This window comes from Shewanella sp. DC2-4 (assembly GCF_013248875.1).
GTDB lineage: Bacteria > Pseudomonadota > Gammaproteobacteria > Enterobacterales > Shewanellaceae > Shewanella > Shewanella oncorhynchi.
This window is the reverse complement of sequence record NZ_JABRVR010000002.1, coordinates 3114067-3171737: the sequence shown is the minus strand read 5'-3', so window position 1 is coordinate 3171737 and position 57671 is coordinate 3114067. Positions and strand designations below refer to the sequence as shown.

The 57671-nt window shown below is 42.9% G+C and carries 47 protein-coding genes and 1 pseudogene (2 of these 48 only partly in view); 32 read left to right on the top strand and 16 right to left on the bottom strand.

Annotation, left to right across the window (positions count from 1 at the left end; translation table 11 throughout):
* Positions 1-922, bottom strand: the 5' portion of a protein-coding gene (locus HQQ92_RS14550; RefSeq protein WP_173246311.1) for a dicarboxylate/amino acid:cation symporter. It extends 332 nt beyond the left edge of the window; only the first 922 of its 1254 coding nucleotides appear in the window; it begins with the start codon at positions 920-922; its stop codon lies off the left edge, out of view.
* A 292-nt stretch (positions 923-1214) separates the two neighbouring features.
* On the opposite strand from HQQ92_RS14550, the gene HQQ92_RS14545 reads away from it, so the two are divergent.
* From HQQ92_RS14545 to HQQ92_RS14525, 5 genes are all read left to right on the top strand, one after another.
* Positions 1215-1640, top strand: coding sequence for a YqaA family protein (locus HQQ92_RS14545; protein ID WP_131525261.1), 426 nt, complete (start codon positions 1215-1217; stop codon positions 1638-1640).
* A gap of 181 nt (positions 1641-1821) precedes the next feature.
* Positions 1822-4674: a pitrilysin family protein gene (locus tag HQQ92_RS14540; RefSeq protein ID WP_173246308.1), complete on the top strand. Its 2853-nt coding sequence runs from the start codon at positions 1822-1824 to the stop codon at positions 4672-4674.
* 185 nt (positions 4675-4859) lie between these two features.
* Complete coding sequence (gene gshA, locus HQQ92_RS14535; protein WP_173246306.1) at positions 4860-6509, top strand: glutamate--cysteine ligase; 1650 nt, start codon at positions 4860-4862, stop codon at positions 6507-6509.
* The gene (locus tag HQQ92_RS14530) at positions 6506-6970 is read left to right on the top strand and encodes a hypothetical protein (RefSeq protein ID WP_173246303.1); all 465 of its coding nucleotides are present in this window, start codon (positions 6506-6508) and stop codon (positions 6968-6970) included. Before gshA ends, HQQ92_RS14530 begins: the two co-directional genes overlap by 4 nt.
* Before the next feature lie 167 nt (positions 6971-7137).
* Positions 7138-7755: a hypothetical protein gene (locus tag HQQ92_RS14525; protein WP_302051421.1), complete on the top strand. Its 618-nt coding sequence runs from the start codon at positions 7138-7140 to the stop codon at positions 7753-7755.
* A gap of 193 nt (positions 7756-7948) precedes the next feature.
* On the opposite strand, the gene HQQ92_RS14520 is transcribed toward HQQ92_RS14525, so the two are convergent.
* The 4 genes from HQQ92_RS14520 to dauA all read right to left on the bottom strand — a co-directional run bounded on the left by HQQ92_RS14520 (position 7949) and on the right by dauA (position 12994).
* Positions 7949-9202: a diguanylate cyclase gene (locus HQQ92_RS14520; RefSeq protein ID WP_173246300.1), complete on the bottom strand. Its 1254-nt coding sequence runs from the start codon at positions 9200-9202 to the stop codon at positions 7949-7951.
* A 163-nt stretch (positions 9203-9365) separates the two neighbouring features.
* The gene (gene purK, locus HQQ92_RS14515) at positions 9366-10469 is read right to left on the bottom strand and encodes a 5-(carboxyamino)imidazole ribonucleotide synthase (RefSeq protein ID WP_173246298.1); all 1104 of its coding nucleotides are present in this window, start codon (positions 10467-10469) and stop codon (positions 9366-9368) included.
* Positions 10469-10960: a 5-(carboxyamino)imidazole ribonucleotide mutase gene (gene purE / locus HQQ92_RS14510; RefSeq protein ID WP_028760937.1), complete on the bottom strand. Its 492-nt coding sequence runs from the start codon at positions 10958-10960 to the stop codon at positions 10469-10471. The genes purK and purE overlap by 1 nt, the downstream gene beginning before the upstream one ends.
* Positions 10961-11230: 270 nt before the next feature.
* Positions 11231-12994, bottom strand: coding sequence for a C4-dicarboxylic acid transporter DauA (gene dauA / locus HQQ92_RS14505; RefSeq protein WP_173246295.1), 1764 nt, complete (start codon positions 12992-12994; stop codon positions 11231-11233).
* A gap of 232 nt (positions 12995-13226) precedes the next feature.
* On the opposite strand from dauA, the gene HQQ92_RS14500 reads away from it, so the two are divergent.
* The 4 genes from HQQ92_RS14500 to HQQ92_RS14485 all read left to right on the top strand — a co-directional run bounded on the left by HQQ92_RS14500 (position 13227) and on the right by HQQ92_RS14485 (position 17246).
* Positions 13227-15095 carry a VWA domain-containing protein gene (locus tag HQQ92_RS14500; RefSeq protein ID WP_173246280.1) on the top strand — a complete coding sequence of 623 codons (1869 nt, stop codon included), beginning with the start codon at positions 13227-13229 and terminating at the stop codon, positions 15093-15095.
* Positions 15096-15140: 45 nt separating this feature from the next.
* Positions 15141-15746, top strand: coding sequence for a sigma-70 family RNA polymerase sigma factor (locus tag HQQ92_RS14495; RefSeq protein ID WP_173246278.1), 606 nt, complete (start codon positions 15141-15143; stop codon positions 15744-15746).
* Positions 15739-16473 (top strand): hypothetical protein, encoded by a 735-nt coding sequence (locus HQQ92_RS14490; protein ID WP_173246275.1) that lies wholly within the window; start codon positions 15739-15741, stop codon positions 16471-16473. The genes HQQ92_RS14495 and HQQ92_RS14490 overlap by 8 nt, the downstream gene beginning before the upstream one ends.
* 236 nt (positions 16474-16709) lie before the next feature.
* A complete protein-coding gene (locus tag HQQ92_RS14485) occupies positions 16710-17246 on the top strand; it encodes a hemerythrin domain-containing protein (RefSeq protein WP_105249947.1) in 537 nt (178 codons plus the stop codon).
* 315 nt (positions 17247-17561) lie between these two features.
* Here HQQ92_RS14485 and HQQ92_RS14480 read toward each other — a convergent pair whose 3' ends face one another.
* From HQQ92_RS14480 to HQQ92_RS14460, 5 genes are all read right to left on the bottom strand, one after another.
* Positions 17562-17747 carry a DUF3545 family protein gene (locus HQQ92_RS14480; RefSeq protein ID WP_006080618.1) on the bottom strand — a complete coding sequence of 62 codons (186 nt, stop codon included), beginning with the start codon at positions 17745-17747 and terminating at the stop codon, positions 17562-17564.
* A 216-nt stretch (positions 17748-17963) separates the two neighbouring features.
* Entirely contained in the window at positions 17964-19601 is a 1638-nt protein-coding gene (gene pgi, locus HQQ92_RS14475; RefSeq protein WP_173246272.1) for a glucose-6-phosphate isomerase, read from the bottom strand.
* Positions 19602-19620: 19 nt separating this feature from the next.
* Positions 19621-20577, bottom strand: a complete 957-nt coding sequence (tal, locus tag HQQ92_RS14470) for a transaldolase (RefSeq protein ID WP_028760931.1) — start codon at positions 20575-20577, stop codon at positions 19621-19623.
* 250 nt (positions 20578-20827) lie between these two features.
* The gene (locus HQQ92_RS14465; protein WP_173246269.1) at positions 20828-21952 is read right to left on the bottom strand and encodes an OmpA family protein; all 1125 of its coding nucleotides are present in this window, start codon (positions 21950-21952) and stop codon (positions 20828-20830) included.
* 238 nt (positions 21953-22190) lie between these two features.
* Positions 22191-24557: a phosphoketolase family protein gene (locus HQQ92_RS14460; protein WP_105249944.1), complete on the bottom strand. Its 2367-nt coding sequence runs from the start codon at positions 24555-24557 to the stop codon at positions 22191-22193.
* A gap of 428 nt (positions 24558-24985) precedes the next feature.
* Here HQQ92_RS14460 and HQQ92_RS14455 point away from each other — a divergent pair, with 428 nt between their 5' ends.
* On the top strand, positions 24986-26428 hold the full coding sequence (locus tag HQQ92_RS14455; protein ID WP_173246266.1) for a sodium:alanine symporter family protein: 1443 nt from the start codon (positions 24986-24988) through the stop codon (positions 26426-26428).
* A gap of 129 nt (positions 26429-26557) precedes the next feature.
* Positions 26558-27331, top strand: coding sequence for a peroxide stress protein YaaA (gene yaaA, locus HQQ92_RS14450; RefSeq protein WP_105249943.1), 774 nt, complete (start codon positions 26558-26560; stop codon positions 27329-27331).
* A 65-nt stretch (positions 27332-27396) separates the two neighbouring features.
* Here the strand turns inward: yaaA and HQQ92_RS14445 are convergent, their stop codons facing one another.
* Positions 27397-28800, bottom strand: coding sequence for a M28 family metallopeptidase (locus HQQ92_RS14445; RefSeq protein ID WP_173246257.1), 1404 nt, complete (start codon positions 28798-28800; stop codon positions 27397-27399).
* Positions 28801-28936: 136 nt separating this feature from the next.
* Here HQQ92_RS14445 and HQQ92_RS14440 point away from each other — a divergent pair, with 136 nt between their 5' ends.
* Complete coding sequence (locus HQQ92_RS14440; RefSeq protein WP_006084975.1) at positions 28937-29233, top strand: metalloregulator ArsR/SmtB family transcription factor; 297 nt, start codon at positions 28937-28939, stop codon at positions 29231-29233.
* 63 nt (positions 29234-29296) lie between these two features.
* Here HQQ92_RS14440 and rpsT read toward each other — a convergent pair whose 3' ends face one another.
* Positions 29297-29563, bottom strand: coding sequence for a 30S ribosomal protein S20 (gene rpsT, locus HQQ92_RS14435; RefSeq protein ID WP_011790375.1), 267 nt, complete (start codon positions 29561-29563; stop codon positions 29297-29299).
* Between the two features lie 252 nt (positions 29564-29815).
* Here rpsT and murJ point away from each other — a divergent pair, with 252 nt between their 5' ends.
* The 12 genes and pseudogenes from murJ (at position 29816) to HQQ92_RS14375 (ending at position 43574) form a co-directional block, all read left to right on the top strand.
* Entirely contained in the window at positions 29816-31375 is a 1560-nt protein-coding gene (gene murJ, locus HQQ92_RS14430) for a murein biosynthesis integral membrane protein MurJ (protein WP_113941315.1), read from the top strand.
* Positions 31376-31440: 65 nt separating this feature from the next.
* Positions 31441-32376 (top strand): bifunctional riboflavin kinase/FAD synthetase, encoded by a 936-nt coding sequence (ribF, locus tag HQQ92_RS14425; protein ID WP_173246254.1) that lies wholly within the window; start codon positions 31441-31443, stop codon positions 32374-32376.
* Positions 32377-32408: 32 nt separating this feature from the next.
* Complete coding sequence (gene ileS / locus HQQ92_RS14420; RefSeq protein WP_173246252.1) at positions 32409-35231, top strand: isoleucine--tRNA ligase; 2823 nt, start codon at positions 32409-32411, stop codon at positions 35229-35231.
* A gap of 9 nt (positions 35232-35240) precedes the next feature.
* Positions 35241-35756 carry a signal peptidase II gene (lspA, locus tag HQQ92_RS14415; RefSeq protein ID WP_173246249.1) on the top strand — a complete coding sequence of 172 codons (516 nt, stop codon included), beginning with the start codon at positions 35241-35243 and terminating at the stop codon, positions 35754-35756.
* Positions 35753-36175, top strand: coding sequence for an FKBP-type peptidyl-prolyl cis-trans isomerase (gene fkpB, locus HQQ92_RS14410; RefSeq protein WP_028760921.1), 423 nt, complete (start codon positions 35753-35755; stop codon positions 36173-36175). The genes lspA and fkpB overlap by 4 nt, the downstream gene beginning before the upstream one ends.
* A gap of 1 nt (position 36176) precedes the next feature.
* The gene (gene ispH / locus HQQ92_RS14405; RefSeq protein WP_028760920.1) at positions 36177-37133 is read left to right on the top strand and encodes a 4-hydroxy-3-methylbut-2-enyl diphosphate reductase; all 957 of its coding nucleotides are present in this window, start codon (positions 36177-36179) and stop codon (positions 37131-37133) included.
* A 183-nt stretch (positions 37134-37316) separates the two neighbouring features.
* Positions 37317-37904, top strand: a complete 588-nt coding sequence (pilV, locus tag HQQ92_RS14400; protein ID WP_173248674.1) for a type IV pilus modification protein PilV — start codon at positions 37317-37319, stop codon at positions 37902-37904.
* A gap of 11 nt (positions 37905-37915) precedes the next feature.
* Positions 37916-38884, top strand: coding sequence for a PilW family protein (locus HQQ92_RS14395; RefSeq protein WP_028760918.1), 969 nt, complete (start codon positions 37916-37918; stop codon positions 38882-38884).
* Between the two features lie 12 nt (positions 38885-38896).
* Positions 38897-39358: a PilX N-terminal domain-containing pilus assembly protein gene (locus HQQ92_RS14390; RefSeq protein ID WP_105249936.1), complete on the top strand. Its 462-nt coding sequence runs from the start codon at positions 38897-38899 to the stop codon at positions 39356-39358.
* A gap of 2 nt (positions 39359-39360) precedes the next feature.
* Positions 39361-42868: pseudogene (locus HQQ92_RS14385) on the top strand (pilus assembly protein).
* Between the two features lie 11 nt (positions 42869-42879).
* Positions 42880-43272, top strand: a complete 393-nt coding sequence (locus HQQ92_RS14380) for a type IV pilin protein (RefSeq protein WP_028760915.1) — start codon at positions 42880-42882, stop codon at positions 43270-43272.
* Complete coding sequence (locus HQQ92_RS14375; RefSeq protein WP_028760914.1) at positions 43269-43574, top strand: TapY2 family type IVa secretion system protein; 306 nt, start codon at positions 43269-43271, stop codon at positions 43572-43574. The genes HQQ92_RS14380 and HQQ92_RS14375 overlap by 4 nt, the downstream gene beginning before the upstream one ends.
* Before the next feature lie 92 nt (positions 43575-43666).
* Here HQQ92_RS14375 and HQQ92_RS14370 read toward each other — a convergent pair whose 3' ends face one another.
* Together HQQ92_RS14370 and HQQ92_RS14365 are read right to left on the bottom strand one after the other, a co-directional pair.
* Positions 43667-44161, bottom strand: a complete 495-nt coding sequence (locus tag HQQ92_RS14370) for a GspH/FimT family pseudopilin (protein WP_028760913.1) — start codon at positions 44159-44161, stop codon at positions 43667-43669.
* Between the two features lie 144 nt (positions 44162-44305).
* A complete protein-coding gene (locus HQQ92_RS14365) occupies positions 44306-44818 on the bottom strand; it encodes a GspH/FimT family pseudopilin (RefSeq protein WP_105249932.1) in 513 nt (170 codons plus the stop codon).
* A 241-nt stretch (positions 44819-45059) separates the two neighbouring features.
* On the opposite strand from HQQ92_RS14365, the gene glnB reads away from it, so the two are divergent.
* Both glnB and HQQ92_RS14355 read left to right on the top strand, forming a co-directional pair.
* Complete coding sequence (gene glnB / locus HQQ92_RS14360; protein WP_028760911.1) at positions 45060-45398, top strand: nitrogen regulatory protein P-II; 339 nt, start codon at positions 45060-45062, stop codon at positions 45396-45398.
* A 196-nt stretch (positions 45399-45594) separates the two neighbouring features.
* Positions 45595-46884 (top strand): NAD(P)/FAD-dependent oxidoreductase, encoded by a 1290-nt coding sequence (locus HQQ92_RS14355; protein ID WP_105249931.1) that lies wholly within the window; start codon positions 45595-45597, stop codon positions 46882-46884.
* A gap of 48 nt (positions 46885-46932) precedes the next feature.
* Here the strand turns inward: HQQ92_RS14355 and HQQ92_RS14350 are convergent, their stop codons facing one another.
* A complete protein-coding gene (locus tag HQQ92_RS14350) occupies positions 46933-47949 on the bottom strand; it encodes a LacI family DNA-binding transcriptional regulator (protein ID WP_105249930.1) in 1017 nt (338 codons plus the stop codon).
* Between the two features lie 429 nt (positions 47950-48378).
* Here HQQ92_RS14350 and HQQ92_RS14345 point away from each other — a divergent pair, with 429 nt between their 5' ends.
* The 3 genes from HQQ92_RS14345 to HQQ92_RS14335 all read left to right on the top strand — a co-directional run bounded on the left by HQQ92_RS14345 (position 48379) and on the right by HQQ92_RS14335 (position 53406).
* Complete coding sequence (locus HQQ92_RS14345) at positions 48379-51003, top strand: TonB-dependent receptor (protein WP_105249929.1); 2625 nt, start codon at positions 48379-48381, stop codon at positions 51001-51003.
* Between the two features lie 149 nt (positions 51004-51152).
* Complete coding sequence (locus HQQ92_RS14340) at positions 51153-52676, top strand: tryptophan halogenase family protein (protein WP_173246247.1); 1524 nt, start codon at positions 51153-51155, stop codon at positions 52674-52676.
* 43 nt (positions 52677-52719) lie between these two features.
* A complete protein-coding gene (locus HQQ92_RS14335) occupies positions 52720-53406 on the top strand; it encodes a SapC family protein (RefSeq protein ID WP_173246244.1) in 687 nt (228 codons plus the stop codon).
* Between the two features lie 102 nt (positions 53407-53508).
* Here HQQ92_RS14335 and HQQ92_RS14330 read toward each other — a convergent pair whose 3' ends face one another.
* The gene (locus HQQ92_RS14330; RefSeq protein WP_309247087.1) at positions 53509-54249 is read right to left on the bottom strand and encodes a sulfite exporter TauE/SafE family protein; all 741 of its coding nucleotides are present in this window, start codon (positions 54247-54249) and stop codon (positions 53509-53511) included.
* 671 nt (positions 54250-54920) lie between these two features.
* Here HQQ92_RS14330 and HQQ92_RS14325 point away from each other — a divergent pair.
* The 3 genes in view from HQQ92_RS14325 to HQQ92_RS14315 are tightly spaced (at most 28 nt apart) and all read left to right on the top strand, a layout consistent with a single transcriptional unit that may run on beyond the window.
* Positions 54921-55937, top strand: a complete 1017-nt coding sequence (locus tag HQQ92_RS14325; protein ID WP_173246241.1) for an ABC transporter substrate-binding protein — start codon at positions 54921-54923, stop codon at positions 55935-55937.
* Positions 55937-57424 carry a methyl-accepting chemotaxis protein gene (locus HQQ92_RS14320; RefSeq protein WP_173246238.1) on the top strand — a complete coding sequence of 496 codons (1488 nt, stop codon included), beginning with the start codon at positions 55937-55939 and terminating at the stop codon, positions 57422-57424. Before HQQ92_RS14325 ends, HQQ92_RS14320 begins: the two co-directional genes overlap by 1 nt.
* 28 nt (positions 57425-57452) lie before the next feature.
* Positions 57453-57671: the beginning of a family 20 glycosylhydrolase gene (locus tag HQQ92_RS14315; protein ID WP_173246235.1), read on the top strand. Its footprint extends 2580 nt past the window's final position; only the first 219 of its 2799 coding nucleotides appear in the window; the start codon lies at positions 57453-57455; its stop codon lies beyond the right edge, outside the window.

Sequence of the window (57671 nt, the reverse complement as noted above, 5' to 3'; positions counted from 1 at the left end):
CGGCTATCGCAGGGTAAATCCCCCCACAGCCGTCCATATTCATGGTCGCACCTAATGGCATCACAAAGGCACTATAACGCTTTGATACACCCATGGTTTCGACTGCGCGAGTGCTCGCAGGTAAAGTACCAAAACTTGAGGAAGTACTAAAGGCTACTAACTGTGCAGGCATAGCTTTACGGAAAAATTGCAGTGGGCTTAAACCACCAACAAACTTCACTAAGCCACCGTAAACAAAGATGATGTGGATAAAGGCGGCAATGTAGATAGCCCCGATAAACTTACCTAAAGGCAGTAGAGTCGATAAACCATATTCACCGACAACCCATGCCATTAAACCAAACACACCGATAGGAGTGAGTTTTAAGACCATGCGAGTCAGTTGGAACATGACTTCAGCACCTGCTTCAATGGTGCGTTTTAATGGCTCTGCTTTCTCGCCGACTTTATTGATAGCGATACCCACCAAAGCTGCAAACACGATAATTTGCAGTACCTTGCCTTCAGCGAGTGAAGCAAAAGGATTGACAGGGATCATGTCGAGCAACACTTGTGCGAAACCGGGAATATTACGCTCGCGCACTTCAGTCGTTGTGAGTTGCATGGTGCCACCCATGTCGATCATTGAGCCAACAGCTAAGCCGATCAGAGAGGCGATTGTGCCTGTCAGCATGAACATACCCAAAGTTTTCAAGCTCAGGCGTTTCAGGCTGGTTTGCGAGTTGAGTGATGTGATACTCACGACAATGGCACAAAATACCAAAGGTGCGACCAACATCTTAATGGCCCCAATGAACAGGTCACCTAATGGTTTTAGCACTGTGGCGCTTTCACCTAAAATAACGCCAACGAGCGCACCTAAGATAAAGCCTGCTAAGACTTTTTGCCAAAACGGAATGCGGCTAATGGTTTGAAGGATCATGCATATTCCAGAAAAATAAATTAAGAGTGAGCCAATAGGCCTGCGATGATAGGATTCGTATTTAACGAGTTGAGCGTGATGTTAACGCGCTCTCAGTCATGCGCATGGTTATTGCCTGCCATAGTTAACCTATTGTATCGACAGAGCTAGGGTTATAACAAACCGTTTTTCTTATAACTTATTGTGATAAGTGAGTTTGTTGTAAAAAGATTAAGTGAAACATTCAATTAACCCATGGCAAACCTCATCGCATTGAATACAAAAAGAGAGATTTATCATTGAGTAAGCCATTATGACTGAGTTAGGTATTATGTTCTCCGGCGCTTTTTTAGCGGCCACTTTGTTACCGGGGGGATCTGAAGTCTTACTCGTGGCGTTATTAAACAATACCCCAGAGGCTTGGGTTGCACTGGTCGTGGTGGCTAGTATTGGCAATACGTTGGGCGCGATGACCAGTTTCTATTTAGGCCGCTTAGGTCGCCTCGCAAAATCACCAGAAGCGTTAGCGACAGGTAAACACGCAAAGGGGCTCGCCTTGATTGAACGCTACGGCGTGTGGGCGTTGTTACTCTCATGGGCACCGATTATCGGCGATATTCTTTGTTTATTGGCGGGTTGGTTGAGGCTACCGCTAATTTCCTCTTTGGTGATTATTTTAATTGGTAAAACAATTCGTTACTTAATTATTGCCGCTGCCGTGCTGCAATGGATGGCATGATGGCGCTAGGATGGATTTAATGGTCAAGGGTGTGGAGTGTTTTTCCGTTTAGACTGAATTTACTGTATAGATAGGAACTTAGTGTTAATTTTGCGAGTCATAAATCCCAATGCTTAATCATTTAAGCGCACTATGACTAAACGCAGCACTATGATTATGAAGCTGTATTTTTGGCCCATTGATGTATGAGGGGAATGTTTTGAAGAAATGGATATTAGCGGTCGCAATTTCTGCCGCACTTGCGGGTTGTGCATCTGAAACGACTACAGTGAACTTGCCCGCAGGCGTTAAACTTATCGAAAATGTGCAATTGGCCGATTCGCAAGTAGGGATCCCCTACAAAAAGTACCAATTAGCCAATGGGTTAACGGTTATTTTACATCAAGATGATTCAGATCCCTTAGTGCATGTCGACGTCACTTATCATGTGGGCTCAGCTCGCGAATTAGCTGGGCGTTCGGGATTTGCGCATTTATTTGAACACATGATGTTCCAAGGCTCACAGCATGTTGCCGATGAACAGCATTTTGAAGTGGTTACCGAAGCTGGTGGTACCCTAAATGGCACGACCAATACCGACAGAACCAATTACTTTGAGACAGTACCCAACAATCAATTAGAAAAAATGTTGTGGCTTGAGTCGGACCGTATGGGCTTTTTGTTGCCCGCACTCACTAGTGAAAAATTCGAAGTGCAGCGCGAAACCGTCAAAAACGAGCGTGCACAACGTATCGATAATCAGCCCTATGGCCGCATGAGTGAGCGTTTTAGCCAAGCTATGTACCCTGTCGGTCATCCTTATTCTTGGCCTGTAATTGGCTGGCCGGACGATCTTAATCGCGCCACGGTTGACGATGTTAAACACTTTTTCCAACGTTGGTATGGTCCTAACAATGCGACCTTGACCATAGGTGGCGATTTCGATGAAATGCAAACCTTAGCTTGGGTCAATAAATATTTTGGTGAAATCCCCCGCGGTCGTGAAGTCTCGTTAGAGCAAAAGGCGCTGGTTAACTTAGACAAGACGCGTTACATCTCCATGGAAGATCAAGTGCACTTGCCTTTGATCCGTATTGGTTTTCCAACCGTATACGCTAGACATTCAGATGAGGCCGCGCTCGATCTGTTGGCCAATATTTTAGGTGGTGGTAAAACATCCTTATTATATAAAAACTTGGTTAAGGACGGTTATGCCGTGCAGGCTAATGTGAGTCATCCTTGTCAAGAGCTTGCGTGTCAGATGTCGATTTATGCTTTAGCCAATCCTGAAAAGGGGGGCAAATTGGCGGATCTGGAGCAACGTATCCTCGACTCGATTAAGGAGTTTGAGCAACGTGGCGTTACCGATGACGATCTGCAAAAAGTCAAAGTGCAGTTTGAGGCTGATACCATTTATAGCCTGCAGAGTGTTTCTGGCAAAGTGTCGACCTTAGCGATGAACCAAACGCTGTCGGGCAATCCGAACATGATTGCCTCAGATCTGAATCGTTATGCCAATGTGACCAAAGACGATGTGATGCGCGTGTTTAAGCAATACATTAAAGATAAACCTATGGTGGTTATGAGTGTGGTGCCGCAGGGAATGACGTCACTTATTGCCCATGCGGATAACTTCACGCCTGCAACGTTGCCGATTGCACATTCTGCGGTAGAGGGGGATTTGCCCAAGCCTGAACTTGTTTCAAGTTTTGATCGGACTAAGATGCCTGCATCTGGCGTTGCACCTATGCTCAAAGTACCTAAAATTTGGACAAAAACCTTAGCCAATGGCATCGAAGTCATGGGCACTCAAAGTACTGAAACACCAACAGTTGAGTTAATTGTTTATCTCAATGGTGGCCACAGACTCATACCCGTCGAAAAAGCAGGCTTAGCAACGCTGACTGCGGAAATGCTTAATGAATCGAGCCAGAAGCGCAGCAGTGAAGCACTATCACAAGCCTTAGAAATGCTAGGTAGTAGTGTCGACTTTAGTGCGTCTGAATATCAAAGTTCGATCAAAGTATCGGCTCTGACAGCACATTTAGATGAGACGCTGGCGATTATGGAAGAAAAGCTGTTTCAGCCAGCGTTCAGCGAAGCTGACTTTGCGCGAGTGAAACAACAGCAATTACAACAGATCCAGCATATGCAGTCCGATCCTAGCTATCTGGCTGATACGGCGTTGTCGTCTTTGTTATACGGTAAAGACAATGCGTTAGGTGTGAATGATCTCGGCACGCTCGATTCTGTCGCGGCGCTTACGTTAGCCGATGTAAAAGCGTTTTATGCCCAGCAGTATCAAGGCGGCAACGCTAAAATTGTCACTGTTGCTAATTTATCTGAATCTGCATTGCTGCCTAAATTAGCGGGATTAAACCAGTGGAAAGGAGAAGCAGCTGTGGTACCGCCACTTAAGCCACTCCCTGCATTAAAAGGCGGCACAATTTATGTGATTGATAAACCTGGTGCGGCGCAATCGGTAATCAATATTGCCAAGCGCGCATTACCCTACGATGCCACAGGCGATTATTTTAAATCCTATCTGATGAATTATCCGTTAGGCGGCGCATTCAATAGCCGTATCAACCTAAATTTACGTGAGGATAAAGGTTATACCTATGGTGCTCGCACTCGTTTTACTGGCGGTGCTGAAGTGGGCGATTTTGTCGCATCAAGTAACGTTCGCAGTGACGTGACGGCGAAAGCACTCATTGAGTTTGTAAAAGAAATCAGTGCTTATCAGCAGCAGGGCATGACAGATGCTGAACTTGCCTTTATGCGTAATTCAGTCTCTCAAGGGCAAGCTCTTGATTATGAAACACCGTATCAAAAAGCGGGCTTTATGCGGATGATCCAACGTTACCAATTGAGTCAAGATTTTACGACTCAACAGGACAAGATCATTAATACTGTAACAAAAGATGAACTCAATGCCCTCGCGGCTTCCGAGCTAGATATCAATAAAATGGTGATTCTGGTGGTGGGAGATAAAGCGACAATTGAAGCGGATTTAGCGGTATTGGGCTATCCAATTGAAACTTTAGTATTGTAAATTAGTATTTCGCCCTTATATAGGTAGATAGACGGGTGCATTAGTTAACGACTATTTGCCCTATATTTACCGGATTTACATCGAAAGACGGTGACAGCATTAGCTGTCACCGTCTGCTTTTAATCATACAAGGTGTGAATTTGGCTTGCCCCACAGACAGGTTTAGATTTATTTTGAGGCATATTTTGCAAGAAAAGCCTCAAAATAAAGGTCTGACTGTTAACCTTGTCGCGATAGCGAATCACCAATTAGAGAAGCGCAAATTGAAGTCATTCAATGAATTAGTACAACATCTCTCGGACGCCAATGGGCGCACCGCACTCTTGGGTATGTTACGTGGCATAGAACGTGAGGCGTTGCGGATTGATGAGTTTGGTTATCTCGCTACAGACTCGCATCCCGAAGCCTTAGGCTCGGCGTTAATGCATTCACGTATTACGACGGATTACAGTGAAGCCTTGCTCGAGTTTATTACGCCAGTAAATCACAATGTTGAGCAACTTCTCACTGGGTTAACTGAGACTCATGCCTTCAGCGTGCGCCACTTAAATGGTCAGCGTTTGTGGCCCGTGAGCATGCCTTGCTATGTGAAAGATGAGCAACAGATCCCCGTTGCCCGCTATGGCTCATCGAATACTGGCATGATGAAAACCTTGTATCGTAAGGGGTTAACCTATCGTTATGGTGCCCTGATGCAGATCATCTCTGGGGTGCACTTTAACTTTTCGGTATCGCAAGAATTATGGCAAAGCCTGTATGAGTTAAGTGATAAAGAGTTAACTTACGATGATTTTATTTCAGAATCTTATTTCGGCTTGATCCGTAACTATCGACGTTTAGTGTGGGTACTACCTTATTTATTTGGTGCCTCGCCAGCGTTATGTAGCTCCTTTATTAAAGATCAAAAAACCGACCTCAAGTTTGAAAAAACGGGCCACGGTACTCTGTATCTGCCCTATGCCACTTCGTTGCGTATGAGTGATTTAGGCTACACCAACAAAGAGCAAGAAGATCTAAATATCAGCTATAACTCTTTGCCTGAGTATCTGGCTGGCGTGAATGCAGCCACTAAAATGCCTTCAGCAAATTTTGCTAATATCGGCGTCAAAGTCGATGGTGAGTATCGTCAACTTAATGCCAATGTATTGCAGATTGAAAACGAGTTCTACTCGCCAATCCGTGCGAAACGGGTCACACGTAGTGGCGAGAAACCGTCTGAAGCTTTGGCCCGTGCTGGGGTGGAATACATTGAAGTGAGAGCGTTGGATGTTAATCCATTTAGCCCAGTTGGCATTGAGTCGACACAAGTACGTTTCCTCGATTTATTCCTACTCTATTGTTTATTAACGCAGTCGCCTAAGTCTGAGGCGAGCGAAGAGGCGAGATTAAGCGCGAATCTTAAAGCTGTGGTGCTTGAAGGCCGTAAACCTGGGCTTGAGTTATTAACTGCAGACGGTTCACGTTCGCTTAAATCTTGGTTAGAAGAGTTGTTTGATGCCTTGCAACCTTTGGCAGTATTGCTCGATGGTGAGGGGACGGATTATCAAGTGGCTTTGGCCCATTGGCGTAAAGCGGCTGAAGATCCGAATTTAACCCTGTCGGGACAAGTACTTCAAAACGTGATCAACAAGGGCCAAGATCATGGTCAGTGGGTAATGACGTTAGCGCAGCAATACTACCAATACTTTATCGATTATCCCTTGTCGAGCGAGACCATAGCGCAGTATCAAGCTGAAGCATCCAGTTCGCTTAACAAGCAAGCTGAACTAGAGGCGGCGCAGAGTGCAGTTTCATTCGATGATTATCTGGAAGATTACTTTGGAGTGAAGCTGTGAAAGAGGGGTTATTATCTTTCACTGGCCTACGTGCCCGCGCAGCTTTGATTGTGTTCAGTGCCTTGTTATCTGGCTGCGCCGCGTCACCTGAAGACCCACTGGGCTGTGGTACTGTGTCGGGTTATTTGCAGCCCGATGCCAGTACTCACTGGTATCGAGTTGTGGTGACCCATTTAAACGGGCAGGCAGTCGTTTCTAAGCCTAATTATCAGTTAGCGCCTGGCGAATATGAATTTACCGTTGCGGAGCTGATTGATGATCCAAGTTTGTCAGTCACGCTTGCCGCGCGGACACCCAAAGTATTCAAGCTCAATGTCGAAAGTCATCAGCGTTATCATATCGGTGCGTTATTTCACACTGATAAGCGCTATATGGGTAAAGACACTGCGTATTGGGAACCCGGCGTGTGGCAGCAAGAAGATCATGAGTGTCAGTTTGAGCTGAGTCCCGAAACGAAATAGCCAAAGTGTTAAGCTCAAGTGGTAAGCCAGCTACATTCGATTTAAGTCATATTGATTTAGCCTCTAGCGCTGAGATCTTCTAAGCGCAAAAAAGGCTTTTTATGCTTGCCTCAGCCTGAGTCTATGACATTATGGCGCGAGCTAACTCTCCAAAGAACATGATATTAATGAATAAGTCCTTCGCTATCTTACTCTGCGCCAGTCTCGGCATCTTGTCAGGTTGCGCGACATCTCCGCCTAAGTCTCCCGAAAATTTGTGTGAGATATTTCAAGAACACCGAGATTGGTACGATGCCGCTAAAGATGTCCGTGATAAATGGGGTGTGCCAGTGCATGTGCCGTTAGCTATGATGTATCAAGAGAGTTCATTCAAGCACAACGCCGCGCCACCGATGGAATACTTTTTAGGTTTTATTCCTATTGGCCGTGCCAGCGATGCCTATGGTTACGCGCAGGCTAAGACTATGACGTGGGATGATTATGTGCGTGAGACGGGAAACAGTTGGTCGAGCCGCAGTGATTTCGATGATGCCTTGGATTTTATGGGCTGGTTTATTAGCAAAACCCATAAGATAAATGGCGTATCTAAATGGGATGCGCGGGCGCAGTATCTTAATTATCACGAGGGCTGGGGCGGTTATCGCCGTGGTAGTTACAAATCTAAGGCGTGGTTAGTGAAAGTGGCGAACAAGGTGGATGCGAGGTCGAAACGCTACGCGGCTCAATATAAAACCTGCCAAGAAGATTTAGATTCATCTTGGCTGTGGCGTTTATTTTTTGGTTAAGATTACGTTTTTATATCATTGTCAGCCACTTAAGTGAGAATGGCTGACTGTCGGTGTTCAATTTAGATATTTAATCGAGATAGCTAATCGAGATAGTAAACTCAAATCTTAAACTCAGATATTCAACTCCGACGCTTACTGATTGTTGATATTAGCCTTTTGACATCGGCTGTAGCACCATACTTCAATTGATTTATTGCGCTTTCGCTGCGAAGGTTTCTAATGCCTGAATGGCTTTTTTCTTCGCACGCTTTTGCTCATACATAGCATGATCTGCAGTCTTAAAGGATTGATACCAATCGGCTTCGAAGGGGGCAATACCAAAACTAAAACCTAGGCTAAGCTCTGAACCTTGATTCAAGGTTTTGCGCATATCATCTAAGTCCTGTTCAATTTGAGCTAACGGCCCATGGCATAAAGCGACAAACTCATCGCCACCAAAACGGGAAATAATGCCTTTATTTTGCCAATAGGTGAGCATGGCGGTGGCTGTTCGCTTGATGGCAACATCACCCATCTGGTGCCCATAGGCATCATTAATGGACTTGAGATTGTCCATATCGATAATAATTAAAAAACTGCCTAAGTGAGGTTTGTGCTGCCAGTGGTGCAGTTCATCTTCAAAATTCTTTCGATTATAAAGTCCTGTTAATGGATCAAAATTGGCGAGTTTAGTGATCTGCAGTGACTTCTGATAGAGCGCAATGGCATTGCTAGCTTCGTGAGTTAGGATAGAGACAAGATTGCGGTCGTAATCGCTAAAGGCGCCAAGGCTACTGCTATCGAGATTGAGCATGGCATACAGTTTGCCATCAATACGAATAGGGCTAGACAGGGTTGAGCGTATCGGCTGCTTCGACACTGAGAGTAACACTTTTTGATCATCTTCCGTTAAGGTGCTAGCTGCATTGATATTCTTCATATCATTGATGACCACCACTTGGTCGCATCTCCCTTCAGTGAGTCGATATTCAAAAGTTTGCTCTAAGGTAAAATCCAGTTGTCTGAGCTTTGCTAAATCGAGCCCCACGACAGATTCAAAATACAGTTTATTATTCACCTCGTTGATTTTAATGATGCTGCCCATTTCGGCACCATTAATCACGTACACGGCTTTATTGAGTAAGGCGTCCAGAAAGGCATGCTCATTTTTATAATGGCTCGAGAGATGTGCGAGTTCATAGATGGCATCGTTGATGGTGACGACTTGCTCTAAATGCTGCCATAGTCGAGTTAAGCGACCCTGATGCAAATAGTAAATTAGGCTGTAGGCAAAAATATAAATGATGCAAACAAACAGTAAGGGCAGGATAGTCCAATTTTCTGTGGGTGCATTAAAGATAAACAGCAGGATGAATAGACATATCGGCACTATAAGCAGTAGCAGATGATAGCGATAATCTAAGCGATCTATGGTCTTACGTTTGAAATTATCCCTTAATTTCACTCGACTATTCCTTTATCTGTGTCATTGCTAGTAATCATTGAATGCTATACATCACTAACGTATTCACACTGAGTTCAGTTAAGTATATAACGAAAATTGAAATATAAACTGATATGAAACTGTGGACAATTTCATATCAGTGATTTTGGTACTAAATACTGAATTAACGCGAATTTTCTGCGTATTCGGCCAATATCCAAGTTAATGGTGCTTGGTATTGGATTGGCATCCAAGTTTGCAGTGCGGCTATGCTCTGGTTGAGCACAGTTTGATTTGGCACTGATAGGTTTAAATGTCCGACTTTACGACCTGGGCGCACTTCTTTGTTGTACCAGTACAACTCAGCATTGGGCAAACTTAACCAACGTGGGTCATTATCGATACCGATAAGGTTGACCATAACACACTGAAAATTCACTTGTGGCTGTGGGATCGCAATTCCGCAAAGTGCTCTAAGATGCAGCTGGAATTGATCCATATGGGTTCCGGCTTGAGTCCAATGGCCAGAGTTGTGCACTCGCGGTGCCAGCTCATTCACCAATAACTCATCACCAACACGGAAGCATTCCATCGCCATCACGCCAACGTATTCAAGCTCGTGCATAATAGCGCTGAGCATAGTTTCGGCTTGGGCTTGCAAGGGGGTTAAGCGTGCTAGTGGCGAAATCGACGCCATTAAAATGCCGTCCTGATGTAAGTTCAGCGTCAGCGGATAAAACACACATTCGCCTTTGCGAGTACGCACGCCAACCAATGATACTTCTTCATCAAAATTAATCGCTTGCTCAGCAATCGCAAGGTTACGCCAATCGTTTGGAATATCCCCCGCTTCGGCTTGTTTAAGCCAATGTTGACCTTTACCGTCATAACCACCGGTACGGCGTTTCATCAAGACTCTAGGACCATAGTGCTGATACAGGGTATCGACTTGGGTGTTATCGTCAACTAAGGTCCAAGGCGCTGTGGGAACACTGAGCTGGTCGAGTAGACTCTTTTGGCTAAAACGGTCGGCTAAACGGCTAAATACCGGACCATTAACAAAATGGGGGTGTGAGCTGAGTTGTAAACTCAGGGCGGACTCTGGCCACTGTTCGCGCTCGGCGGTAATAATGTCGTGGGGCGCGAGTGGCAGAATGTCATCCGTAGGCGTCATGATATCGACTGCGTTAACTTCAATCGCTAATGGCTCACCAGCGTGGGTCAACATGGCGCCCAGCTGACCATTACCTAATACCCACACCTTAGGTTTAGTGTTTGTCTGGGTCATTAGACTTCCCTCGGGTCTGGATTGTCCAGTACCGCACGGGTCTGTTCTTCTCTGAAAGCGTCAACACGAGCCGCTAATTCTGCATCGTTATTCGCAAGGATTTGGCAGGCCAATAATCCCGCATTGAATGCACCCGCTGTGCCTATGGCTAAGGTGCCGACTGCGATGCCTTTTGGCATTTGAACGATAGACAATAAGCTATCCATACCTGACAGGGCTTTACTTTGGACTGGTACACCTAATACGGGTAAGCGAGTTTTAGAGGCTATCATACCGGGTAAGTGCGCTGCACCACCAGCGCCACCAATGATGATTTTAAAACCACGTTCGGCGGCAGAGGCTGCAAACTCCATGAGTTTATCTGGCGTTCTATGGGCGGAAACCACTTCAACATGATAAGGCACTTGCAGTTTATCCATTATCTCAGCGGCAGCTTCCATCGTGGGCCAATCACTTTTAGAACCCATAACAACAGCAACAAGGGCTTGCATGATAACTCCTTAACTCACTAATTTTAATTATATTTTGACCTTGTTTCAGGTCTAGGTACAGTTGATGCTTGTCTAGCCGTCATCGGTAGCTAGCATCATGGCGCTGAATAATACCATGATCCTAGCGATTTCTGCCCGTTTTTGCGTGTGAAAAAACGTCTTTCGCGGCGATGAATAGGTGAGGTGATGGAGCAATAAAAAAGACCAACACTGAGGTTGGCCTTTGGCATTAGTTTGCAGTCATAAGCTGCTGATATTGGGTTGCGAGGTTTACAGTATTTGCTTATCCGTAGTGATTTCTGTTTGCTGAGTGATGACTGGCGCTTCTGTCATTGCCTCACGTAGGGTTGAGTAAAACTTCAACACACCTTCAATTGGCTGGATCTTCGCTCTCGCCAGCGTTCGGATGGGCTGGAACTGCAGATCGGCGATAATGAGCTTAGTCTTATTCGCTTTGCATTTTTCAATCAGCTTCGTCAGTGCGGCTAATCCTCCCGCATCCAGAATAGATACTCCATCGAGATAAAGCACTATCACTTGTTTATCTTCGGTGAGACTCGCGATTTCGGAGAAAATGCGGTCAGCAGCAGCGAAGAATAGCGGCCCGTTAATTTTGAGGACAGTCCAATCGGCAGGTAGCTCTTGATCCACATAACGCTTGTTGGTGCTGATATCGTAAAGCTTTGTCATCTCGGCAATTTCTTTCATAAACAGTAAGGCAGCAAGGATAATTCCCACACTGATGGCGATCACCATGTCGAAAATAACCGTTAATGAAAAGCAACTGACAAAAACCATGATATCGCTAGTGGGCGCAGTTTTAATTAAATGTAGTGCTTTGTGGGCTTCACTCATGTTCCAAGCCACAACAAGTAGCAGGGCTGCCATGGCTGACATGGGCAAATAAGCTAATACGCCCGCTAAGGCGACTAAACCAATTAAGACTACTATGGCGTGGATCATGGCAGCTATCGGGCTCTGAGCGCCTGCTTTGACGTTTGCCGCGCTACGGGCAATTGCTGCAGTGGCTGGAATACCACCAAAAAACGGCGTGATGATATTACCTATACCTTGCCCTAGTAATTCACTGTTGGCACTGTGACGTTTACCTGTCATGCCATCGAGCACCACTGCACAAAGTAGCGATTCAATTGCGCCTAACATGGCAATGGCAAAGGCGGCAGGTAATAAGGCTTGAAAGGTCGCGAGATTAAACTGAAAGGCTTGGCCATTCGCGCCAGCTTGCAGCCAAGGCCATTCGAAACTGGGTAATACGGCAGGAATTCCCATGCCTGTGGTGCCATCACTCAGTTGATAGTGAAAACGGGTTCCTATGGTTTCTATATCTGCACCCATGGCATTGAGAACCAAGGCGAACATAGTGCCGAGTATGATTGCTGGAAGGTGCGCTGGCACGGGTGTTTTGAGTTTTGGCCAAAGTAGCATAGTCGCTAAGGTCGCGGATGCTACCAGTAGGCTAGGTAAATGCACCGAGGGTAGCGCTTGAGCTAATGTCATCAACTTAGCCAGATATTGCTCTGGCATCTGGGCTATCTCGAGTCCGAAAAAATCTTTGAGCTGCAAGGTAGCGATGACGACACCTATCCCCGCGGTAAAGCCTAAGGTAACGGATTCAGGGATATACAAAATTAATCGGCCAAGTCGCAGCATTGCCATGCCGACGAGTATCATTCCGGACATCACAGTCGCGATTAATAATCCTGCTAAACCAAACTGTTGGGCTATCGGATAGAGTAATACTACGAATGCCGCTGTCGGGCCTGACACGCTATAACGTGAGCCGCCAGATATGGCGATAATAAAACCGCCGACAATCGCAGTGTATAAACCGTATTGAGGTGCAACTCCACTGGCAATGGCTAATGCCATTGCTAACGGTATGGCAATAATGCCGACGGTGAGACCTGCAAGAAGATCTTGCCCAAAACGTTTAAACGAATACTTATCCTTCACGCAAGCTTCTGTGAGTGCGTGGGCGATTCTTAGGGAAAACAAATGAGCTGAGTGTGACACGAGTGGGTCCCATAGCGAGGCGAGTAACAAGCTTCTATTTTAGTGACCTGATACAAGACGCAGTGTGAGCTTGATTGCAAAAACGATTGAAAATACTTTGTTTTGTATAAATAGTGTGCTTGGGTGGTGTTTGATTCTCATTTAAGAGTGGTTTGTAAAATATTTTGATACTTTAACCCTTTTAGTCATTTGTACCGTTTACAGCCTTAGGTCAACATCAAAGGCATTCAACATGAAAACAATATACTCCCAGAAAACCATTGCACATTCCTTATTACCTTGGGGAAACGCCAGCATATCGGCGAGCAATAGCGCAGCTTTATTCTTAGTCATGCTGAGTTTAACGGCCTGTGGCGGTAAAGGCTCTGAGGCTCGACAACGACAAGCGGAGCTGCAAGCCGAACAGAGTAATAAAGAAGTGTCACTGCGCCGTGCTGAAATGCGTGATGCTACTCAGATTGAGATGGCCAGAGTCGCGGCGCCGATGCAAATGTCTACCCATGGTGCAGTGATGGGAATGAACATAGCCCCAATGCCGTCAGACTATGCCGTTCCGTTAGCACAAAATAAATTCGAGCCGCTGGTGCAAAATGGCATCATGGTGGCCGGAGAAATCCCAGTATCGACGTTTTCCATCGATGTCGATACTGGCAGTTATGCCACCTTAAGGCGGATGCTGAGGGAAGGGCGCTTGCCCGAGAAAGGCACTGTCAGAGTTGAGGAAATGCTCAATTATTTTTCCTACGATTATCCCTTACCTGCTAAAAATGCCGCGCCGTTTAGCGTTATGACAGAGCTTGCGCCATCCCCTTATAACGATGACATGATGCTGTTACGGATTGGTCTTAAAGGGTATGACTTACCTAAATCTCAGTTAGGCGCCAGTAACTTAGTCTTTTTGCTCGATGTGTCAGGTTCTATGGCATCTGCAGATAAATTGCCTTTACTGCAAACAGCACTCAAGTTGCTGACGGCGCAATTAAGCGCGCAGGATAAAGTTTCTATTGTGGTTTATGCTGGGGCTGCTGGTGTGGTGCTCGATGGCGCGTCGGGTAATGACACTCAAACTTTAACCTATGCGTTAGAGCAATTGAGCGCAGGTGGTTCAACCAATGGTGGGCAAGGAATCACACAAGCCTATCAATTGGCGAAAAAGCATTTTATCCCCCATGGTATTAATCGAGTCATCCTCGCGACGGATGGTGATTTCAACGTTGGTATGACAGATTTTGATGATTTGATTGCCTTGATTGAGAAGGAAAAAGATCATGGTATTGGCCTGACAACCTTAGGGTTTGGTTTGGGGAATTACAACGATCAACTCATGGAGCAATTAGCGGATAAGGGCAATGGTAACTATGCCTATATCGATACCCTGAATGAAGCTCGAAAAGTGCTGGTGGACGAGTTAAGTTCAAGCTTGTTCACTATTGCTAAAGACGTCAAAGTGCAAGTGGAGTTTAATCCGGCCTTAGTGTCTGAGTATCGTCTAATCGGTTATGAGAATCGTGCTTTAGCACGGGAGGATTTCAACAACGATAAGGTGGATGCGGGCGAAATTGGCGCGGGTCATACAGTGACTGCCTTATATGAATTAAGATATGTTGAAGCAGGGCAGATGGCGAATGATAAACTCAGATATGGCGTTGATGCTCAAACGGGGCAAGAAAAATACAGCCGTGAAGAAATCGCTTTCCTTAAACTGAGATACAAGTTGCCAGAGCAAACACAGAGTCAGTTACTGAGTTATCCCATCAGGTTAGACCAAAATGTTAAGCTGTTAGAACAAGCGACTGATGATTTTAGATTTGCAGCAGCGGTTGCAGGATTAGGGCAATTACTGAATGGCAGCCATTATCTACATCAATTTGATTATACTAAGTTAAGCCAGTTAGCACGTTCGGCATTAGGGGACGATCCTTTTGGATATCGCCATGAGTTTGTGCAATTAATGGAAACCGCCGCGGCCATAGAGCAATCTAATTATGTGCCGATTAAGAAGGTATTCGATGGTACGGATAAACCTTTTCCTCCCCAAGATAAGCTTCATGGCGAGCCAGTGAGAGACAAGAGCAATACGCGCAATGAGAGATTACAATAGTAAAAGTAAATTCGTGGGGCTAACCCCAATGATGAGGAATTTCCCGTGGCATTAGCAATAGCGCAATTATCAAACCATGAGCACTCAGATGAGCAATTGATGTTGTGCTATGCCAAGGGCGATTCAAAAGCATTTGAACAGTTATACCTGAAGCACAAAGGTGCACTCTATCGCTACTTTGTACGCCAGTTAGGTGATAAGCAGTTAGCTGAAGATTTGTATCAAGAAACCTGGGGGCGGGTGATCCGCGCTGCGGCTAACTACGAAGCCAGTGCTAAGTTTACTACCTGGTTGTATCGTATCGCTCATAACTTATTGATTGATCATGTGCGGGCGGTTAAGCCCGTGGATTTAGTCGCTACTGATGAAGATGATGTAGGACTCGATACTTTTGTGGCGGGTGCGCAAGATAAACCCGATGTGCAGTGGCAAGAAGCGCAAAAGAGCTTATTGCTAAAGACCTGTATCGCACTGTTACCCCAAGTTCAGAAAGAGGCATTTATCCTGAATATTGAAATGGGTTTTACGGCTGCCATCATTAGCGACATTGCGGGCGTGACCTTAGAAGCGACTAAAAGCCGTATTCGTTATGCTTACCAAAGCCTAAAAGATTGTGTCAGCGCGAAATGGCAGGAGGCGGGTCATGAGTAATTCTTCTTCAAGTGCTGATGAGCGCGCATTACAACAGGAAGTGCTGGCTTGGTATCGCCAGCAGGCCTTAGAGGTTCCACCGCGGCAACTCGATCAAGATATCTTACAGCTGGCGCAAACTCACTTAGCTGAAATGCATCAAAGCAAAATAACCGCCGTTGAAGCGCCAAGTTCCGTCTGGCGACGCCATCCTTGGGCGTTATCGAGCGCGGCATCGTTAGTGCTTGTTGTTGGTCTGCTGGTGCTGAATCGACCTCAAGTCGAAGATGCACTTGCTCCAAGTCCTATGGTGATGAGTGCCCCTGCGCCACAAACGATGGCAAGAATGGCTGATACTGAAGCGATGCAATCTTTAAACATGCAAACAGAAGCCGTGGCTGAACATAAAAGACAGACGGAAATGCAGCAAGCTAAAGCCGCATTGGGAGCAACTGAGCAGCAGGATGCAATTAGCCCCGCTATCGCTGCAAGGTCTATGAATGCACCAAAATTATCTGAGCCTGCTGAAATCAACCAAGCGTCATTGACTGAGTATTTACATCGGTTACAAGTTCTTATCGAAGCGAAGGAGACTGAGCAAGCATTCGTGCTTGAACAAAAACTGCTCAAAGATTACCCGTATCTTGCAGTTAAGGATGTCGATGAAGCACTGTTAATCGAATCGCAGCAAGTATTAAGACTTGAGTTTAAAAAGCTACAACAGCAATTACATCAGCTTGCCAAATGACTATGTGGTTGTGGTATTTACGAATAAAAAAGTGATTAGAAATCGCAAAGTGGTGAGATAAACAGCTAAATTTCCCTGAAATATGCCGAGACGTGCTAATGTTTGTGGTCTGTTTACTGTTTGGTATGTGATTTACTTGATCAACGTCATAAAGTGAACAGGTTTTAGCCTGTTATATTGGTGTTAGTTCACGACTTGGCTAGTATCAATAGTCAGACCCATATTCAGGAGGCATTATGCTTAAAAGACTCATGCATGATCATAAACATATAGCTGTATTGCTAAATGTTTTAAAAAACAAGCAAATGAAACTATCCGAAGGTGAGTCAATCAACTTCAGCGTCGTGCGCGATATTGTTGAATATATGCAAGGATATGCTGAACGTTGCCATCATCCCATTGAAGACATTATTTATGCCTACTACCTAGCCCATAAAACGAACGATACTATCGATAAATTGAGTGCCGAACATGAGTCGGTGATCCAATCCTCGGCCACCTTGATGGCGACTTTAAACTTGATCCTCAGTGATATTGTGGTTGCCCGCGAGAAACTGATTGTTGATTTTGCAGAGTATGTGGCATTGCAAGAGCGACATATGCAGATGGAGGAACGGGAAATATTTCCTTTGTTAGCCAAAAGTTTAACTGAGCAAGATTGGCAAGTTATTGAGTTAGAGTGTCAGAAATCGCTGATCGATGATCCTTTGTTTCTGGATCGAGAGCAGAAAGAATTTGAAGATTTACGGGTTTATCTCACAGCGTCTGACTAATACTCTTTAGTTTATTGGGCCCATGTTGTGGGCTTAAGCTGGTGTTTTTATACGGCTGAGGAGCACATTTTTGATTCTGACGGCGATGTCTCGTGAGCCAAAGTTGGTTGGGATTTGTAAAGTATTATCGGTGTCGATGACGTTGGTTTTTATCGTAACGTACTGGTTTTTTTTGATGTGTTTTTTAAAGCTTCGGCTCGTAAGGTCATACCCCGCTTATATTCTGTTTGTTCCAATAGTTGTAAATAAAAAAAGCGCCGAAGGGCGCTTTTCTATTCATGTTTGAAATGATAACTAGCTCATATAAACATGTAATTACAACTGGATAGCATCAATGTCGTAGTTAAAGTTATTATCGATTTCTTGGAGTTCTTTGAGCAAACGATGCTTATCTTTTAACGCTTCGATCTCACGCCATTTACGTTTTTTATTGGAGCCTCGCGAACGATCGGGTCTTTCAACGACTTCATCTAGCGCACAACCATAATCTAAACGATCCATGGCAACCTCCTGTTGTTGTATGTTTTGTCAGCGATTAAATAACATATTTTTAAAACAGGGTGCAAGAATTATGTTTCATTTGTGTTAAGTTGAAATGAACTTTGAGTGATATGTCATTGATGTTATATGCAGAAGTAGAGCGGAGTTAAGCAGGAAAATTTAATAAAAAGAACGGGGTAGAATTAAAAAGCCAGCAATTGCTGGCTTTTTGTTCGATTAGATTTTGCCTTGTCGATAAAGGTTAATCAATGCGTTGCTTGAGGCATCTAAAGCATCGGAATCTTGCTCTGCGCCAATGCGTGCTAACACATCGTTACCGAGATTCTTACCGAGTTCTACACCCCATTGATCGAAGGAATTGATATCCCAAATAGCACCTTGAACGAAGGTTCTATGTTCATATAAGGCAATTAAAGCGCCTAGGGTACATGGAGTGAGCTTATCCATAAGCAAGGTGTTGCTCGGCTTGTTACCAGGCATGACTTTATGTTGAGCGATCAGCTGCTTCTCTGTGGTGGATAATGCGCTATTAGCAAGTTCGGCTAAAGCTTCATCAAAAGTACGACCTTGCATTAAGGCCTGGGTTTGACCGAAGCAGTTTGACGCTAATTGGTCATGGTGCTCACCGATAGGATTATGGCTTTGCAGCGGCATAATGAAATCGGCAGGGATCAGTGCGGTACCTTGATGTAATAACTGGTGGTAGGCATGTTGGCCATTAGTGCCTTCGCCCCCCCAAATGACGGGACCTGTGCTGTAGTCAACATCAGTACCATTTAAGGTGACTGACTTACCGTTACTTTCCATATCGAGCTGCTGGAAGTAAGCGGGTAGGCCTCGCAGATAATGATCGTAGGTTAATACGACATGGGACTGAGCATTAAAGAAGTTTCCGTACCATAGGGAGAGTAATCCCATGATAACCGGCATATTCTCAGTCAGTGGCGCTGTGGCGAAGTGCTCATCCATCTGATGCGCACCCGTGAGTAGAGCCCTGAAGTTATCCATACCGATCAAAAGTGCAATGGGCAAGCCAATCGCTGACCAGAGAGAGTAACGGCCACCAACCCAATCCCACATAGGGAAAATATTGTTTGCATCGATACCAAAATCTGTCGCTTTTGCTACGTTTGAAGTGACTGCGACAAAGTGTTTTGCCACATCAGACTGCAAACCGCCTTTCGCTAGGAACCAGTCTCTTGCGGTGAGGGTATTGGTTAAGGTTTCCTGTGTCCCGAAAGATTTGGATGACATGATGAACAAGGTCGTTTCAGGATCCAGTAACTTCAGCTTCTCACTAATAGAAGTCCCGTCGACGTTTGCCACAAAGTGACAATTTAATTCGGGGTTCCAATAAGGCCGCAACGCTTGAGAGACGATTTTGGGGCCTAGGAAAGAGCCGCCAATACCAATACTTACAATATCGGTTATCGCTTTACCTGTGTAACCTTTCCATTGACCTGACGTCACTGAGCTCACAAACCCTTGCATCTTATCTAGAGTTTGTTGAACTTCAGGAACTATGTCTTGACCCTCGGCAATAATCGATTGTTCTGCAGTACTGCGAAGCGCTGTGTGCAGTACGGCGCGCTTCTCTGTGGTGTTAATGATTTCACCTGCAAACATCGCTTTGATTTTTGCTTCAAGTTGGCTATTGCTTGCCAACGCAAATAACAGATCCAGCGTTTCCGCTGTTGCTCTGTTTTTAGAGTAATCCAGTAATAAACCACAGGCTGATAGCGACATTTTATTGAAACGTGCCGCGTCAGTTGCAAACAATTCCCGCATATGCGGAACATTTTTACTGTGTGCTGATAAAGCTTGCCATGTTGAGCTTTGGGTCAAGAGTGTCATTTCACCGTCTCCAGAGTGCTTAGTTCGCGAGCTTAGCCGTGAGCATGACTTCGAGCTTACCTTGGTCTATCGCAAAGTTTCGAATGCCTTCGGCAAGCTTATCAACCGCCATTGGATCTTGGTTAAAGTCCCAACGGAATTGTGCTTCAGTCAATGGGGGTTCTGCAGCGACAGTGGTCGTTGCTGCAACCAGTTTAGGTGTGATGTCAACTTGCGAATTAGCCAGTTCTTCTAATAGAGAAGGGCCAATGGTCAGACGATCGCAACCTGCTAGCTCAATAATTTCACCGATATTACGGAAACTTGCACCCATAACAACAGTGTCAAAACCGTGTTGTTTGTAGTAGTTATAAATTTCAGTCACTGAAATGACACCAGGGTCATTTACGGCATTGTAATCTTTACCCGTATCTTTTTTGTACCAATCAAGTATGCGGCCTACAAAAGGAGAAATTAGATAAGCACCCGCTTCGGCACACGCACGCGCTTGAGCAAAGCTAAATAGTAGGGTTAAGTTGCAGTTGATGCCTTCTTGCTCTAGTTCTTTAGCGGCACAAATGCCTTCCCAAGTTGAAGCGAGTTTGATCAGAATGCGTGATTTATCTACACCCGCTTCTTTATATAGGCGAACCAATTTATGGGCTTTAGCGATTGATTTTTCTTTATCGAATGATAAACGGGCATCAACTTCAGTTGAAATACGGCCTGGAACGAGTTTCAGTATTTCTACGCCGATATTGACCGCTAGTTTGTCGCTGGCATCATCAAGTTGCTGCACGAGATCGGTACTTTGTGATTTTGCCCAGTCGATAGCGTTATCTATAAGGGATTCATATTCAGGAATTTGAGCCGCTTTCAAGATGAGTGATGGATTAGTGGTCGCATCTTCAGGTTGGTAGCGTTTAATCGCTTCGATGTCGCCTGTGTCAGCGACGATAGTGGTATATAACTTGAGTTGCTCTAATGTATTGGCCATGAAAAACATCCTTCTCAGGTAGCAGTTTTAACTCGGAATTCACTGATGACTATTAGAAGCGATTTTGCCAACTTTTCCAACCTTGAATGTAAAAAAATTACAAAAATGACAATTTTATGTCTATTAAGGTATGGCTCGAGCTACGGGCTATCATCTTGGCTGCAGTAGAGGGCGTCGCTTGTCCTAGTGTATACCCCACAAAAACAAAAAGTCGCTGCAAGCAGCGACTTTTTTACTTCAGTAAGTACTATTACTTCAGAACAGGTTGTTTTGTTGTGGTAGTCACGATAGCTTCGATGCGACGGTTCGCAGCGTGAGCTTCTTTTGAATCACCAGCAACCAATGGCTGAGTAACACCGTAACCGTTAGAAGTTACGCGGCTTCCGCTGATACCATATTTCTCTATAAGAATCTTGGCAACGGCGTCAGCACGTTTGTCAGACAATTCCATGTTGTATTCTGGTTTACCTACATTTGAGGCGTGACCTGCGATTTCAACAGTGAAAGCTGGGTTTTTGTTCAAATAGTTAGCTAATCTTTCGATGTCTTTGTAGTAAACATTTTTAACTACAGCAGAATCGTTAGCAAACTGGATTGAACCTACGTCTTCTTTGTTCTTCACGTTTTCATAGATAGTACAGCCAACAGAGTCAACTTTGTGAGTTGCTGGTGTTGCTGGACATTGATCTTTGTCGTCGTAAACGCCATCGTTGTCAGAATCAACAGGTGCTGCAGCAACTACTGCTGCGGCAACTGGAGCTACAACAGCAGCAGAACCGAAGCGGTAGCTTAATTCTAAGCCCCAATAGTTGCTATCTGCATTGACTGGAACTACGGCACTGGCACCAGCATTGTCATCTAAGCCTTCATAACGGCGATATTTAGCTTGTAACTTCAAGTTGTCAGTGAAGTTATAGCCAACACCTGCACCCAAGTATGGAGCAAAGTCGGAATCACTGTAAGAAGTGGATTGGTTATTGAAGTTTTGGCTGTTTTCAAGGCTATAGTACATCACACCGGCTTCAGCTGATAAGCTCCAACGGTTAGCCAAAGGCCAAATACCCACTAAGCCTAATGTTGAACCTTTAACGCTGACATCATTACTGATACCTGCTTCAGTCCAATCTGTATTACCTAAATCACGGAAGCCGATTTCAGCACCGAAGTAATCGTTGAACATGTAGCCTGCGAAAACATCCCAAGCGTATGGACTGTCTTCACCGTTCTGAGTGGCAACGTGCTCGTAGTTATTAACGCCTAAACCGGCACCAACATACCAAGGTGTAAGTTCCTGAGATGCGCTGGCTGCGAGTGGAAGCAGAGATGTCAGTAATACTACTTTTAATGTGTTCTTCATCATTTTATTTACGTCCATTGATTATGATTCTCCACCAATATGCTTTGCTGGTTTTGTGCAAAACATTGCTAGCACTTAGTGTGGGGATCCTTTGATATTTTAGCCAGCGGTTAATTATCACTTGGTTTGTTAACTTTTTCCAGTATTAAGATCAACCTTTTAAGGGCTATCATTCTGTAACTGGTATTTTTAATGCAAAAAAGGCACTCCGAAGAATGCCTTTAAATTACAATCTAATGTTAATTAGATGTTTCTATTAGCGTGTCCATACCCAATTTTCGATTTCTACTGGGTCTACACCATTCGCTTTAATATAGTTGCGGTGGTCAACTAATCTTTGCAGCATATCAGTGGTAATAGAGACGTGCATAGTTTCATCAATAACGCCCTGTTGGAACAGCTTGTAAGCCATATCAATTACAAGGTGATAGCGAGATGTACCGTTACGAACACCCATATCAAATGGCGTTGTTGTTGAACCTTCTTCTTCGTAGCCTTTAATTCTGAAGCGACGGCTGCCTTTGTAATCAAAAATTAACTTTTTGATTGTATTTGGGTAACCATGGTAGTTGAATACCACGCCTTTATCTTGAGTAAAGATTTCGTCCATTAACCAAGGTTTTTCTTTAAATTTACGGCTACCTAAGCCATCACTGCTTAATTCAGTGACACTAACGAAGCGGATTTTCACTCTTGGAAGGAGTTCTCTGATTAATACTAGAGAAGCCATACATTCTTGAGTGACATAATCACCACAACCTGCCAGCACAATATCGGGATTCTCATCTGAGGCAAAATCCCACACCATTACGCCGTCTTTTGTTTGTTTACGCGCTTCTTCCAAGCTTAGCCATTGTGGTAACTCTTTTTTACCTGCAACCAGAATATTGAGTTTGTCACGGTCTGCGAAGGCTCGCTCTGTATAAACCAATGTGCTGTTGGCATCTGCGGGTAAGTAAGCCGAGATTATTTTTGGATGTTTCTCCAGCATAGCCCCAAGGAAAGATGGGTTTTGATGTGAATAGCCATTATGATCTTGGCGCTCAAGTAATGAAGATAATACGACATTACAGGCTGGCAGTGGCTTACGGAAATGTACGCCTTGGCTGGCGTAGACATATTTACAGTACTGATCGGCCATCGATGAGATAACTTGTGAGAATGCTTCGTAGGTGGGTAGCATGCCGTGGCGGCCTGTTACTGTGTAACCATGTAGCATGCCAAAAAGTAAGTTTTCAGAAAGCAGTTCAATGACTCGACCTTCACGGGACATATCTTCATCCCAACTCTCAATTGGCCACTGCCATGCACGATCGGTTTCTTCAAATACAGCTTGTAGTTGATTTGAATAGGTTTCGTCAGGGCTAAAGATACGTAGATTACGTTGGTCGCGGTTTAACTTGAATGCATCACGCATCCATTCGCCCATTTTTAACATTGAATAGCCACGTTGACCACGCGGTACTTCTGGGCCATAGCTGAGTTTTTCAAGATCTGGATTGGTTAATGCTCTAACAACTTCTCCACCATAGGTTAAATGTTGACGGCCACAGGCAAGTTGCTTGGGTGGGATTAATGAACAAATGTCGGCATCAAAAATCAGTTCGCCTTTTTCATTCATTTGATAGAGTTCTTGGAAGTCGTAACTGGCAAGCCAATTATCCAGTGCATCTAAATGGCCCTTATCAGTAGCACATTTATTGACGATTACTTGATGCGATTCGCAGTTACCTTCTAATTTCTTACCTTTATATTCACTGACACCAGTCCAACCTTTGGCTGTACGCATTAAAATGACTGGCCATTTTGGTTTAACTACATCTTCGCCACTGCGTGCTCGACGTTGAATGTCATTGATCATGGTATAAGCGGTATCCATGGCATTTGTCATCTGCACATAGATATCTTCTTCTAATTCGTTATCAACTATGATGGGGAAATAGCCAAGACCACGGAATTCAAGATCCAGTTCTTCATGGCTCATACGTCCCATGCGGGTAGGACCGGAAATCTTATAGCCGTTAATATGCACAATTGGCAATACTGCGCCGCTGGTCGCAGGTGAAACTAAGCGGTTTGCATACCAAGATGCGGCTAATGGTCCCGTTTCTGCTTCGCCGTCACCAATTAAGACGGTTGCGATCAGATCTGGATTATCTAATACTGCCCCCCAGCCTACTGAGAGTGAGTAGCCTAATTCGCCACCTTCAAGAATTTGTCCAGGTGCTTCAGGGTTTGCATGTGAAGGATAACCATAAGCGGCAGAAAACTTCTTACAAATATCTTCGATGCCAGTTTCATTGTAGGGAATAGTTTCTGGGTAGAAATGACTTAAAGAGCCTTCAATGAATAAGTTTGCTTGTACAGCGGGAAAACCATGGCCTGGACCGACTAAATAGATAAAAGAGCGGTTATGCTTCACTATCAAGCGGTTAATGTTGGCATAGACAAAGTTAATACCTGGGCAGGTACCCCAATGGCCAAGTAAACGTGGCTTGATATCAGTATGGGCAAGTGGACGTTTATGTAAGACGTTTTGTTTGAGGTAAATTTGCGAGGTCGCAAGAAAGTTTGTCGCTCTGACGTACTTTTTCAGAGCATTGATTTCATGTATTTGTGTCATGTTAAGCCTCACTAAAACAAACAAGAGATGATTGAAGTTTCTATGGGGTTACTATATTTGTAGTTTTATTACAAAAATGTGCCCTACATCCAAATTTTAAAAGTTGTTTTTGCTGTTAAAAATAATAGCGCAACTTAGACCTTTTGTTAATCTAGCTTTAACAGTAGCTTAGCTAGTGTTGTAAGACGTGATGTCAATGACGTTTAACTGTGCAAACGCGAGCTTGATCACATGAGCAATTTCGAATACTGTGCTATTTTGCTGCGTTGAATTCGGTAGCCGTGATGTTGTAAATTCACGGAAGGATAATTTGAAAAAATAAATCTACCGAAATTCTTACCTTTAACTTGGAAGGATTCATTCACCACAGATGTTGTACCTTTAATTGCAATTAGAGGAGCATTTGCTACGGGAAGAAGTAAAATAATATGTTAGAAACCATAGTTAATTTTTTGAATGCGCTACTTTGGGGTAAGTTGTTAGTATATGGACTAGTAGGAGCTGGTCTCTATTTCACCATTAGACTTGCCTTTATTCAGTTAACCCACTTTAAACATTCCATCAAAGTTATGACCATGAGTCGGCAAGGTTGCGATAGCGGTCTTTCTTCATTTCAAGTCTTTTGTACGAGTATGGCAGCCCGTGTCGGTGCTGGTAATATGGCCGGTGTTGCTGTTGCTGTTGGTGCAGCGGGTCCAGGTGCAGTATTTTGGATGTGGCTTATCGCTATTTTAGGTATGGCGACCGCTATGGTTGAATCAACCTTAGCGCAGGTTTATAAAGTCCGAGATCATAATGGCCAGTTCCGCGGTGGTCCTTCCTACTATATGGAAAAAGGATTGGGTCAGAAATGGATGGGCATTTTATTTGCTGTCTTTTTGATTATTGCTTTTGGTTTAGTATTCAATGCAGTACAAGCTAACACTATTACCGGTGCAATGGAGCGAGTATTTGGTTTTAATCCAACCTATGTAGGGATTGGGCTAGTGATTGCCAGTGGATTTGTGATTGTCGGTGGTCTACGTAAAGTCGCGCGAGTATCTGAATTTCTTGTCCCCATTATGGCCTTAGCCTACATTCTTGTAGCCTTCATTATCGTTATTTTCAACTTAGAACAATTACCTGCGATTATTAGCTTAATTGTGAAAAGTGCTTTTGGTTGGCAAGAGGCTGCCGCTGGCGGCGTGGCTTATACTGTCGCGCAGGCAATGCAAGCGGGTATTGCTCGCGGACTTTTCTCGAACGAAGCGGGCATGGGCAGTGCGGCGAATGTCGCGGCAAGTGCATCGCCTAACCCTAATCATCCAGCATCCCAAGGTTTTGTGCAGATGATGGGTGTGTTTGCGGATACTATCGTTATCTGTACTGCAACGGCTGCGATAATCCTGCTATCAGGGGATATTGGCTCGAGTGATGATGGGATTCGATTAACCATTAATGCCATGTCTGCACATGTTGGCGACTGGGGTGGCGCATTTATTGCGGTGGCTATTTTCTTATTCTGCTTTACATCCATCATAGCCAATTACTCATACGCTGAAACAAATGTGATGTACTTAATGGGAAATAGTACCAAAGCACTGCCTTTATTCCGTTTGTGTGTGCTTGGCATGGTCATGTTTGGTGCCGTCGCTAAGATAAGTTTAGTGTGGAACTTGGCTGACGTTTCGATGGGGTTGATGGCGACGGTAAACATTGTTGCTCTATTACTATTATCGGGTCTGGCAATTCGCGTTATCAATGATTATCGCGAACAGATCAACGCGGGTAAGACTCCAGAATTTGATCGTAGTAAATTTCCTGAGTTGATGGATCAGCTTGATGATGATATTTGGCAAGATACCAGTCTTGTGCCGGCTAAAAAGCTTTAATTAGCCTAGCGTATCGACAATAGGCATTACTGATTGTTGTAATCGAAAAGACCACGCTGTTAAAGCGTGGTTTTTTTATGCTCGTTCAGTATCATAGGTATGTATTTTTGTTTCTGTTGGGAGTTTTTGATGTTGATATTGGTTTCGCCGGCGAAGACCTTAGATTTTGAACTGCCGCCACTGACGCAGGTGTATTCACAACCTGATTTTTTAACTTATAGTCAGGAGTTGATCCAAGTGTGTCGGCAATTGACCCCTACAGACATCGCCACTTTAATGAAGGTGAGCGATAAGATTGCGGGTTTAAATGCGGCACGTTTTGGGGAGTGGCGGCCAGATTTTAGTTTAGATAATGCAAAACAGGCCATTTTTGCTTTTAGAGGCGATGTGTATACTGGCTTTGATGCTGATACATTGTCTGAAGATGAAATTGCTCGAACTCAGTCACAGCTACGTATTTTATCTGGACTTTACGGTTTGCTCAGACCGCTGGATTTAATTATGCCTTATCGTTTAGAAATGGGCACGGCGCTTTCTAATCCTAAAGGTAAAAACCTATATGAGTTTTGGGGAGAGACATTAACACAAGCTGTAAATGAAACGCTCGCTGAAACGAGTAGTGATATTATTGTCAATCTTGCATCTAATGAATATTTCAAAGCAATAAAGCCTAAAAAACTTCAAGGGCAATTAATTTCACCCATATTTAAAGATTGTAAAAATGGTCAATATAAAGTGATCAGTTTTTTTGCTAAGCGTGCTAGAGGCATGATGGCGAGATATCTCATTACGCATCAAATTAACACTTTAGATGAATTAAAAGCATTTAATGTTGCTGGTTATTATTATAGTGAAGAGCAGAGTTCCCCAACAAATCCAACGTTTTTACGTGAAGAGCAATAGCGAAATATCGATAAGATGTTAATTGATAGAGAACAGCTAATGCTGTTCTCTATATCATTGATGGCCTATTTTTCAGATTGGGTGGCTAAAGGCGTTAATGTCACCGTTGAATTTGCCATGATATAAGCAAATTGTGCGTAGGCGGCGACGTTTTGAGCCAATGCGGCAGGGTCGATTTTATCTAAGGTATCATTCGGTGTGTGATGGTAATCGAAATAATCGTGGCCATCTTGCCTCAAAGATGCAACTGGAACACCTAAGGCGGGGAGCATAGATACGTCTGGCCCGCCAGAAGCTTGGTTATTGCCCAGTGCAACGCCATTGAATGACATAGGGCTGAGCGCCTGCTGCACTTCGGTGAATATGTTCTCATTCACTTTAGTATCGATTTGATAAATTCTACCGGCCCCAAAATCAGACTCTGCAGCTATGTAGTGCAGCGGTAATTCCGCTTTATGAGCCTCTGCATACGCTTTACCACCAACGAGCCCAACTTCTTCAGCGGCATATAGCACGACTCTAACAGTGCGAGCGGGTTTTATGGGGAGATCTTGAATCTGCTTGGCTGCAGCAGTCACAATGGCGACTCCAGCGCCATCATCAATCGCGCCAGTACCTTCATCCCAGGAATCTAAATGAGCACCAATGAGCACTATTTCATTGGGCTTACTACTGCCCGTTACTTCGGCAATGACATTGTAGGAAGTATTAAAACCTAAGTTTTTTGACGACATATGCAATTCGAGCAGGGCATTAGGATCGCGTTTTAGCAATGCACCAACCAAATCAGCATCGGGATTTGACATGGCAGCCGCGGGGATCTTAGGCACGCCATCTTGGTAGCGCATGATGCCAGTATGGGCCATGCGGTCATGATCTGTGCCAATAGAGCGGATCACGATAGCAACTGCGCCTTTTTGTGCTGCAGCGACTGCCCCTTTCGAGCGGCCACCAACGCTTTTACCATAACCTTCACCAGTGATATGGCGCTCTGTTTTTTGGTCAATAAAAACAATCTTACCTTGCACCTCTTCAGGCTTGGCTTGTTGTAATGCCTCTAGGCTATCAAAGCGCGCGATTTTAGCTTGTATACCTCCAGCAGGAGTCGCAATACTGCCACCAAGCGCAGTAATGACCAACGGCTGTTCTACAGGGACGGTGATTTTGGCTTTGGCTTCACCGCGCTCCCAAATTGGCACTTGTACGGCTTCTTTATAAACACGGTCAAAACCTAGGCTGGTCAGTTTATTTATCGCCCAGTTAACGGCGAGGATATCCTTTGGGCTACCTGCAAGTCTTGGACCCACTTCAACCGTGAGTGATTCGACTAAGTCATAGCTTAATTGCGAAGATAATGCTGCCTGTTGTAATTGAATGACTTCACTAGGGGCGGTTTCTACTTGAGTTTGGCACGCACTTAACCCCCCGATTAAAAGACTCGAGAGAAGTGTAGTTTGATAGGGCTTCATTAGATTTCCTTTATTTTTATTAAGCATGTCCCATTTTTAAAAACAATCTAGCAAAAAGTGTGCTTTATGTCCCGACTATATCCGTAAGGCGACGCTATATTAGCGCAGGGGTTAGTTTTAGGAGAGAAAGTGCGTAATGAATATTGAATTAATGCAGGAGCGAGCCGATCATGCCGTAGTGCTATTAAAGGCACTCGCGAACGAACGCCGTTTATTTATTCTTTGTTATTTATTGAATGAAGGAGAAATGTGCGTTGGCGAAATGAATAAAAAATTAGGCTTAAGTCAATCGGCACTATCACAACACCTTGCTTGGTTACGCAAAGATAATTTAGTAACCACACGCAAAGAAGCGCAAACGGTATTTTATTCACTCAAGAGTGATGAAGTACGGGAGATGATTCACTTATTGAACAACATTTATTGTCATTAATAGTGTTTTTCAGATATAAAAAAACCGGCAATTGCCGGTTTTTTTCATTTGCTATGTTATAGATTAAGCAGCGATTGCTTTGATCTTAGCGTTCAAACGTGCCTTTTGACGAGCGGCTTTATTCTTGTGAATAAGACCTTTAGTCGCCATACGGTCAACGATTGGTTGTGCAACAGCAAAAGCTTCTGTTGCTGTTTTGTGATCGCCTGCTTTAATTGCAGCGATTACTTTTTTAACGTATGTACGTAACATTGAGCGACGGCTGGCGTTATGCTGACGACGCTTTTCAGATTGAAGCGCGCGCTTCTTTGCAGACTTGCTATTAGCCAAGGTGCAACTCCTAAAAACTGGATTTGATACTTTTAAAGGCCGAGGAATATGCCTGCATTTAGTCACTTTGTCAATGACTATGATTGAATATTCATCATAAAGATAAATTAATCCAACCTGCCTTGGCTATCTTCGACCCAACTCGTGTAATATGTGGCGCAATTCTAGCAGCTATTACCGCAGTGTGACAGAGCCTGAATCGATTTTTTGAGATGTATCACCTAATCAATTCGATATGGGTCTGGGGGACGTTTGAGTAGAAAATTATTAAAATCTGGCCTGATTGTTAGTGCTATGACATTGATATCCCGAGTTTTAGGTCTAGTTAGGGATGTGGTGGTTGCTAATTTGATGGGCGCAGGGACAAGTGCTGATGTGTTTTTCTTTGCAAATAAAATTCCTAATTTTTTACGCCGTTTGTTTGCTGAAGGGGCTTTTGCACAGGCGTTTGTACCTGTTTTAACTGAGTACCAAGAGAAACATACCGCAGAAGAGACTCGTGATTTATTGAGTAAAGTTGCGGGCACATTAGGTTTACTAGTGACAATAGTGACCCTTTTGGGGGTGGTTGCATCACCTGTGTTGTCAGCTTTATTCGGTGGTGGTTGGTTTATCGCTTGGCTTAACAACGAGCCAGATGGTGCTAAATTTGAACTCGCTACCGTTGTGCTTAAAATTACTTTTCCTTATCTGTGGTTTATCACATTTACGGCATTAGCGGGCTCAATTTTAAATACCCGAGGCCGTTTTGCGGTATCGGCTTTTACACCCGTATTTCTCAATGTGGCAATTATTGCGGCGGCTATTTTCTATGCGCCTACATCGACCCAGCCTGAGGTTACCTTGGCTTGGGGCGTTTTTTGTGGTGGTTTGATTCAGTTCCTATTTCAAATTCCCTTTTTGTTGCGTGAAAATGCGCTCGTCAAGCCTTCTTGGGGCTGGCATCACCCGGGTGTGGTGAAAATCAGAACTTTGATGATCCCTGCATTGTTTGGCGTGTCTGTCTCACAGATTAACCTGCTATTTGATACATTTATCGCCAGTTTTTTGATGACGGGTTCAATAAGTTGGCTCTATTATGCCGACCGTTTACTCGAATTTCCCTTAGGATTGTTTGGGATCGCGATTGCTACTGTGATTTTACCTGCGTTGTCACGAAACCATGTGAATGACGAAGGTGCGGGCTTTGGCAAGACGATGGATTGGGGGATTAAGGCGATTCTACTGCTAGGTCTACCGGCTATGATGGGGTTGATCGTGCTCGCAAAGCCCATGCTGATGGTATTATTTATGCGCGGTGCTTTTTCATTGCATGATGTTGAAATGGCTTCCTATAGTTTGATGGCTTATGGCAGTGGTTTGCTTAGCTTTATGCTGATTAAGGTGCTTGCTCCTGGCTATTACTCTCGTCAAGATACCAAAACACCTGTGCGTTATGGCATTATTGCCATGATCACAAACATGGGCTTTAACTTGCTGTTTGCTATTCCTTTTGGGTATGTTGGACTGGCGATTGCGACTTCGATGTCAGCATTGCTTAACGCCACATTACTATACCGAGGCTTGCATTTAGCTGGCGTTTATCGTGTTTCTAGGCCGACTATGGTGTTTTTTGCTAAAGCCGTGGTCTCTACAGCCTTGATGGTGGTAGTCTTGTATTACTTTTTGCCTTCACAACAAATTTGGTTAGATTGGCATTTGTTCGATCGTGCGAAAGCCTTGATAGGCTTAATTTTAGTTGGGGCAGTCAGTTACTTATTGTGTCTGCTTTTGCTCGGAATTCGTCCTTGGTCAATTAAACGGGGAGCTTGATTGCTGATTCTCATCGCTAGCTGTTATATAATCAGCCGATTTGCGCTTGGCAGTTGTCTAACGTTATGGAATTAATCCGCGGTATACATAACATTTTGTCATCCCACCACGGGTGTGTATTGACTATAGGTAATTTTGACGGCGTCCATCGTGGTCATGCACAAGTGATTGCGAACTTAGTGCAGAAGGCGAAGCAGTTATCGCTGCCATCGACATTAATGACGTTTGAACCTCAGCCGCAAGAATTGTTTAGCGGCGACAACGCGCCGTCTCGTTTAAGTTTATTACGTGATAAAGTCATTTTACTCGATGAACTCGGGGTTGAGCGGTTAGTGTGTGTTAACTTTAATCGCACTTTTGCTAATCAACCTGCAGAGCATTTTATTGAAGAATTGTTGGTCCGCAAACTGGGTGTCAAATACCTCGTCGTCGGTGATGATTTTTGTTTTGGCCAAGGCCGTAAAGGCAATTTTGAAATGCTAGTGCAGGCGGGTATCCAATATGGCTTTACCGTGGTCAGCACTCAAAGTTTCATGCTGGGCTCGCAAAGAGTGAGCTCGACTGCTGTGCGTGAACAATTGGCGAAGGGCAATCTTGAACAGGCGAGACGCCTATTAGGACATCCTTTTACCTTGAGTGGTCGTGTAGCGCATGGGCAAAAAATTGGCCGCACAATTGGTTTCCCCACCGCTAATATCGCCTTAAAGCGCAATGTTGTGCCGGTACGCGGTGTGTTTGCGGTTAAATGTTATTGGGATAACAGCGATATTTATGAGGGCGTAGCCAATATTGGGTTTCGCCCGACAGTGAACGGTCAAGTGTGTCAGCTTGAGGTGCATCTTTTTGATTTTGAAGGTGACATTTACGGCAAACATGTTGAAGTCGAGTTGGTGGCTAAACTCCGAGATGAGCAACCTTTTGACTCATTGGATGCGCTAAAAAAACAGATTTTAAATGATGCAAATGAAGCCAGAGCTTTATTTGGTAATGATGCAGGCTGAAATTTATCAGTTTAATTAACGGTATAGGATCAATGAGCGACTATAAATTTACTTTGAATTTGCCGGAAACAGAGTTTCCGATGCGTGGTAATTTGGCAAATCGCGAGCCAGAGATGTTAGAGCGCTGGACAAAAGACGGTTTGTATCAACAGATCCGTGATAGCCGAATTGGCCGTACTCCCTTCATTTTGCATGACGGCCCACCGTATGCGAATGGCAGTATTCATATTGGTCACTCAGTTAATAAAATCCTCAAGGACATTATTGTTAAGTCAAAAACTATGTCTGGTTTTGACGCACCTTATGTACCAGGTTGGGATTGTCATGGTTTGCCTATTGAGCTGAAAGTTGAGCAAAAAGTGGGTAAGCCTGGTCAAAAAATCTCTGCGGCAGAATTCCGTGAAGAATGCCGTAAATACGCTGCAGAGCAAGTTAACGGTCAACGTGAAGACTTTATCCGTTTAGGTGTGTTGGGTGATTGGCAAAATCCGTACTTAACGATGGATTTTTCAACGGAAGCTAATATCGTTCGTTCTTTATCGAAAGTGATTGAGAGTGGTCACTTACATAAAGGCGTTAAGCCAGTGCATTGGTGTACTGATTGCGGTTCTGCCCTAGCTGAAGCTGAAGTGGAATACGAAGACAAAACATCACCTGCTATTGATGTGGCGTTTGTGGCTGCCGATAGCAAAGCTGTTGCGGCTAAGTTTGGGGTAAGCGATTACTCACATCCTGTTTCTATGGTGATTTGGACGACCACGCCATGGACGCTACCAGCGAACCGCGCCTTGTCTTTGAGTCCTGAGCTGGATTACAGCTTAGTCGAATTCGAAAAAGACGGTGTGACGCAAGCGCTTATTTTAGCTGAAGTCTTGGTTGAATCTTGCCTGACTCGCTATAACATCGAAAGCCATACTGTGCTTGGTACAACCAAAGGCGCCGCGCTTGAGCTTGTCCGCTTTAATCACCCGTTCTTGGATTTTGATGTGCCTGCAATTTTAGGCGATCACGTCACTACTGATGCGGGTACCGGTATCGTTCATACTGCACCTGGTCATGGTCAAGACGACTTTGTTGTTGGTCAAAAGTACGGTTTAGAAGTCGCAAACCCTGTTGGCGACAACGGTGTATACAAGCCTGATACCGAGTATTTTGCTGGGCAACATGTTTTTAAAGCTAACGATAACGTCGTAGCTTTGCTGAGAGAAAAAGGTGCCTTGCTGAATCACGTGGCTTACCGTCACAGCTACCCACATTGCTGGCGCCACAAAACACCAATTATATTTCGCGCGACACCGCAGTGGTTCATCTCTATGGATAACCACGGTCTACGCACGCAAGCATTGAAAGAAATCGAACAAACCCAATGGATCCCTGATTGGGGCCAAAGTCGTATCGAAAAAATGGTTGAAAACCGCCCTGACTGGTGTATCTCACGCCAACGTACTTGGGGTGTGCCTATCACGCTGTTTGTGAACCGAGAAACCGAAGAGTTGCACCCTGATAGCGTGTCGTTAATGGAACGCGTGGCGAATCGTATCGAACAGCAGGGTATTCAAGCTTGGTGGGATCTTGATGCCGCAGAATTGCTGGGTGATGAAGCGGAACAATACCGTAAAGTCACTGATACTTTGGACGTTTGGTATGACTCTGGCTCAACCTTCTCATCAGTAGTAGCGGCGCGTCCTGAATTCCACGGACACGGTGTTGACTTGTATCTTGAAGGCAGCGATCAACATCGCGGTTGGTTTATGTCATCTTTGATGATTTCAACCGCAATGAATGGCAAAGCACCGTATAAGCAAGTGCTTACCCACGGTTTTACCGTCGATGGTAAAGGCCGTAAGATGTCAAAATCTATTGGTAACGTCATTGCACCACAAACGGTAACCAACAAATTAGGCGCCGATATTCTGCGTTTATGGGTTGCGGCAACTGATTACAGCGGTGAGATGACGGTTTCAGACGAAATCTTAAATCGCAGTGCCGATGCCTATCGTCGTATTCGTAACACTGCGCGTTTCTTATTAGCCAACTTAAACGGTTTCGAGCCCGCTAAGGATTTAGTGGCCGTTGAAGATATGGTGGCGTTAGATCGTTGGGTTGTTCGCCGTGCCGCTGCGCTACAACAGGAAATCATCGAAGCCTATGATCAATATAACTTCCATATAGTGACTCAAAAACTGATGCAGTTCTGCTCGGTTGAGTTAGGCAGTTTCTATCTGGACATCATTAAAGATCGCCAATATACGGCTAAGCAAGAAGGCCATGCACGCCGTAGTTGTCAATCGGCGCTGTATCTGATCTCTGAGGCCATGGTGCGTTGGATTGCGCCAATTCTAAGCTTCACTGCTGACGAAGTATGGCAATTACTGCCTGGCGAGCGTGATGCTTATGTCTTTACCCAAGAATGGTATCAAGGCTTGAAATCAGTCACCTTAGCGACTGATTTGAGCGATGACTATTGGCAGCAGTTGCTAACCGTGCGTAATGAAGTCAACAAAGTGATTGAACAAGCTCGCCGCGACAAACGTATCGGTGGCTCATTAGAAGCTGAAGTGACCTTGTTTGCGGATGCTACCTTGACTGAGCAATTAACCCATATCGGCGATGAGCTGAGATTTGTGTTGTTGACCTCTGAAGCCAAAGTATTGCCTTTAGCCGATGCGACATTGGAAGCGGTTGAGACTGAGTTGGCATCACTGAAATTAGTGGTTGCTTCAAGCACTGCCGAGAAGTGTGAGCGTTGTTGGCACCACAGAGAAGAGGTTGGCACTATTGAGGCTCACCCAACACTTTGTACTCGCTGCGTAACCAATATTGAAGGTGACGGCGAAGTTCGTCAGTTTGCGTAAAGGATCTGTATGCCATTAACTTGGAAAGACAGTGGCTTACGTTGGTATTGGGTAGCTGTATTGGTGTTTTTAGCCGATCAGCTATCTAAGCAATGGGTCTTAGCCAATTTTGATTTGTATGAATCAGTGAAATTATTGCCCTTCTTTAATTTCACTTATGTACGTAACTATGGTGCAGCTTTTAGTTTTTTAAGTGAAGCTGGAGGTTGGCAGCGCTGGCTGTTTACGATTGTTGCGATTGGATTCAGTACGTTATTGACTGTGTGGTTGCGTAAGCAATCGTCTTCTTTGTGGAAACTGAATCTAGCTTACACCTTAGTGATTGGTGGTGCTTTAGGTAATTTAGTCGATCGATTGATGCATGGTTTCGTGGTTGATTTTATCGATTTCTTCTGGAATAAGAGCCATTATCCAGCATTCAATATTGCCGACGCTGCCATTTGCGTCGGTGCAGTGCTGATTATTTGGGATGCATTTGTCAGCGGAAAGTCTGAAGCTGATAGCGCTGAAGGGGTTAAAAAGTGACTGTGACACGTTCATTATTATGCCACATGAACATTGTGCTTGCTGATGGCTCGACTGCCGATAGCACTAAAGCCTCGGGTAAACCGGCTCGATTAAATGTGGGTGATGGTACTTTAAGTCCTGCATTTGAGGCGCAGCTGGTGACGCTTGCTGAAGGTGATAAGCACAGTTTCACGCTTGAAGCGATTGATGCCTTTGGCGAATCCAATCCTGATGCTATCCATTATCTAGATCGAAGCCGTTTTCCGGCTGACATGAGTTTAGAGGCTGGCGTGATTGTGAGTTTTGCTGGCCCTGGTGGTAGTGAGATCCCTGGTATTGTCCGTGATGTTGCGGGTGATTCCATCACCGTCGATCTTAATCATCCTCTGGCAGGACACAAGATCACTTTTGAACTGGACGTAGTAAAGGTATTTTAAGATGAAACTCGATCCTACTAGCCCAAGTTTAAATATTATGCTCGCTAACCCGCGCGGTTTTTGTGCGGGTGTTGATCGTGCTATCAGTATTGTTGAACGGGCGTTGGAATTATTTTCGCCGCCTATCTATGTTCGCCATGAAGTCGTGCATAACCGCTATGTCGTGCAGAATCTGAAGGATCGCGGTGCGGTTTTTGTCGAAGAGTTAGATCAAGTGCCTGATAACAACATTGTTATTTTCAGTGCCCATGGTGTATCTCAAGCGGTGAGACAAGAAGCAAAGGCGAGAGGGCTGAGAGTCTTTGATGCAACGTGTCCTTTAGTGACTAAAGTACATCTTCAGGTGACACGTGCCAGCCGCAAAGGTATTGAGTGCATCCTGATTGGCCATGAAGGGCACCCTGAAGTCGAGGGTACTATGGGGCAATACGATAATCCTAATGGTGGCGTTTATCTGATTGAATCGCCTGCAGATGTTGAAGCCTTGGAAGTTCGCGATCCCAATAATCTCTGCTTCGTGACACAAACTACTTTGTCTGTAGATGATACTTTGGACATTATTGTTGCGTTACAGAAAAGGTTTCCCTCTATAGAAGGTCCGCGAAAAGACGATATTTGTTATGCAACGCAGAATCGTCAAGATGCGGTACGCAATTTATCTGCAGACGTTGATTTGTTGATTGTTGTTGGCTCAAAGAACAGCTCTAACTCTAATCGTTTACGCGAGCTAGCATTGAAAACAGGAACCCAGTCTTATCTAGTGGATACTGCAGATGACGTTGAGTCTAGTTGGTTTGATAATGTTACACGTGTAGCCGTCACCGCAGGAGCTTCAGCCCCCGAGGTCTTAGTCCAACAAGTTGTTCAAGCAATCGCTAAGCTTGCCCCTAGTGTTGTGACTGAAGTTGAAGGGCGTAAAGAAGACACTGTTTTTGCTGTGCCAGCCGAATTACGTTAAATCTGTGTACTGTTTAATCGTCAATAAAAAAGAGGCTATAAGCCTCTTTTTTATTGTCTCAAATTCATTCAAAGCATAATGATGTCAATGCTTATGTGCTAATGTTACTGGCTACTTACATTTTACTCATCTATTATTAACTGTTGGTAATTTTTATCGTAATACTAAGATTTTTAAAGGTAAATAGCTGAAAAGCTTGTCAAAAATATGACTAAAATCGAAAGGTTGGCACAAAGGGAATTTCAACGGGGCTTCTCATTAATTGAAGTGCTTGTTGCGTTAGTGATCTTAGTCATTGGCTTAATTGGCATTTTTAATCTGCATATTGTTGCAAAGCGTGGCAGCTTTGAATCCTTTCAGCAAACTCAAGCCTCCTATTATGCAAACGACATAATTAATCGAATGAAGCTGAATAGAGCGCAGCTGGGTAATTACGCTGGTGAGTATACTGGCTCTCTTAATAAACCAGGCAATGTTTGTGACGTTGCTGTTGGCGCAGTGAGTATATGTACTCCAGAAGAGACTGAAGCTTGGGATCTTTACCAGTGGGAACAGAGTTTTATGGGGGCTGCTGAAGTTATGGATAGCCAGAATGTTGGTGGGTTAGACTCTCCAACAGCATGCATTAATGTAGATGGTTCAACTGTAACGGTCGCAATTGCGTGGAGAGGGATCCGAGAGGGCGCGGGTACAAGTTATTCTGGGAGTGAATGTGGAGAAGATATTGGTACGCGTAGGCGGCTTTTTATTCTTTCGACAATGATTATTTAGGTTAACTATGTATGGATAATTTAAAAAATTGTGAGAAAGGGATGTCGCTGGTTGAGCTAATGGTCTCTATGGTCATTGGCTTATTTCTCACTCTTGGGCTTTTTGGCATGTTTAGTATGTCTTCTTCCAATGTGATCACAACGAGCCAGTTTAACCAATTGCAAGAAAATGGACGAATTGCTTTGTCGCTCATGGAAAGAGATATTAGTCAGTTAGGTTTTATGGGGGACATAACGGGAACTGATTTTGTACTTGGAACCAATATGACCTTGAGGGATGGTGTTGCAAATGATTGTATTGGTGCAGGCGTAAATAACGGTACTTTACCTAATGCAGAACCTGCACACTTTAGGCGTCTATGGGGATATGAAGAGGGCGAGAGTGGGGATACATTAAGTTGCTTATCAGGTGTGAATCAGAATACGGATGTCATTCAAATTAAAAGATTAGTTGGCCCACCAGTGACTAATCCTAATGGCGAGCGTTTTTATATGGCTGCAACTTCGAGTGAAGCTGTGATGTTTAAAGGCGGTAATCCTCCCAATCCAGTACTCGAAAATGCTCGTTTTTGGGAATATCAGCATCATATTTATTTTATTAAAAATGATGGTTCTGTACCTGTTCTACGCCGAAAAACATTAACCAAGAATAATGGCATGAATAACGAAGAGCAGTTAGTTGAAGGCATTGAGAATATGCGTATTCTTTATGGTTTTGATAGTAATGGAGATGATACCGCCGATAGTTTTATGCCAGCAGAAAATGTAACCACATTAATGTGGGACAACGAATTATTTCAAAGACTTGTTGCCTTAAGGGTTTTCTTGTTGGTTCGCGCTATTGATGAAGATAAAAGTTACACCAATGAAACTACTTACACTCTGGGCGATAAGGAAATTAAAAATTTGAATGATCATTATCGACGCAAGATAGTTTCGACGACTATGGTGCTTGCTAATCCAGTGTTAATTAGAAATTAGAAGGTTGGTAAGATGAAAAAGCAAAAAGGAATTGTATTATTTTTTGCACTTATCATATTGTTGCTTATGACTATTATTGGTGTCGCTTTGGCTGTTAATTCGACCCAATCTATGCGTATGTCTGGAGCAGGATCAGAACGTATAGAGGCTAAGTCTGTTGCTGATGGTGGCTTAGAGGCGGCAATCGAAGCCAATAAAGGTGCTAGCTTAGCCAAACTATCTGAGATTTCATCAGTGGTTGAATTTGGTTCTAACCAAACGTTAACGCCAATTCCTTATGAAGTTGATGCTGCAGGTAATGTTGTCATTAGTGCAAAAGATGTTGGATGCCAGCGAAGTACAAGGCCAAATAGTGGTAATTTAATTAGCTGTCGGCGTGTTGAGATTAGTAGTACAGCAGAATTTGGTAGAGATAAACTGGGCCAACTCACTGTTGTCGCAGGTGTGGAGCAAGAAGTTTTAACTGGGAGTTAGATATGATTATTAAAAAGCTGGCTTGTTCTATACTACTTGCGCTGACTTTTGTGTCGGCTTTCTCCTTTGGTGACGATACTGAGTTATATGTAAAAGAATCAACAACTCGAACGGGCGCAAGACCTAAAGTGCTCGTTATATTTGATAACTCAGGAAGTATGTCAACTGAAGAAATTACTCAGGTTGTAGATTATGACCCTAACTATGACTACCCAGCCGTAAGTGGTTCTGGGTATAGTGATACTCTTATTTATTATGCTGTTGGCGGTGGGGGATTACCCACCCCTGATACTAGCTCTGATAAGCGTAATTTTAAAGCTAGTTTAAATGGATGTAGTCAAAGCAAAGCTGCATTAGCAGAGTTTGGTCGTTTTACTGGGTATATAAGAGAGTTCACATCAAGTGGTACTACTGGCGTTTGGAAAGAACTACCTGAAACAAATGGTACTGCAATAAAAGTAATTGATTGTTGGGAAGATATTTCTCAAATAAATCCGAGTAATTCATCATCATATCCTAATGGATTTCCTGCTAATGGGGTAACAACGGGATCAGGTAGTAAAAAGAAAGCATATCCATATTTTACTTCTTCACTACCAGGAACAACTTGGACCAATGCTTTAGCCGCAGCCAATAATACTGACTTTGGTGTTGGACAACCTATTACCTTGTACACTGATAATTACCTAAGATGGTACGGATTATCTAAAGCGGGAAAATTACCAACGGTAAAAGTTTCAAGACTAGAAATTGCGAAGAAAGCGATTTCTAATATTATTAGTTCAACTCCAACAGTGGATTTTGGACTTGCTGTATTTAATTATAATTATCCAAATGAAGGTAATCGAGACGGTGGTCGAATTGTATCTGGCATTACTCAGATGACGGATAGTACGCGTGCGAGTTTATTAACTACTATTGATAATTTGCTGGCAAAAACAAATACACCACTATGTGAGACTATGTATGAAGCTTACCGTTATTTTGCCGGTAAGGGCGTTAAATATGGTCATAGTGATACAGATTATGGCTCTTATGTTGGAAATAAACCACCGTATGACAGCTTAGTGGAGAAGAGTGGTAACTACGCAAGTCCATTTAAAGTATGTACGGATATTGCTTATGTTATCTATGTCACTGATGGTTCTCCAACAGTTGATAAAAATGCGAATAATGACGTTATTAGTTTAACTGCCACAGGAAGTAAAGAAGGGGATTACTCTTCATTTTCTAAAAATCTAGATACAGCAAGCTATTTGCCCGCATTAGCTAGTTATATGTTTAATAACGACTTAATTAACAAGTTGGACAGTTCAAATACTGAACAAATGCAGAATGTTCGTACTTATACTATTGGTTTTAGTAAAGGTGCAGAAGATGCCGCACCTTTACTTGCTGAGACGGCTAAAAGAGGTGGTGGTTTATATTTTGCTGCTCAAAACAGTCTTGAACTACAGAATGCACTTAATGATGCGTTATCAAATATTTTGAATATTGATTCAAGTTTTACATCTCCAAGTATTGCTAGTAATAATTTTGATAGGACTCAGACATTTGATGCCGCTTATTACGCTATGTTTCTCCCAGGCAAAGGACCTCGTTGGAGCGGTAATTTAAAAAAATTAAAAGTAACCGCAGATGGAACATTGGTTGATAGTAAAGGGAATGCAGCTATAGCAGATAACGGTAATATTAAAGATGGTGCCTGTACTATATGGTCGGATTGTGTTGCGCAAAAGGATGGGAATAAAGTTGAAGTCGGCGGAGTCGCGGCACAAATCAGAAAGCAAGAAGTTAGGAGTATTGTAAGTAACTTAAATGGGTCCTCCAGTTTAACGCCCTTAACACTTGCTAATGCACAAACTGCAGCAGGCGGTGATGCTGCGCTAGCTAGCTATATGAGAACTAGCGTAGATGAGCTTGCTAATACGTTAAATTGGCTTAATGGGATAGATGTCGACGACGATAATAAAGATGGTAGTACGACAGATAAACGTAATGATGTTATGGGTGATCCTCTTCATTCTAAGCCACTTGCACTCAATTTCGGCACAAAAAACGCGACTGATATTCGTATCATGCTTGGCACTAATCAAGGTGTTGTGCATATGTTTAAAGATGCGGGCGAATCTGTATCAGAGACTTGGGGCTTTATTCCCTATGAGTTATTGCCTAATTTAACAGAACTGAGAAGTAATGATCCTTCAGGTGTACACACTGTATACGGAATGGATTCTTCTCCAGTTGCTTACACAGAAACTGATGCTGAGGGTAAAGTGATTAAAGCATGGGTTTATATGGGGATGCGTCAGGGGTGGCTCGTCTTATTATGCCCTCAATGTGACAAACCCTGATAGCCCTTCTCTAATGTGGACTATTAATCCATCAACAGATGGTTTTTCTGATCTTGGACAAACATGGTCTGAGCCTATAGTGACGAAAATCGTTGGTTATGAAAAGCCTGTACTCATTTTTGGTGGTGGCTACGATGTTAGTTTTGATGCAACTCCTTCATCTTCTCCGGTAGGTCGTGCGGTCTATATTGTCGATGCAGAGAAGGGAACTTTGATTCATTCATTTGGTGGCTCTGCATCGGGTGCAACAGTACTTTCGGGTATTCAGGATAGCATTCCAAACTCAGTCGCCGTACTTGATAGTAATAATGATGGGTATACAGATAGGATTTATGCCTCCGATGTCGGTGCAAATGTCTGGCGCATTGATCTTCCAAGTGCAAGTAAGTCGAGTTGGAGTGCATTTAAATTTGCTTCTTTAGGTGGTACTGATAGTAATAATCGTCGTTTTTATGCAGAACCTGTTGTAGCACAAACGATGTTTACTAATTTATCCGAAGTTAAGGTGGCAACAGAGAGTGGTACTACTACGACTAAAACTTATCAAAATGTTCCCTATGATGCGGTGGTGATTGGAAGTGGAACGCGACCCCACCCATCATCTACTGATATCAATGATATGTTTTTTACATTGCAAGATCGTAATGTGGTGACTAAGAGTTTTACTGGCGGTGATGTTCCCGAGGCGATCACAATCAATGATCTCTATGATGTGACTTCTACTGCACCTGCGTCTGAAGCCGACAACATAAGTTTCGGTAAAAAACTCGGCTGGTTCTATGATTTTAGTGGTCTAGGTGAAAAGAGTTTAACAGCTGCCTTGATTGTCCAAGGCAAAGTTTATTTCACTTCTTATTCTCCCCCTGCTGACTCGGTTGCCGATAACGTTTGTTTAGTGTCTGGTTCTGGCAAGTTATATCCGTTCGATTTGCACAAAGGAACGAGATCCTTTTCTCAATTATATTATGAACTGGGTGAACGTGTACCGGATACACCGCAGATTGTTATTCCTGCACCTGAATCCGGTAAAGATCCCTATATCTATATTATTGGAGTTGGTAAAGGTGAGAAAAATGAAAATGGGGATTATACAGGTACAATCAACGTTGCTTCTGGGTTAGGTGTTAATAAAATTTATTATCATATAAATGAATGAGTTATTAATTTATGAAGGTTCAACTTAAAGGTTTTACCCTGATAGAGGTGATGATCGCCGTCGTGATCATTGGTATTTTGGCATCGATTGCATACCCTTCTTATACGCAATACATTGCTCAGAGTGCAAGATCAGAAGGGTTAGCTGCTTTGATGCGTATAGCAAACTTGCAGGAACAGTATTATCTCGATAATAAAAAATATGCTACTGATTTAACAAAACTTGTAGGGGCAAACCCTTATATCACTGAGCATAAACATTACTCTGTATCATCAAGTGGTGAATCAAGCTTTACGATTAAGGCAGTTGCTCAAGGGGTTCAGGCTAGCCGTGATGCCTCGTGCTCTTCTTTAACAATATCAGATACTGGGGCAAAAGGTCCGAGTGCGGAGTGTTGGAAATGAAATTAATAAACCTCTTTATAACGGTGGCTTTCTTACCAAGCTTAGTTTGGGCTGACTCTGGAGCAACAGTCAGCGAACAAGACTTCAAATGCTACATTGCATCAAAGAAAAGTGCTGAGATTGCCTTCTATCATTGGAAGAGTAGTGAAATGAATGTGAGAATGGCTAGCCTTGTTGGTACTACTCGCCAATCAAATGATGGATCGAAATATTACATCTATAGTGTTGAGGAGTGTGTCGCATTAAACGCTGAATTTACTAATACTAAGGCGCAAGTTTTGGATAAGTTAACACCTAGATAAACATCTAACATGTATTTTTAAATATTAACAACGAACGATTTAAGGATAATATTATTTTAGGGTAGTGAACGGTAGATTTAGTCTACCATAGTTTATGTGCAGCTTTTCCCATCTGCGCCCTCTTTTATTAAACCTGAAGTGCTAATGTTGATGCTTTTAGAATTGTCACTTTGCCCATTTGAACAATAGATAATTGATGTTTCAACTGAGACTAAACCATCGGGTGTAAAATCAATTTTTTTATCGGCGGGCCCTGATAGGGAAATTACATCGTGTGTATTGAAACTATCGATCACTTTCAATACATTCTTGGCACCCCCATTGTCAATATATACACTGAACCCCTTATTCCAGTCTGTGCCGCATGGTGATGCCGCGTATGGGCAGACTGTTACTGTTGCGCCATAGTTGACAGCTTGGTTTCTTGCAAAAGCAAACACATCACTAATTTTTCGTATTTCATTAGCGCTGCGTGTCCCTTCGTATAGCGACGTAAGTGATGGAACCCCTATGGCTAGTAGGATTGCTGCTACGGCAATTGTGACCATCAGTTCGACTAAGGTAAATCCTCTTGAAATAATTAACATGTAGCTATCCTCGTTAAAACTTAGCTAAGTATATGCGAGGAGACTCTAATGGTCAGTATCTATTCTATATTTTCAATATACCCAATAAATTGATTTTCTTGCTTTTTATATAATTAAATTTAAATAGGGAGTATATATTTAAATTTAATCGCAATTGATATTTTTTGCGGTAGAAAGGCGAACTCTACCCGCCTGATTAACAACGATTGCACGGGAGTTTTTGCTATCAATTGTTCGTGGGCAATACTTGAAAGTACCATTACTTCCAGAAGCTAACCCATCAGGTTGAAATTTTATCGAACTTTTATTGTATGTTAAAAAATCTTTCGAATCGAATTCATCAATGACCTTAATAATTTTATCGTTAGCATCGAAGCTTTCGACTACACCTGTATCAATGAAAATTGTTAATCCCTTTTGCCAATCTTGAGTGCATTTTCCATTTACGAGTGGGCATACTGTGACCCTATAACCATAACTAACAGCTGTATTTCGCGCAAATTGAAGTGTCTGCTGGATAGTTTTAATATTAGTATCAGCTCTTATCTGATCGCTGAGCTCGGTCAAGGAAGGAGCTCCAACTGTTAACAAGATTGTTGAAATCGATATCGTAGTGATAAGTTCTATCAGGCTAAAGCCTTTTCGATGGAAGTTCATAACAGATCCTTGTTATTTTACGCTTGCATCCCGCGAGCGAGTTAGTGCTGGTTAGAATGTAAGTATAAAATCTGAGGCAATATTCATAGTACTTTTTTTAGACTTTTATGTGCTAAAAGCGATTTTATAGAAACTGTGTTTTATGAGTAAAGCACTACATTCACTTCAATATTGACGTAACCCCGTGTAAGCTAGTGTTATTCTGTTTGTTTATGTTATTGCAAGGGATGAGGAATTTTTAATGAAAAAAGTTGAAGCCATTATTAAGCCATTTAAGTTAGATGATGTGCGCGAATCACTTGCAGAAATTGGTATCACTGGGATGACGGTACTGGAGGTTAAGGGTTTTGGTCGTCAGAAAGGGCATACAGAGTTGTATCGTGGTGCCGAATATATGGTGGATTTTCTGCCAAAAGTAAAAATAGAGTTAGTGATCCAAGACGATCTGCTCGACCAAGCAATTGATGTCATTGTTGAAACGGCCCGCACAGGCAAAATTGGTGATGGTAAAATTTTTGTCACTGATGTTGAACGTGTTATCCGTATTCGAACGGGTGAAGAAAACGAAGAAGCGGTATAAACTGCTTACGAACGATTCTAAAGGGCCTAGTGGCCCTTTTTTGTTGCCTAAGCATGTGGAAAAACTAAATAGTACCGCTAGGTTTCTGAAATATCTTTAATGGAAAATAGCCTGTTTTACTCAACTAATGTAGTTATCTCTTATCTGTAACATGGTATAACTTAGCCTCGCAAATGAGTTTTATGAGGTTGTCATTTTGGCTACAAAAAGAATAGTGATCGTGGGTGGTGGTGCTGCTGGTTTAGCGCTTGCATCGAAGTTGGGCCGTAAATGGGGCGGTAGTGATGTCGTCGATGTGTGCTTAATTGATAAAAGTCCTATTCATATATGGAAGCCTAAATTACACGAAGTCGCTGTTGGTGTGATAGATCAATCTATTGAAGGTTTACTCTATCGCGATCATGGACTTAAAAACGGTTATCGCTATATTCGTGGTGAGATAGAGCAGTGTGAGCCGGATGCTAAATCGATTCAGTTAGCCGCAGTCTATAATGATGAAGGTGAGTTGCTCCTAGAGCAGCGACAAATCAATTACGATTTTTTAGTGCTTGCATTGGGTGGAGTTTCTAATAGTTTCAATACATTAGGTGCTGATGAGCATTGTATTTTCTTAGACAGTCTTGAAAATGCCAATTTATTTCATCATAAATTACTCGACGCTTTACTCCAATTAAATGAAACGCAAGAAAGAGTCAGCATTGGTATTGTCGGTGCGGGTGCGACAGGTGTTGAATTGGCAGCAGAGCTTCATCATGTCATTGAGTCTGTTAAAGAGTACGGTTATCTGAATATCGCGAAGCATCATCTTGATGTGCATTTGATTGAAGCGTCACCCAAAATCCTTCCTCAATTACCAGAGCGTGTAAGCGCTAGGGCTCAAGCTGTTCTTGATCAGATTGGTATACGTTTACATATCGGTGTTCAAGTTAAAGAAGTGACTCGTGATGGTTTCATTACCCAAGATGGTGATGTGATTAAAGCAGGCTTAAAAGTATGGGCTGCCGGTGTCAAAGGGCCAAAAGCATTTCAGCATTTTGCAAAACTGCCCATTACTCCGCGAAATCAGGTAGAAGTTGATGATTGTATGCGAGTGAAAGGTCATCAAGATATCTACGCCCTTGGTGATTGCGCTCTATTGATCCAAAGTTCTGGCCAGCCTGTTCCACCAAGGGCGCAAGCAGCAGCTCAGATGGCTGATACCTTGTTTGATAATATCGTTAATCGATTACAAGGTAAGCCTGAAAAGGCCTTTATTTATAAAGATTACGGCTCATTAGTGTCTTTAAGCCGCTTCTCTGCGGTAGGCAATTTAATGGGGAACCTACGTTCTGGCACTTTCTTTGTTGAAGGCCATATAGCAAGATTGATGTATATCTCTTTGTATCAGAGGCATTTAGCCAGCCTTTATGGTTGGTTTTCGGCAATTGTGTATCGAGTAGCACAAAAGTTATTGAAGTGGCAGCGTCCGAAGCTCAAATTACATTGATTTCTATGTGATTTAGGAGATAGAAAGAGAGCAAATATGCTCTCTTTTTTATTGTTTAGGAATTGCCGACGAGTCACGAATGATAGGTTCTGGTGTAAAGGTTCTAGAATATATGGCATCTTGCTCGCGACGTTTTGCTATTAATAATTCAGTAGCAACCTGAGCAATTTCTGCGTTTGGCTGATGTACTGTGGTAAGTTTAGGCCAGGTTTGACGTGAGAATGGGCTATCTTCGAAACCGACAATTGATAAATCAACGGGTATGTCTAAACCCGCTAAACGAGCCGCAAAAAGTGCACCAGCGGCAATTTCATCGTTACAAGCAACAATCGCCGTCGGGCGATTTTTTAGTTTGATGAGCTTGTTAGCACCATCAACACCGGACTCAAATGAGTACTTCCCTTCAATTATGTAGTTTTCATTCAGCTTTAGGTTATTTATTGTTAATGCCTGTTTAAAACCAAGTAATCGCTCTTTGGTGGATTCATGGTGTAAATCTCCGCTTAAAAAAGCGATATGCTTGTGGCCTAAATCAATCAGATGCTGGGTGATTTGAACTGCACCGAATTTATCGTTGACTAAAATAGTCAACCCATTCTGATCGTTGTCCTTTTCTCCCGCAATAATGCGCACATAGTTAGCATCAATTTCAGTGAGTGCTTTGAGTACTTTAGGATTTTCTGACAAGGGAGGTGTTAGTACTAATCCTGCGAGCCTAGAATATTTGACTAGTGCTGTAAGCTCATCACATATGGTCTCTGATTTGGCATTGCAAGGGTGGATGACAAGTTCATAGCCCTTGTCTTTACAGGCTGACAAAATCCCATTTTGCATATCAATAATATAGTAAGCGTTTGGATTATCGTAAATAAAACCAATAGCATAGGATTTAGTTCCTGCTAGATTTCTTGCTGCTAAATTAGGTTGGTAGTTAAGTGCTTTTATCGCCTCGTTCACTTTGTCAACGGTGGCCTGCTTCACTGAAGGTTCGTTATTGGTTACACGGGATACTGTCTTGATAGACACTCCAGCATATTTAGCTACGTCGTTGATAGTGACTTTCATTGATGTAAAAACTCTTTGTCTAAGGTCGCGAGGGGTTAACTGTTCTATGAACGTAAATTCTTTACCTGCAATTTACAAGCTTACATTTTTTATCAGTTTTTTCTGACTTATACATCTTATAGTGCGAGCTTTTGATGTGCTTAGCAATCCTGAATTGTTACAAATTGGCGTTAATTTATCATTGTTATAATTATGCTGAGAGTTGTAAATTTACGTCATAATATTAAAGCTCATGTTTTATAATGGTTTTTAATAAAACTACTGATTCAAAATTCTGCTTTATGACATTTTTTTGCTTCCATCGTTATTTTGTTGTGGCAAGGCTGTTAATTATTGTGTAATGTTTGCACTAGACATGACAGCGTTGTCATTCCTCGGGGAATGGTTATGAATACTAAAACGATAATAAAGTTATGGAAGGGAAACGAGATGCGACCATCAACCTTTAAGAAAACTGTACTAGCTACAAATATTGCTATCCTACTCGGCAGTGCTGTATCCATTAGCGCTGTTGCTGCAGACGCCGTGGCAACCACCGCAGCACCTGAAAATATTGAAAAAATTGAAGTTCGCGGTATGAGAGCATCAATGAAGGCATCAGTTAACGACAAACGTTTTTCTGATGCTGTAGTGGATGCGGTCACAGCAGAAGATATTGGTAAATTTCCAGATGGAGATGTGGGTGAGTCTTTAGGACGCATTCCTGGTGTTGCGGTTAATCGTCAATTTGGTCAAGGCCAACAAGTATCAATTCGTGGTGCTTCAAGCCAGTTAACCAGTACTCTATTAAATGGTCATTCTGTGGCTTCAACGGGTTGGTTTGATCAACAAGCTATTGACCGTAGCTTCAATTACAGTCTATTACCACCAGAAATGGTGGGCGGTATTCAAGTTTTCAAATCATCTCAGGCAGATATTGCCGAAGGTGGTATTGGTGGTACTGTAATTGTTAAAACCCGTAAACCATTAGATTTAGATGCAAATTCTGTATTTTTAAGTACAAAGGGGGATTACGGCACTGTATCTGAAGAGATTGATCCACAAACCTCAGGACTTTATAGCTGGAAAACGGAAGATGAAAAGTTCGGTTTCTTAGTCGCAGGTTCTTTAGATAAAACTCAATATCAACGTAATGGTATCGAATCTTTACTAGGTTGGGGAGAGATAGTTCCGACCACATTCCAGCAAGACCGAGAGCGTACCGCTGTTAATGCTGCATTCCAATACAGACCAACTGATAATCTTGAGTTTGGTTTGAATTTGATGAGCCTTCAACTTGATGCAAACAATGCTAATACTTCAATTTTCTTATTTCCTACTCAGCAGGGTGAAAATACTTGCCTTAAGAAAAATGCTGCAGGCGTATGTACATTAGTTGAGCACACAGGTAAAGGTGGATTTGCTTGGGCTCAAACTTGGGCACGTAAAGCGAGTATGTCTTCTGACACAATTGATTTGGATTTTGCATATCAGGCAGATGCTTATAAGTTAGAAGGTCGTATTGGTAAGACCAAAGCTGAAGGTGGTACCGATTTAACTTCAAACTATGGTCAGTCTATTGGTAAACCTGAAGATTTCGCGGGTATCTATGATGCTACTGGCGATGTCATTGATATTAACATTGCAAACAACGCATTTGATGCTTCTGATTTTAATGGAAAATTAGAAACAGCGGGTTGGGCTCTAAAAAAACAACCTAATACGGATGAAGAGTCCTTTGCGACATTTGACATTACTATTCCTGTTGAGCTAGGTGCTATTACGTCATTTAAATCAGGCATTAGTTATGCCGATCATGATGTTACTCAAACTACCGAGGCTGCTCAATCCTCTAATATAGTAGCAAAAGATGCATCAGCTTATTATTCTGGTACTATGTCATCTGGCGCAGGCTTCACCTTACCTAAGCCCATTTTTGATAACATGATTAATGATGCCTATGCTGCTATCGATGGTTTTACTCTCGATAAATCAGGATATGGCACACTGCAAGAAAAGAATTTAGCGCTCTATACTATGGCTACATTCGCTGGTGAAGGCGTTCGTGGTAACTTCGGTTTAAGATATGTGTCTACTGATGTTGAATCTGATTATTATGCGTTCAGCAAAACAGGTACATATGCTGATGGTTTAAGTACTGATAAAGCCAGCTATAACGATGTTTTACCAAGTGTAAATATTGCATTTGACCTTGCAAGTGATTTAATTTTAAGAGCCTCAGCAGCTCAAGTTATTTCACGTCCAAATTATGCCGATTTATTCGCAACCTCTAAGTTACCTGGCTTCAACGATGGTACTCCTGGTAACGAGAAGAAAGTCACCGGTAGCGTAAATTTACAACCTTTCAAAGCTTCACAAGCAGATGTAAGTTTAGAATGGTACTTCAGTGGAGAAGGTTTATTTGCAGCAACTTACTTTATCAAAGATGTAAGTTCATTTATCTCTACAAGAGAAAAACTGAATCAACAAATCGGAATTGAAGATCCCAACCTAATCACTGCAGGTGGTAGTACATGTGGTGCGGGTATTTACGATTGTTGGACTGTAAGTGAAAATTATAACGCTAATGGTGGCTCAATTGATGGTATCGAACTTCAGTTACAAGATTCATTCGATAGTGGTTTAGGTTACTCAGTTAACTACACCTTTGCAGACGCTTCATCACCAGCTGAAAACTATGCAGACCGTGTTGGAGTATTCTCTGACTCATCCAAACATACTGTAAACTTAGTTGGTTACTACGAAATGGATGATTTCTCAGCTCGGGTAGCTTATAACTGGCGTTCTGAATATATGATGCGTGAATTACCAGGGTTCTATGGTAACCGTGAACATCAAGCGTATGGCACCTTAGATTTAAGTGCTAGCTATAATCTAACAGATTATCTGTCGTTAACTTTTGAAGTGGTTAACTTGCTTGAAGAAGATAGCGTACAAAAAGGTGTATCTCCAGTGGATGCAGAGGGGGTTATTAGTGAATTTAAAGATAATTACCCTGTATGGAGTTTTGATGGTGAAGCCCGTTATAAACTCGGTGTTGCGTTGCGCTTCTAATTTAATTAGTTAGATTAATAAGAGCCTAGCAATTGCTAGGCTTTTTATTAAGCACTAAACTGCGTTAAATTAAAAGTAGTAATATTAAAGGGCTAATGGTTATCCAATATATGACTCAATGTGTTCATGCTTAATTGTAGGATCATGCTATGATTATAAGAAAAGTAGCGATAGTTGGTGGTGGGACATCAGGTTGGTTAGCTGCTAATCATTTAGGACTGGTTTTAAAGAACAATCCAGAACTCTCAATTACGCTCATCGAATCTCTAGATATCCCCATTATTGGTGTTGGTGAGGGGACTGTTCCCTCAATACGTAAATCATTATCAAGCTTTGGTATAAGTGAGTCAGACTTTATTAAATCTTGTGACGTCACTTTTAAACAGTCAATAAAGTTTGTAAATTGGCTCGATCGAGCAAAGCACGGAAACAATAATTTTTATCATCACCTTTTTGATATGCCGAGTCCATTGGGTGAGGATTTGACACCATATTGGTTAACTCATCCAAGAGAGCACTTTGCCGATTTAGTCTCGCCACAGCATGCCGTTTGTGAGGAAAATAAAGGACCTAAGTTTATAACAACTCCGGAGTATGGTGGCGTTATGGGTTATGCTTACCATCTTAATGCCGCAAAGTTTGCTAAGTTATTAGCTAAAAATGCCATTGAACGATTTAATGTTGAACATATTTATGCAACGGTAAATGATATTTCTTTAGAGAAAGATGGTTCTATTTGTTCATTGTTGACAGATAAAGGAGAGTTATTTTTTGATTTCTATATTGATTGCAGTGGTTTTGAATCTATTTTGTTAGCAAAAAGATTTGATGTACCATTTATTGATCAATCACACCAACTCTTCATTAATACAGCATTAGTTGCTCAAGTGCCCACACAGGCTTTAGATCAAATTCCGCCATTTACGATTGCAACGGCTCATCAGGCAGGGTGGATTTGGGATATTGCCCTCACGCAAAGACGTGGAACTGGTTTTGTCTACTCGACTGATTATATGAGTAATGCTGAAGCTGAAGATACATTTGATCAGTACTTAGGTGGTCAACTTGCCGATCTTTCACATAGAAAAATTGCTATGAAAGTTGGTTATCGTCAGCAGTTTTGGGTAAAAAATTGTGTTGCATTAGGCTTAGCACAGGGATTTTTAGAACCGATTGAAGCGACATCTATTCTACTGACGGACTTTTCTGCACGCTTTCTTGCGGAGCGATTTCCTTCCGATAAAGATGATATTGATTATCTTGCTAAGCGCTTTAATGAAACAGTTTCTCAAGCGTGGGAGAGAGTCGTTGAATTTGCTAAGTTACATTATTGTTTATCCGACAGGTCAGACTCTGCTTTCTGGCGTGATAATCGCACCGGTGAAACTATTCCTGAAGGCTTAAAACAACGTCTTAAAATGTGGCAAGATTTTATTCCAATCGCAGAGGATTTCCCTTCAAAGTTTGAAGTGTTCAACAGAGAAAATTATTTATATGTGCTTTGCGGTATGAAGTATTCTACTCGACCAACTTATAGCAATGCAGAAGTTGATCAACGCGTTGTTCAACATCTGGCTAAGATGACGTTGTTAAAAAGTAAAATGATAAGTGAGTTGCCAGATCATAGAGAACTACTTGATAAAATCCGTCTCTACGGATTGCAATCTATATAGAATTGTACGAGTTATATAGAAAATATTAACAAGGAAAATAAAGATGACAACACATTATGTCCCTTTGAATGATTCTATTCATAGACACTTAAAAGTGAAAAATATTATTGACTATAAAGTTTTTGAAAAAATGCACATGTTGCCTCTTCAGGTTCAAGAGTTCATGTCAGCAGCGACGAGCTTTCCTATTATATTTACCAAAAATTCTCAAACAGGTGAATTCTTACCTGTAGCAGTTACATCTTTAAAAGAGAACTCGAACAAATTGATGATAAATGGTAGATGGATTGCTCGTTATTTACCTATTCAAGTTCAATTGTATCCTTTGGGTGCGAGTTATATTGATAATAAAATAATTATTGGAATTGATCTAAATAACTCGTCTGTGTGTGAAAACGGTGAAAATTCTTTGTTTACAGCTGATGGCGATAATACTGCTTATCTCAATACGCAGCTAGAGTTGGCCAGTCTTCAGGCTGACTATCAGGAAATGACAAAACATTTTATTAAGACTTTAATACAGCATGAGCTATTACAGCCTAGAACATTAACAGTAAATGCTCTGGACGGTACTAAGACCAATATTAATGGTATTTATACCGTTGATGAACAAAAAATTCATGAACTAGACGAAAGCGTTATGCTGGATTTTGCAAAATGTGGATTTTACTCTGTGATTTATGCACACCTTTGTTCTCTTAGTTTAATTGATTTAGTTATGGATAAATAACATTTAAAGAATGGTGTCATGCTGTATTGGTGGCATCAAATTATACGATTTATTTATGCTAGTTTTAAATTTAAGTAATGAATATGAATCACTTATAAATTTCTAACTCGCCAACATTACGCTACCCGTCAAAATGATCCAAATGGAGAAAAAGAGTTTTAATACTTTTACTGGGAGAAAGAGTGCTAATTTACGAGCGAGTAATCCTCCGATAATGGCGCCAGGGCCTGCGAATAAAACTAGCTCAAAGAGGGCATGGCTATTTGTTGGAAAAATATGGATAGGGCTTGCTGACCAAACTGTAATCGCAGAAACAACAACGCCAGTGGCGACCGCCATTTTGGCGCATAGTCCCCTTATCATGAGATAAATGACGACTAATTCACCGACGCCTACCGATAACCAAGCTGTGATAATACCGCCGAAATAGCCAATGAGAGCGAGCCAAAGAAAATCGACCGGCATTATAGAGCGAGTGATTTGTGTGCTACTTTTGCTACTGATAATGATGGCGATACCAAGCACTATCGAGAAAATGCTAAAGCTGGTGTGTAGCGAAGAGGGCGAATTGAGTTGTAGTAATTGGCTACTCCAGAAACCTAAGACAGAAAAGAAGGCTGCAAGTAATGATGCTTTTACAAAACCAGACCATGCATCATCTTCTCGGTGGTGCTTTTTATAATGCAGTGACCATGAAATCGCGCCTGCTGTCATGCCAAAGCATTGGATCATAAATGAAGTCGAGACACTTTGAGACTCACTAAAGTTGAGGCTCGAAAATACCGGAATAAAGATGACGCCACCGCCAGCTCCTGTCGAGTTTGCAAATATCGCTCCTGTGATTCCTAGAAAAACGAAGCGTCCATATTCTTGGATAAGATCAAATAGCGAATGAAAATGGCTCGCCTAAAATAACCAAGCTCCACAGAGTAGTAATATCAAACTGAGGTTTAGGTAATATCGATTTAAGCGCGGAGCAGGCTGGGTATTATTGGGCACAAGTGTGTTAATGGGATTCATCAATAGCTACCGTGATCTTTGTCATGTTATCGCTATGTTATCAATGAAAGACAGCGTTGTCACATAAGCTTGAATAAATAAATTAAACATTTTAAGTATATGAAAAATTAGCATTAATTATGTATTTTCATAAAAAATAACAATAATTGTCAAAAAAATGTAGAAATCCTGTTCTTTCTTGTGTACTTTAATAATGACAACGCTGTCATCTGCTTGTGTGACGCGTTGTTTGTAAGGTCTGCATGAGAGGATGAGGTCTCCTTATCATGTGTTTGGCAGGAGTATTGCTGTCGGGCGGCGATACGTTTGTCTTTGATATTTTGATAGTCTCTCCCCAGAAACTAGCGTGGGCTGGGTACTGTAAGCAGTGCCCAGCCATTTTTTTAGGATGTTTTACGGTATTACTCAATTGCCTACCTCAGCACTTGAACGTTAGCGGCATAGATAAATAAAACTCACTGGTATAAACCAGATAATAAAAGAGGCTGCAATTTATGGCGATTCATTTAACGGCTGTGATGCGTGTCATTGCAATTGGCATGACGAGTGTCATTGCCCATATCACCGCACTCATCATGACAAGAAGAACGGTTGGCATACCCCTGTTTATAATGGCATTAGCGTTTTTTTCGGCATTTTCCTCTTTTGCTGTATTTGCTACCGACACAGCTATAAACCATTTAGCTTCAAATTCTGATGTGTCTAAATCGTCTGCACAGGTTTCAAAAAAAATCACCACCGCGATACAGCAGGAATGGTTACTAAAGTTACTTGATGAAGCACTGCGGCGCTCGGATTCGGGTTATCAAGCGCAAGAAATGTCGACTCAAATGAATCAAAAGCGCAAGGTCGAAGAAGCACTCGCTGGGACAGTCGACGTGTTTTGGAGCATGACCTCAAAGGAATTGGAAGAAACTGTGCTTCCCGTGCGCATTCCATTGTTTAAAGGGTTACTCGGTAATCGGCTGCTGATTATCCGTAAATCGGATGAGGCACGATTTGCTAATGTGAAAACCATGGCGGATTTTAGGCAGTTAAAGGCGGGGCAAAATCGTTATTGGCCCGATGCAACGATTTTAGAAGCCAATGGATTACCCGTCGTCACTAGCTATCAGTACACCAATTTATACCCCATGTTAGAAGGCGGGCGTTTCGATTATCTTGCCCTCGGCGCCCAGGAAATTGGCGAAGAACTCGCAAATCACCCCGATCCCGCACTTAAGGTCGATAGCCATATCCTGCTGCAATATCGTTCGCCAGCTTATTTCTTTGTTTCCCCTAAGCGCCCCGAACTTGCTGCGGCCATTTTAGCCGGGCTTGAAAGTATGGTAAGCGACGGCTCTTTTGATGAGATGTTTAATCGCGAGCTTAAAATTGAGCAACTGTATCGTGAGGCTAAGTTTGAACAACGGGTGATTATCCGTCTTGATACACCTGATTTAAGTCCATTAACACCAATAGAACGCACAGAATTATGGTTAGATCTTTTTAGTATGCAAGGTGCAAAATAATGAAAACATTAGCCTTAAAAGTACAGATTGGATTAGCGGCAGCAATTTTTATGATTGTTAGCGTTCTGTTCGGTGCATCTTACTGGTTGGCGAGCGATAAATTGGCCGCCAGTGAAACTGAGTTTGAAGAAAATACCGTCGCCAATTTACAAGTGACCATGGCGCAGCCCATCTTCACCTACGACTATGAGCAGATCCGTGCAGTGCTATCTGTGATGCTTAAATCTGCGCAGATTTATCATATTGTCGTGAGTGACCATCGCGGTAAAGTGTTAGCCGAGAGTCAACAGGCTCAAACAGTGGCCGATGAGTATCTAGTGAAACGTGAAATTCAATTTGCTGAGCAAGGTAACCCAACGGGCCAATTGGCTATTCAGTTTTCTATGTTGCCTATTCGCGCTCAGTTGTCAGATTTACTCTTAGGTTATTTCTTGCAGGCGTTGTTAATTCTCGGTGGCAGTTTATTTGTTATCTTCATTATTCTTAAACGTTTAGTGATTAATCCACTTGGGAATGTGGTCCGTGCTATGGAAGAAATTGCCAGCGGTGACGGCGATTTATGCCACAGATTACCCGTTGAGAGTCAGGATGAGATTGGTCAGCTTGCCAAGGCATTTAATGGTTTTGTTGAGCAAATTCACGGCACGATTTCCAGAGTGCACGAAACCTCAGGGCAATTACTGGGCGATGCCAAAGCGCTTGGTTCACTGTCGCAAACCAACAATGATCGTGTGCAAACCCAATTAAAAGAAACCGAGGCGGCAGTGACGGCTGTAACTCAGCTGAGCGCCAGTGCCAATGAAGTCGCCATTAATGCGAAACGCACCGCGGATGCGGCGAGTCAGGCCGATAAAGCGGTCGATGACAGCCAGCGGCAGTTCGATTCGGGATTAGACATTACTCGTAAACTGGCATCTGAATTAGCCCGCTCGGCACTGTCTGTTTCACAGTTACAGCAAGAAACGCAAAAGATTGATGAAGTCGTTGTAGTCATCAACAGTATTGCCGAACAAACCAACTTACTGGCGCTTAATGCTGCGATTGAAGCGGCGAGGGCGGGTGAACAAGGGCGCGGTTTTGCTGTGGTTGCCGACGAAGTGCGTACGCTGGCGAGCCGAACCCAACAGGCAACTGGTGAAATACAGAAAATGATCCAGCAGGTCCAGAGCCGAGTGGCCGAAACGGTCACTGTGATGCAAGCGAGCCAAGCCCTCTCAACTCAGGGCGTTAACCGCTCAGAAGAAATTAAGTTAGTGCTTACTAAAGTGACTGATTTAGTCTCAAATATCAGTAATATGAACATCGAAGTTTCCCATGCGGCACAGGAGCAAACCTGCGTCACCGAAGCGATTTCTCGCACGTTAAATGATCTTGCCAATGTCTCAGGTTCAGCCTCACTCGATAGCGAGCACTTAGCGCACTCGAGCGAGCGACTGTTTCACCAAGGGGAAAGACTGCGGACGTTAGTAACTTCCTTCAGATTATAGCCATTTCTGGAGCTAGATAAGGATAATCATGAATAAAACACTTTCAGCAAGCGCCATTTTACTGGCTTTAGGATTAGCGGCCTGTTCCGAGGCGCCTGTGACGCCTTCCGCAGCGTCAGCCGATAAGGCTGTAGCTCAAACACAGCAAGCTCAGGACGCATTAACTCAAGCGCAGTTACAACAACTCGGGGATTCGTTAGTCGTAACTTACCGTGTTGTGACCAATGTGCCAGACGATAAGTGCCTA

What these genes read in the sequence shown, in the direction of transcription:
- HQQ92_RS14545 (WP_131525261.1), top strand. Translation starts at nt 1,215, where the DNA reads ATGACTGAGTTAGGTATTATGTTCTCCGGCGCTTTTTTAGCGGCCACT.
- HQQ92_RS14540 (WP_173246308.1), top strand. Translation starts at nt 1,822, where the DNA reads ATGTATGAGGGGAATGTTTTGAAGAAATGGATATTAGCGGTCGCAATT.
- HQQ92_RS14525 (WP_302051421.1), top strand. Translation starts at nt 7,138, where the DNA reads ATGAATAAGTCCTTCGCTATCTTACTCTGCGCCAGTCTCGGCATCTTG.
- purK (WP_173246298.1), bottom strand. Translation starts at nt 10,469, where the DNA reads ATGACCCAGACAAACACTAAACCTAAGGTGTGGGTATTAGGTAATGGT.
- purE (WP_028760937.1), bottom strand. Translation starts at nt 10,960, where the DNA reads ATGCAAGCCCTTGTTGCTGTTGTTATGGGTTCTAAAAGTGATTGGCCC.
- HQQ92_RS14500 (WP_173246280.1), top strand. Translation starts at nt 13,227, where the DNA reads ATGAAAACAATATACTCCCAGAAAACCATTGCACATTCCTTATTACCT.
- HQQ92_RS14490 (WP_173246275.1), top strand. Translation starts at nt 15,739, where the DNA reads ATGAGTAATTCTTCTTCAAGTGCTGATGAGCGCGCATTACAACAGGAA.
- HQQ92_RS14485 (WP_105249947.1), top strand. Translation starts at nt 16,710, where the DNA reads ATGCTTAAAAGACTCATGCATGATCATAAACATATAGCTGTATTGCTA.
- HQQ92_RS14480 (WP_006080618.1), bottom strand. Translation starts at nt 17,747, where the DNA reads ATGGATCGTTTAGATTATGGTTGTGCGCTAGATGAAGTCGTTGAAAGA.
- pgi (WP_173246272.1), bottom strand. Translation starts at nt 19,601, where the DNA reads ATGACACTCTTGACCCAAAGCTCAACATGGCAAGCTTTATCAGCACAC.
- tal (WP_028760931.1), bottom strand. Translation starts at nt 20,577, where the DNA reads ATGGCCAATACATTAGAGCAACTCAAGTTATATACCACTATCGTCGCT.
- HQQ92_RS14465 (WP_173246269.1), bottom strand. Translation starts at nt 21,952, where the DNA reads ATGGACGTAAATAAAATGATGAAGAACACATTAAAAGTAGTATTACTG.
- HQQ92_RS14460 (WP_105249944.1), bottom strand. Translation starts at nt 24,557, where the DNA reads ATGACACAAATACATGAAATCAATGCTCTGAAAAAGTACGTCAGAGCG.
- HQQ92_RS14455 (WP_173246266.1), top strand. Translation starts at nt 24,986, where the DNA reads ATGTTAGAAACCATAGTTAATTTTTTGAATGCGCTACTTTGGGGTAAG.
- yaaA (WP_105249943.1), top strand. Translation starts at nt 26,558, where the DNA reads ATGTTGATATTGGTTTCGCCGGCGAAGACCTTAGATTTTGAACTGCCG.
- HQQ92_RS14445 (WP_173246257.1), bottom strand. Translation starts at nt 28,800, where the DNA reads ATGAAGCCCTATCAAACTACACTTCTCTCGAGTCTTTTAATCGGGGGG.
- HQQ92_RS14440 (WP_006084975.1), top strand. Translation starts at nt 28,937, where the DNA reads ATGAATATTGAATTAATGCAGGAGCGAGCCGATCATGCCGTAGTGCTA.
- ribF (WP_173246254.1), top strand. Translation starts at nt 31,441, where the DNA reads ATGGAATTAATCCGCGGTATACATAACATTTTGTCATCCCACCACGGG.
- ileS (WP_173246252.1), top strand. Translation starts at nt 32,409, where the DNA reads ATGAGCGACTATAAATTTACTTTGAATTTGCCGGAAACAGAGTTTCCG.
- lspA (WP_173246249.1), top strand. Translation starts at nt 35,241, where the DNA reads ATGCCATTAACTTGGAAAGACAGTGGCTTACGTTGGTATTGGGTAGCT.
- ispH (WP_028760920.1), top strand. Translation starts at nt 36,177, where the DNA reads ATGAAACTCGATCCTACTAGCCCAAGTTTAAATATTATGCTCGCTAAC.
- HQQ92_RS14395 (WP_028760918.1), top strand. Translation starts at nt 37,916, where the DNA reads ATGGATAATTTAAAAAATTGTGAGAAAGGGATGTCGCTGGTTGAGCTA.
- HQQ92_RS14390 (WP_105249936.1), top strand. Translation starts at nt 38,897, where the DNA reads ATGAAAAAGCAAAAAGGAATTGTATTATTTTTTGCACTTATCATATTG.
- HQQ92_RS14380 (WP_028760915.1), top strand. Translation starts at nt 42,880, where the DNA reads ATGAAGGTTCAACTTAAAGGTTTTACCCTGATAGAGGTGATGATCGCC.
- HQQ92_RS14375 (WP_028760914.1), top strand. Translation starts at nt 43,269, where the DNA reads ATGAAATTAATAAACCTCTTTATAACGGTGGCTTTCTTACCAAGCTTA.
- HQQ92_RS14370 (WP_028760913.1), bottom strand. Translation starts at nt 44,161, where the DNA reads ATGTTAATTATTTCAAGAGGATTTACCTTAGTCGAACTGATGGTCACA.
- HQQ92_RS14365 (WP_105249932.1), bottom strand. Translation starts at nt 44,818, where the DNA reads ATGAACTTCCATCGAAAAGGCTTTAGCCTGATAGAACTTATCACTACG.
- glnB (WP_028760911.1), top strand. Translation starts at nt 45,060, where the DNA reads ATGAAAAAAGTTGAAGCCATTATTAAGCCATTTAAGTTAGATGATGTG.
- HQQ92_RS14350 (WP_105249930.1), bottom strand. Translation starts at nt 47,949, where the DNA reads ATGAAAGTCACTATCAACGACGTAGCTAAATATGCTGGAGTGTCTATC.
- HQQ92_RS14345 (WP_105249929.1), top strand. Translation starts at nt 48,379, where the DNA reads ATGCGACCATCAACCTTTAAGAAAACTGTACTAGCTACAAATATTGCT.
- HQQ92_RS14340 (WP_173246247.1), top strand. Translation starts at nt 51,153, where the DNA reads ATGATTATAAGAAAAGTAGCGATAGTTGGTGGTGGGACATCAGGTTGG.
- HQQ92_RS14335 (WP_173246244.1), top strand. Translation starts at nt 52,720, where the DNA reads ATGACAACACATTATGTCCCTTTGAATGATTCTATTCATAGACACTTA.
- HQQ92_RS14325 (WP_173246241.1), top strand. Translation starts at nt 54,921, where the DNA reads ATGGCGATTCATTTAACGGCTGTGATGCGTGTCATTGCAATTGGCATG.
- HQQ92_RS14320 (WP_173246238.1), top strand. Translation starts at nt 55,937, where the DNA reads ATGAAAACATTAGCCTTAAAAGTACAGATTGGATTAGCGGCAGCAATT.